Annotated in this window: 47 protein-coding genes (2 of these 47 running past the window's edge); 13 read left to right on the top strand and 34 right to left on the bottom strand. The window is 51.1% G+C overall.

Going from position 1 to position 57,671, the window contains the following annotated elements; translation table 11 throughout:
- From B880_RS0103810 to B880_RS26855, 4 genes are all read right to left on the bottom strand, one after another.
- Positions 1 to 2,085, bottom strand: the 5' portion of a protein-coding gene (locus tag B880_RS0103810) for a peptidase domain-containing ABC transporter (RefSeq protein WP_017346047.1). Its footprint begins 12 nt before the window's first position; the window shows 2,085 of its 2,097 coding nt (coding positions 1–2,085); the start codon lies at positions 2,083 to 2,085; its stop codon lies beyond the left edge, outside the window.
- Positions 2,078 to 3,352 carry an HlyD family secretion protein gene (locus B880_RS0103805; RefSeq protein WP_017346046.1) on the bottom strand — a complete coding sequence of 425 codons (1,275 nt, stop codon included), beginning with the start codon at positions 3,350 to 3,352 and terminating at the stop codon, positions 2,078 to 2,080. The genes B880_RS0103810 and B880_RS0103805 overlap by 8 nt, the downstream gene beginning before the upstream one ends.
- A 74-nt stretch (positions 3,353 to 3,426) precedes the next feature.
- Complete coding sequence (locus tag B880_RS0103800) at positions 3,427 to 3,861, bottom strand: toxin-activating lysine-acyltransferase (RefSeq protein WP_017346045.1); 435 nt, start codon at positions 3,859 to 3,861, stop codon at positions 3,427 to 3,429.
- Entirely contained in the window at positions 3,861 to 5,360 is a 1,500-nt protein-coding gene (locus B880_RS26855) for a hypothetical protein (protein WP_017346044.1), read from the bottom strand. Before B880_RS26855 ends, B880_RS0103800 begins: the two co-directional genes overlap by 1 nt.
- 572 nt (positions 5,361 to 5,932) lie before the next feature.
- On the opposite strand from B880_RS26855, the gene B880_RS0103785 reads away from it, so the two are divergent.
- The gene (locus B880_RS0103785) at positions 5,933 to 7,045 is read left to right on the top strand and encodes a nucleotide disphospho-sugar-binding domain-containing protein (protein WP_017346042.1); all 1,113 of its coding nucleotides are present in this window, start codon (positions 5,933 to 5,935) and stop codon (positions 7,043 to 7,045) included.
- Between the two features lie 183 nt (positions 7,046 to 7,228).
- Here B880_RS0103785 and B880_RS0103780 read toward each other — a convergent pair whose 3' ends face one another.
- The 12 genes from B880_RS0103780 to B880_RS0103725 form a co-directional block, all read right to left on the bottom strand.
- Entirely contained in the window at positions 7,229 to 9,610 is a 2,382-nt protein-coding gene (locus tag B880_RS0103780) for a membrane-bound PQQ-dependent dehydrogenase, glucose/quinate/shikimate family (RefSeq protein WP_017346041.1), read from the bottom strand.
- A gap of 397 nt (positions 9,611 to 10,007) precedes the next feature.
- Positions 10,008 to 10,760, bottom strand: coding sequence for an SDR family NAD(P)-dependent oxidoreductase (locus B880_RS0103775; protein ID WP_017346040.1), 753 nt, complete (start codon positions 10,758 to 10,760; stop codon positions 10,008 to 10,010).
- A 152-nt stretch (positions 10,761 to 10,912) separates the two neighbouring features.
- Positions 10,913 to 11,635, bottom strand: coding sequence for a GntR family transcriptional regulator (locus tag B880_RS0103770; RefSeq protein ID WP_017346039.1), 723 nt, complete (start codon positions 11,633 to 11,635; stop codon positions 10,913 to 10,915).
- 98 nt (positions 11,636 to 11,733) lie between these two features.
- Positions 11,734 to 13,215 carry an aldehyde dehydrogenase family protein gene (locus B880_RS0103765; protein WP_017346038.1) on the bottom strand — a complete coding sequence of 494 codons (1,482 nt, stop codon included), beginning with the start codon at positions 13,213 to 13,215 and terminating at the stop codon, positions 11,734 to 11,736.
- A complete protein-coding gene (locus B880_RS0103760; protein ID WP_017346037.1) occupies positions 13,212 to 14,480 on the bottom strand; it encodes an NAD(P)/FAD-dependent oxidoreductase in 1,269 nt (422 codons plus the stop codon). Before B880_RS0103760 ends, B880_RS0103765 begins: the two co-directional genes overlap by 4 nt.
- 66 nt (positions 14,481 to 14,546) lie before the next feature.
- Entirely contained in the window at positions 14,547 to 15,428 is an 882-nt protein-coding gene (locus B880_RS0103755) for a dihydrodipicolinate synthase family protein (RefSeq protein WP_017346036.1), read from the bottom strand.
- 23 nt (positions 15,429 to 15,451) lie between these two features.
- Complete coding sequence (locus B880_RS0103750; RefSeq protein WP_017346035.1) at positions 15,452 to 16,117, bottom strand: amino acid ABC transporter permease; 666 nt, start codon at positions 16,115 to 16,117, stop codon at positions 15,452 to 15,454.
- Between the two features lie 10 nt (positions 16,118 to 16,127).
- Positions 16,128 to 16,799 carry an amino acid ABC transporter permease gene (locus tag B880_RS0103745; protein ID WP_017346034.1) on the bottom strand — a complete coding sequence of 224 codons (672 nt, stop codon included), beginning with the start codon at positions 16,797 to 16,799 and terminating at the stop codon, positions 16,128 to 16,130.
- Positions 16,800 to 16,812: 13 nt separating this feature from the next.
- On the bottom strand, positions 16,813 to 17,586 hold the full coding sequence (locus tag B880_RS0103740) for an ATP-binding cassette domain-containing protein (protein ID WP_017346033.1): 774 nt from the start codon (positions 17,584 to 17,586) through the stop codon (positions 16,813 to 16,815).
- A 125-nt stretch (positions 17,587 to 17,711) separates the two neighbouring features.
- Positions 17,712 to 18,482: a substrate-binding periplasmic protein gene (locus B880_RS0103735; RefSeq protein ID WP_017346032.1), complete on the bottom strand. Its 771-nt coding sequence runs from the start codon at positions 18,480 to 18,482 to the stop codon at positions 17,712 to 17,714.
- A 597-nt stretch (positions 18,483 to 19,079) separates the two neighbouring features.
- The gene (locus B880_RS0103730; RefSeq protein WP_017346031.1) at positions 19,080 to 20,411 is read right to left on the bottom strand and encodes an MFS transporter; all 1,332 of its coding nucleotides are present in this window, start codon (positions 20,409 to 20,411) and stop codon (positions 19,080 to 19,082) included.
- Between the two features lie 54 nt (positions 20,412 to 20,465).
- The gene (locus B880_RS0103725; RefSeq protein ID WP_017346030.1) at positions 20,466 to 21,785 is read right to left on the bottom strand and encodes an NAD(P)/FAD-dependent oxidoreductase; all 1,320 of its coding nucleotides are present in this window, start codon (positions 21,783 to 21,785) and stop codon (positions 20,466 to 20,468) included.
- Positions 21,786 to 22,440: 655 nt separating this feature from the next.
- On the opposite strand from B880_RS0103725, the gene B880_RS0103720 reads away from it, so the two are divergent.
- Positions 22,441 to 23,310, top strand: coding sequence for an aldo/keto reductase (locus B880_RS0103720; protein WP_026042407.1), 870 nt, complete (start codon positions 22,441 to 22,443; stop codon positions 23,308 to 23,310).
- Between the two features lie 156 nt (positions 23,311 to 23,466).
- Here the strand turns inward: B880_RS0103720 and B880_RS0103715 are convergent, their stop codons facing one another.
- From B880_RS0103715 to B880_RS0103670, 10 genes are all read right to left on the bottom strand, one after another.
- Positions 23,467 to 23,862: an H-NS family histone-like protein gene (locus B880_RS0103715; protein WP_017346028.1), complete on the bottom strand. Its 396-nt coding sequence runs from the start codon at positions 23,860 to 23,862 to the stop codon at positions 23,467 to 23,469.
- A gap of 88 nt (positions 23,863 to 23,950) precedes the next feature.
- Positions 23,951 to 25,051 (bottom strand): hypothetical protein, encoded by a 1,101-nt coding sequence (locus B880_RS0103710; RefSeq protein WP_017346027.1) that lies wholly within the window; start codon positions 25,049 to 25,051, stop codon positions 23,951 to 23,953.
- Between the two features lie 50 nt (positions 25,052 to 25,101).
- Positions 25,102 to 26,136, bottom strand: coding sequence for an NAD(P)-dependent oxidoreductase (locus B880_RS0103705; RefSeq protein ID WP_017346026.1), 1,035 nt, complete (start codon positions 26,134 to 26,136; stop codon positions 25,102 to 25,104).
- A 14-nt stretch (positions 26,137 to 26,150) separates the two neighbouring features.
- Positions 26,151 to 29,036 carry a type I polyketide synthase gene (locus B880_RS0103700; RefSeq protein WP_017346025.1) on the bottom strand — a complete coding sequence of 962 codons (2,886 nt, stop codon included), beginning with the start codon at positions 29,034 to 29,036 and terminating at the stop codon, positions 26,151 to 26,153.
- Positions 29,037 to 29,063: 27 nt separating this feature from the next.
- Positions 29,064 to 30,239, bottom strand: a complete 1,176-nt coding sequence (locus B880_RS0103695) for an FAD-dependent oxidoreductase (protein ID WP_017346024.1) — start codon at positions 30,237 to 30,239, stop codon at positions 29,064 to 29,066.
- Between the two features lie 41 nt (positions 30,240 to 30,280).
- On the bottom strand, positions 30,281 to 30,835 hold the full coding sequence (locus B880_RS0103690; protein WP_017346023.1) for an allene oxide cyclase barrel-like domain-containing protein: 555 nt from the start codon (positions 30,833 to 30,835) through the stop codon (positions 30,281 to 30,283).
- A 29-nt stretch (positions 30,836 to 30,864) separates the two neighbouring features.
- A complete protein-coding gene (locus B880_RS0103685; protein ID WP_017346022.1) occupies positions 30,865 to 31,893 on the bottom strand; it encodes a pyridoxal-phosphate dependent enzyme in 1,029 nt (342 codons plus the stop codon).
- 45 nt (positions 31,894 to 31,938) lie between these two features.
- On the bottom strand, positions 31,939 to 32,667 hold the full coding sequence (locus B880_RS0103680; protein WP_017346021.1) for a thioesterase II family protein: 729 nt from the start codon (positions 32,665 to 32,667) through the stop codon (positions 31,939 to 31,941).
- Positions 32,667 to 34,274, bottom strand: coding sequence for an AMP-binding protein (locus B880_RS0103675; protein WP_017346020.1), 1,608 nt, complete (start codon positions 34,272 to 34,274; stop codon positions 32,667 to 32,669). The genes B880_RS0103680 and B880_RS0103675 overlap by 1 nt, the downstream gene beginning before the upstream one ends.
- 296 nt (positions 34,275 to 34,570) lie before the next feature.
- Positions 34,571 to 34,792 (bottom strand): hypothetical protein, encoded by a 222-nt coding sequence (locus B880_RS0103670; protein ID WP_017346019.1) that lies wholly within the window; start codon positions 34,790 to 34,792, stop codon positions 34,571 to 34,573.
- A gap of 243 nt (positions 34,793 to 35,035) precedes the next feature.
- On the opposite strand from B880_RS0103670, the gene B880_RS24670 reads away from it, so the two are divergent.
- Both B880_RS24670 and B880_RS0103660 read left to right on the top strand, forming a co-directional pair.
- The gene (locus B880_RS24670) at positions 35,036 to 37,075 is read left to right on the top strand and encodes a TonB-dependent siderophore receptor (protein ID WP_071524367.1); all 2,040 of its coding nucleotides are present in this window, start codon (positions 35,036 to 35,038) and stop codon (positions 37,073 to 37,075) included.
- Between the two features lies 1 nt (position 37,076).
- Positions 37,077 to 38,234 (top strand): ABC transporter substrate-binding protein, encoded by a 1,158-nt coding sequence (locus B880_RS0103660; RefSeq protein WP_083482059.1) that lies wholly within the window; start codon positions 37,077 to 37,079, stop codon positions 38,232 to 38,234.
- On the opposite strand, the gene B880_RS0103655 is transcribed toward B880_RS0103660, so the two are convergent.
- The gene (locus B880_RS0103655) at positions 38,201 to 38,839 is read right to left on the bottom strand and encodes a TetR/AcrR family transcriptional regulator (RefSeq protein WP_017346016.1); all 639 of its coding nucleotides are present in this window, start codon (positions 38,837 to 38,839) and stop codon (positions 38,201 to 38,203) included. The two genes, B880_RS0103660 and B880_RS0103655, sit on opposite strands and share 34 nt — an antisense overlap.
- A gap of 167 nt (positions 38,840 to 39,006) precedes the next feature.
- Between B880_RS0103655 and B880_RS0103650 the strand changes: the two genes are divergently transcribed.
- Positions 39,007 to 40,518: a DHA2 family efflux MFS transporter permease subunit gene (locus B880_RS0103650; protein WP_017346015.1), complete on the top strand. Its 1,512-nt coding sequence runs from the start codon at positions 39,007 to 39,009 to the stop codon at positions 40,516 to 40,518.
- An 11-nt stretch (positions 40,519 to 40,529) separates the two neighbouring features.
- Positions 40,530 to 41,906, top strand: a complete 1,377-nt coding sequence (locus B880_RS0103645) for an MmgE/PrpD family protein (RefSeq protein ID WP_017346014.1) — start codon at positions 40,530 to 40,532, stop codon at positions 41,904 to 41,906.
- Between the two features lie 78 nt (positions 41,907 to 41,984).
- Here the strand turns inward: B880_RS0103645 and B880_RS0103640 are convergent, their stop codons facing one another.
- Complete coding sequence (locus tag B880_RS0103640; RefSeq protein ID WP_017346013.1) at positions 41,985 to 42,476, bottom strand: DMT family transporter; 492 nt, start codon at positions 42,474 to 42,476, stop codon at positions 41,985 to 41,987.
- A 9-nt stretch (positions 42,477 to 42,485) separates the two neighbouring features.
- Positions 42,486 to 42,920 (bottom strand): DMT family transporter, encoded by a 435-nt coding sequence (locus B880_RS0103635; RefSeq protein WP_017346012.1) that lies wholly within the window; start codon positions 42,918 to 42,920, stop codon positions 42,486 to 42,488.
- Between the two features lie 99 nt (positions 42,921 to 43,019).
- Here B880_RS0103635 and B880_RS0103630 point away from each other — a divergent pair, with 99 nt between their 5' ends.
- On the top strand, positions 43,020 to 43,952 hold the full coding sequence (locus tag B880_RS0103630; RefSeq protein WP_017346011.1) for a LysR family transcriptional regulator: 933 nt from the start codon (positions 43,020 to 43,022) through the stop codon (positions 43,950 to 43,952).
- Between the two features lie 70 nt (positions 43,953 to 44,022).
- On the opposite strand, the gene B880_RS0103625 is transcribed toward B880_RS0103630, so the two are convergent.
- Entirely contained in the window at positions 44,023 to 44,955 is a 933-nt protein-coding gene (locus B880_RS0103625; RefSeq protein ID WP_017346010.1) for a hydroxyacid dehydrogenase, read from the bottom strand.
- The gene (locus B880_RS0103620; protein ID WP_017346009.1) at positions 44,955 to 45,647 is read right to left on the bottom strand and encodes a diguanylate cyclase; all 693 of its coding nucleotides are present in this window, start codon (positions 45,645 to 45,647) and stop codon (positions 44,955 to 44,957) included. Before B880_RS0103620 ends, B880_RS0103625 begins: the two co-directional genes overlap by 1 nt.
- 168 nt (positions 45,648 to 45,815) lie before the next feature.
- Between B880_RS0103620 and B880_RS0103615 the strand changes: the two genes are divergently transcribed.
- Complete coding sequence (locus tag B880_RS0103615; RefSeq protein WP_017346008.1) at positions 45,816 to 46,538, top strand: IclR family transcriptional regulator; 723 nt, start codon at positions 45,816 to 45,818, stop codon at positions 46,536 to 46,538.
- Positions 46,539 to 46,580: 42 nt separating this feature from the next.
- On the opposite strand, the gene B880_RS0103610 is transcribed toward B880_RS0103615, so the two are convergent.
- Positions 46,581 to 47,915, bottom strand: a complete 1,335-nt coding sequence (locus B880_RS0103610) for an MFS transporter (RefSeq protein WP_017346007.1) — start codon at positions 47,913 to 47,915, stop codon at positions 46,581 to 46,583.
- A gap of 494 nt (positions 47,916 to 48,409) precedes the next feature.
- On the opposite strand from B880_RS0103610, the gene B880_RS0103605 reads away from it, so the two are divergent.
- The 4 genes from B880_RS0103605 to B880_RS0103590 all read left to right on the top strand — a co-directional run bounded on the left by B880_RS0103605 (position 48,410) and on the right by B880_RS0103590 (position 55,120).
- Entirely contained in the window at positions 48,410 to 49,723 is a 1,314-nt protein-coding gene (locus B880_RS0103605) for a glycoside hydrolase family 28 protein (protein ID WP_017346006.1), read from the top strand.
- A 717-nt stretch (positions 49,724 to 50,440) separates the two neighbouring features.
- Complete coding sequence (locus tag B880_RS0103600; RefSeq protein ID WP_017346005.1) at positions 50,441 to 50,791, top strand: helix-turn-helix domain-containing protein; 351 nt, start codon at positions 50,441 to 50,443, stop codon at positions 50,789 to 50,791.
- Between the two features lie 34 nt (positions 50,792 to 50,825).
- Positions 50,826 to 51,989 carry an efflux RND transporter periplasmic adaptor subunit gene (locus tag B880_RS0103595; protein ID WP_017346004.1) on the top strand — a complete coding sequence of 388 codons (1,164 nt, stop codon included), beginning with the start codon at positions 50,826 to 50,828 and terminating at the stop codon, positions 51,987 to 51,989.
- Complete coding sequence (locus tag B880_RS0103590; protein ID WP_017346003.1) at positions 51,989 to 55,120, top strand: efflux RND transporter permease subunit; 3,132 nt, start codon at positions 51,989 to 51,991, stop codon at positions 55,118 to 55,120. Before B880_RS0103595 ends, B880_RS0103590 begins: the two co-directional genes overlap by 1 nt.
- Before the next feature lie 153 nt (positions 55,121 to 55,273).
- On the opposite strand, the gene B880_RS0103585 is transcribed toward B880_RS0103590, so the two are convergent.
- Positions 55,274 to 55,693: a TraR/DksA C4-type zinc finger protein gene (locus B880_RS0103585; RefSeq protein WP_017346002.1), complete on the bottom strand. Its 420-nt coding sequence runs from the start codon at positions 55,691 to 55,693 to the stop codon at positions 55,274 to 55,276.
- Between the two features lie 65 nt (positions 55,694 to 55,758).
- Between B880_RS0103585 and cysS the strand changes: the two genes are divergently transcribed.
- A complete protein-coding gene (gene cysS, locus B880_RS0103580; protein ID WP_017346001.1) occupies positions 55,759 to 57,141 on the top strand; it encodes a cysteine--tRNA ligase in 1,383 nt (460 codons plus the stop codon).
- A gap of 66 nt (positions 57,142 to 57,207) precedes the next feature.
- On the opposite strand, the gene B880_RS0103575 is transcribed toward cysS, so the two are convergent.
- Positions 57,208 to 57,671 carry the 3' portion of an alpha/beta fold hydrolase gene (locus B880_RS0103575; RefSeq protein ID WP_017346000.1) on the bottom strand. Its footprint extends 364 nt past the window's final position, so 464 of the gene's 828 nt are visible here — the last part of the coding sequence; its start codon lies beyond the right edge, outside the window; it ends in the stop codon at positions 57,208 to 57,210.

Raw genomic sequence — 57,671 nt, 5'->3', positions numbered from 1 at the left:
TATTCTATCAACAGCTTTCAAGGTCTTCTCGCGATGAGCAACAATGACACGTGTGATGTACATACTTTTTATTGCTCCATTGACAGAGCGTTCACTGTCCATATCCAGTGAGCTTGTTGCTTCATCCATAAATAAAATTGCTGGTCGCCTGTACAATGCTCGGGCAATAAAAACACGCTGTTTCTGTCCACCTGAAAGACCTTCGCCTAGTTCGCCAATCAACGTTTCATAGCCCATCGGCATCTTGATAATAACGTTATGAATATAACTGGCCTGTGCGCACTCAATCATCCATGCTTCATCGACATTGTCTGTAAAACCGCAGATATTCTCGCGTATCGATCCTGAAAAAAGCCTGTCATCCTGCATTACGCAGGCGATCATTTGTTGATAATTGTTTAAACCCAATTTCCGGATATCAATACCGTTAACCATCACCTTGCCTGAAGTAGGCTCAAATAACCCGGATAAGACTTTTATCAGAGTGCTTTTACCTGAGCCTGAAGCCCCGACGATAGCCACGCTCTCCCCCGGTGATACGGAGATATTAATGTTGCGTAGTACGGGTTCCGACTGGCTGTCATAGCTGTAATCTATAGACAGCGCTTCCAGGGCAGCAGGCTTCCTCACGCCCGGAACAACAAGGCTGGTCTTTTGTTCTTCACGCTCGTGCAGCGCAATATCCGCTATACGCTCGTTATGCAGGCTCATCATACGTAGCTGCAACACAAAGTTTGTCAGTGAAGCCACGCGGTCGGAAAATTGTCCACGAAACGATCCAAAAGCGACAAACATACCGATGGTTAGATGGTTGTCGATGATAAGACTGGTGCCCAGCCATAGAATGGCGATTTGATCGCAGGTGGCGACAAACGTATTGATGCCACCAAATAACAGATCCATTTTGTTGAGCTTAATGCTGGTGTTGATAGCATCTATTTTGAGATTGAGCCAGTGTGCTCCTCTGCGCTCGGCCATACCCTGAATCTTGACTGTGGCAATCCCATACAAAGTTTCCATGAAGTAGGAACTGGCTCGAGCTTCCCTCACCAGGCTCTGTTCTGACAACTGGCGATAATAACGATAGGTGAACAGGCGCATCAGCACGTAGATTGCAGTGAAGCCAAGCACCACCCAGGTGAGATTACCCCCGTACAGCACCAGCATCACCACCAGCCCTACCACCATGATGCCATCCATCATCGCCCCAACCACACTGGTCGTGAAGGTGGTTCGCAGTGCATCCAGTGAACTAAAACGCGACTGAATATCGCCCAGTTTGCGCCGGTCAAAATAGGTCAGTGGCAGCCTGAGGAGGTGATTAAATAATCCTGACTGCCACTGTACATTGATCAACGCGCCCATCACTAATGATGTCCAGGCACGTAATGTCCCCGTTGCCGCTCGCAGAAAAATAAAAAACATCAGTCCGGCACAGATTAATGTCAGCAATCCCCGATCCGCTGCCGGTATTGCATGGTCCATGACGAGCTGTGTCCCAATTGGCATCACCAGGTTAATGGCTTCAATGACCACTGACAGGAAGAAAATTTTTGCCAGGGTCGTGTTGATGCCATAGATGCTATTGATCAGCGTATGGAGTTTGATCCTGCTTTGCGTCGTCTCCACAATAAATTCACTGCCGGGCCAGGCCTCCAGAGCCACGCCGGTGAAATGGGCGGAAAATTCTTCCATACCCACCACACGTCTCCCCCGGGCAGGATCATGCAAAATAAATTTATTGTTTTTAACACCCACCAGTACCACAAAATGGTTAAATCCCCAGTGCAAAATACTGGGGGCTTTTAAGGCGCTGACCTCTTCAAGCTCCAGAGAAAGTGCACGGGTAGCCATTCCCAACTGTTCTGCAACCGAAGTAAGGCCGGATAGTGAACTGCCCCTCGCGGATAGATTAAACTGCTGTCGTAGTGCGATCAGGTCAATATTCTTTCCGTAATGGCCACACACCATTGCCAGACAAGCCAGACCACATTCTGAGGATTCGGTCTGATGTACCACCGGCGTTTGTTTACGCCAGCGCATGTCTAATTGATTAATAAGATTACGGAAGCGGTTCTCACGCATCGACAGCCCCCGTTGCACTGTGTTTCATATCGTAGAAAGGAGAAAGCATCCATTGGTAGATCCTTCTCTTTTCCAGAAACAGGGTACTTTCAGCCTTCATGCCATTTTCGAGCGGCATGGATTTTCCATCGTATGAAATCGACTGTTTTTCCGGTGTCACCACGACTTTGTACCAGGGGCCCGGTGAATCCGGTGTGATTTTTGGGGCACCAGGATAGGTCATCATCTCTTGTGTTGATGCAGGTGCACGGCTAATCGCCGTAATTTTTGCGGAAAATTGACCGAATTTTGCCGCAGGAAAGGCGGCATAGCTTAGATTGACTTTGTCACCGAGCATCAAATAGGGAACAACATCATTGGGCACCCACAACACCAGATAATAGTGTTGAATATTCTTTGGAATCAGCTGTAACAGGCTATCGCCCGCACTCACCATCTGCCCGACGGTCACACTCATCGAGTCCACCCGGCCATCCGAGAGCGCTCTGACTATATTGGTTCCGCCGACGTCAGCATCAAGCAGCTCTTTTTGAAGATCATAACGTTGCAGTTCGGTTTGATAGATACGATTATCGAAGTCAGCGGCTTGAGTCTGAATCTGACTTTCAGTGGTCGTCATCTGCAATGCGTTTTGATCATTCTGGCCAGTCAGCCCCAACAGGCTGTTCTGTTGCTGATAGTAAATTTCTGTCTGGTAAGCCAGCTGATCTTTTGTGATGAGACCTTTGGTCTGGTAGTTACGGTAACTCTCCATGTTAGCTTTCATAATATTGATGCCTGTCTGCGCATTTTTAACAATCTCTGATGAGCGACTGTAAGCTTCACTGTATTGTTGGCGCTGTTTTTCCAGCGTTGCCAGCGTGACTTTTTTACTTTCTTTTAATCTCGCAATGATATCGTCTATGCGCACAATCTCACTTTCAATAGCACTGCGCTTATTAACGCTGACGACACCATCCTGTGTGCTCTTACTGACATCAATCTGATAAAGCGGCTCGCCCTTTTTGATTTGCTGCTGGTCGTGAACATACTGCTTCACAACAACGCCCTGGACATCAGAATAGATATGAACGGCACGCGGCCATGTAGTGACTTCGCCGTCGACACTGACCCTACGGGTGTAGCTTCCAAGTGTAATGAATGTCAGGAAAGCCGTAATAAAGAGCAGACATCCTGCCATGACAAGCCACAGGGGGATGCCAGGAAGCAGAAGTGCCCGGCCGCGCCAGTGCCTGTTTTTGTGTTTGATCGCATCCTTACGAAACAAAGCTTTTATTCCTTTATAAAAGTTATTTTGATGAAATTCAGATGAATTTACACACGATTTACTTAAACATTCAGTCAGGAGAACACTTTTATTGATTGATTTCTTCTGCTAATCCAACGCACCTGACCTTCTCCCCAGGGGCGTATTCTTTTTAACTTTTTGATGACTTCCAGGGAATAGCCGGGGGCGCAACAGAAATCAAGCAGCCAGATCCTTCCTCCCTCATTCCACTCAGAGGGGTGCAGGTTGAATTTTTCATCATTGAGCATCCTTAATTCAGTGTCTGCTTCCAGATATGCCCAGGTGATGTAACCCAATGGCTGATTGTGACCATCAAAAAAGAATTTGATCTGGTGATGATTGATGGCGTATTCAGTCCAGCGCTGAATGCTTAATACAGGATATAAACTGTAATTGCGATGTTTCAGCATACAGCTTACGGCAAACCCAATCTTTTCGTGAGTTGACCACTCGTCCTTGCCATCACATAACTCGTGAATATATTCCATTAGAAACCCTTTGTCGCAATAGTCCCTAAGGCATCACGGGCAAATGCCTTTTTATCTGCCACCATGTTTGAAAGCGCCTTATACAAGGCGGGTTCATCATGCACATAGCACGCTAACAGTTGGTTAATCTCACTGAACATCTGAAGCTTGTGCAAGTTGGGACGCGGTTGCAGTCGCAGTAGTCCCAGATGTGCTAACTCACTGTCACTCTTCTTGATAAACGGGCGAACAGCGAGTAAGCAGCGCTGAAGCTGCTGAAAGCAGCGATTATTTTGCAGTTTTTTATCTTGTATCTCCCCATATAACTGGAGTACGACCCGCTCCAGCATTGTCGGGCTTTGTTCTTCAGATGTTCTGTCACAAAAATGATGGCGTTGGTTTGCCAGAAGTTGAAGAAAACGCGTGACCAAATCTTTGAAAGCCTCTGGTACAGTATTCAGTGATACCGTCTCATCAAAATCAATCCCCAGAAGTGACAGATAGCCGTGCAGGCAGGCCAGCTCGAAAGTCTGCACGAACATTTTCTGAATTTGTTGTGATGCATGGAGGCTAAAGTCCACCCCATATAGATATTTGCCAAGATATACCGTGAGGTCAGTGAGTCCTTTGCGCAGTATCGCAGGCTCTTTCATCATCTCTTTCAGCCGAAGCTGATAACCAAAATCATAAACATTATCTGTGGGAAAAAGGCACCCAAGACCATTAAAGTCTAGCAGGCGACCATCAATAGCCACATTTGAGGGCGAAGTGGTGATTTTCAGAAACCGTGTGCGGCAATAGGCCAACTGCCAGGCCAGGCGGCGTGCCAACTCACAGAGTCCTTCGATACACTGCACTTCAGGAGAATTCTTCGCCTCTGGGCTGTAGCCGCATTCAGGTTGTGGTAAGCAGAGGGGCAAATGGCTGATGACAGCACGAACCCGACGGGCATCATGCATCAGTTGTCCTGAGAATTCTTCTTTAGGCCTAAAATAGGGCGCGCGCTCGAAGTGGGCTGGACGAATGGCCGGGCTACGGACGAGTAAGGCTCGGCGGTCGGAAACTGTAGTCTCTTCGGGTACATCATGAATATAGCGATCGGTAAGAAGAATAGCCTGTACTTTGACTGCGCCAAACGGCAACACCTCGTCGAGGATTTCGCCCCAAATAGCTTCGTAAATGGCTTCGGTCACGCCAAGCGTGCCATTGGCATGCTGCCAACTGGTGCCTTTGCCGACTAAAGGATTTGCGCCGATACCTTTAACCTGATATTCACCGAATATGCCACAACGGGCCCCACCGCCATTGCGTTGCAGTCCTCTTCCACCATATCTCTCCGCAAGAAAAACTCTACTCGCTGCTGGACTCCCTGGCTGGATCATGTAACTACATGCATCCTGCATAGCAGCAATACTTTCTGTTTCAGGCCCAGACCATAACAAACTTGTATTTACTTTGTGGGCAAGAAAAGGAATGAGGTTAGCAGCGAGTTTTTCCTGAAGAATTTTGGTGCTTAACATAAACCGCTCCGTGGTTAATATTGAAGATCCCTGTCATTTTCCAACAGCACTCATAAGTTTACAGGTGATATCCAGTTTCACCCTTCATGATGCTGGTCAACTTGTTCATCCCAAAAATGAAACACCCAAATGGCAACTCACTTTTCGACATATTTAAGCTCAGTTACGCTGATAATGTCTCAATAATAAGGAATGAACATTTTTTTGTAAATAGTGTAATGATAACGCTTATCATTTTCCAAACAACGTAACAAAATGTCATCACTGAGTCAATGGGATTTATTTTATTCCATTTTGAAACAAAAAATAACAACTTAAAATGAAATGCAAAGGTAATACCCTTGTTTTGAATTATCATTTGTATTAATTGATTTTTTGCATGCTAAATATCGGACTGTTATTTTTCTTGATTAGATAGTCTGAAGTCACTATGGTGGCGGGGATAAAAATGACGCCTTATATGCTCTTGAAAAGGAAAAGCTGGATTTTTTCTTATTGAATAGAACATGCATGGCCAATTAAAAATACCCCAGGCCTCGTTACTTTAGTTTTAACAGGAGAAAGGATTTCTCATGCGCGTGCTGTTTATCGGACCCCCTCTTTTTGGATTACTCTTTCCAGTTATTTCATTTGCACAAGCTTTTCGCATTTCAGGTCATGAAGTCATTGTTGCTAGCGCAGGTCGATTTGCACGTCAGGTTGCAGAGGCTGGTCTAATGGCCTTTGATGCAGCCCCTGAACTTGATTCAGAAGCAGAATATCGTTCACGTGCAGAAAAGCGTAAACAACAAGAAATTACAGGAAATTTTTCATTCTTCAGTGATGAAATGGCTGACCTGCTGGTTGAGTTTACCGCTGCCTGGCAGCCTGATTTGATTATCTATCCTCCCCTCGCTCCCATAGGGCCGATGCTTGCGGCTAAATTTAGTATTCCTGCAGTCATGCTAACTGTGGGATTTGCGCATACCCCTCGTCACACTCGTGGCATGAACCGCACGATGCAAGGTGCCTATGCCAGACATGCCATTAAAGCGCCTGCTCGTGATTTTGCGTGGATCGACGTCACACCCCCGAGCATGACCCTTTTGCAAAACAGTGGTGAGCCTGTCATCCCGATGCAGTATGTACCCTACAATGGCGGAGCAGTCAGTGAGGCATGGTGGCAAAAAGATCCTTCTCGTAAACGTATCCTTGTCAGTCTTGGAACGGTTAAACCGATGGTTGATGGTCTGGACTTAATTGCGTGGGTGATGGATTCTGCCAGTGAGATTGATGCTGAGATTGTTTTGCATATTTCAAACAACGCGCGTGCTGAATTACGTTCCCTACCTGAGAATGTGCGTTTGGTTGACTGGATCTCCATGGGGATGTTTTTAAGCGGAGCCGATGGTTTTATTCACCACGGCGGGGCAGGAAATACGCTGACCGCATTGCATGCGGGAATACCTCAAATTATTTTTGGCGTCGGAGCCGATCGTCCGGTCAATGCCAGGGCTGTAGTTGATCGCGGATGTGGAATTATGCCTGGTCCGAATGGACTATCAACAGAGTTGATTCGGCTATTTTTGCAAAACCCCCTGCTAAAAAAATCTGCGGCAGAAGTGGCTGAGGAAATGTCCAGGCAACCCACTCCCGCTCAGGTAGTACAACATTTGAGCGATAAACTCAATGTAGGCAGATTTTAATCATCTGTATAGATCATGGTGGGAATGATTTATTCATCGATACACTATCCGCTCAGGGTGTGAATATCATTCCGAAATTCTGTTTAAAGATAGAGCAGGATCTCCAGTCAGAACCAGGAAGCTGAGATGATCAAAAAAAGCCGATGTCATCAAGACATCGGCTTGGACATTTTATCTATTCAATTATTCAGGCAGCGCGTAAGCGATAATATCATCGCCGCGTTCCGCCGAATGAGGCGAGCCTCCGGCAAAAATCACCACATACTGCTTACCGGTTTTCTCAGAGCGGTAAGTGATTGGGCCACTTTGGCTGCCTACGGGTAAGCGAGATTTCCACACTTCAGCCCCTGTGTGGCTGTTAAAGGCACGCAGATAGAAATCCTGAGTCCCCGCAAAGAACAGTAAGCCTGAGCGCGTCGCCAGGGATGGGCCAAGTGTTGGCATACCCAGCGGCATTTGCAGTCCAACCGGAATGCCCAGAGGTCCGGTATCCTGCACGGTCCCCACAGGGATCTGCCAGACCAGTTTCTGCGTTTTCAGGTCGATAGCTGACATCGTTCCAAAAGGCGGCGCCTGGCATGGAACACCCAGCGGAGACATCAGACGCTCGCGCAACGAACCATACGGCAGTCCTTTTTGCACAATCCACCCCATGCCTTCACTGGTGCCCTGGCCTGGTGGGATGTCTTTGGCGGCGACCATCTTGTAATACAAACCAAGACGTAAGTCATTAACAAACATCAGGTTAGTGGTTGGGTCAACGGAAACACCACCCCAGTTAATCCCGCCCAGTGAGCCAGGATACTGAAGCGCCATATCCAGACCCGGTGGCGTGAAGATGCCTTCGTAACGGCTCGATTTAAAGCGAATGCGGCACATTAGCTGATCGAACGGCGTTGCGCCCCACATATCCGACTCTTTCAGCGTTTCATTGCCAATGCCCGGCATTGATGAGTAAGGCTGAGTTGGAGAATAGCGCTCTCCCGGCAGGTTACCCTGCGGCACCGGACGCTCTTCAATCGGCGCAACGGGTTTACCATTACGGCGATCGAGCAGATAAATCATGCCGGTTTTCGAGGTCTCTGCCAGCGCCGGGGTGACCGAACCATCATCATTTTTGATGTCATACAGCAGCGGTGTGCCAGTGGCATCAAAGTCCCAAATATCATGATGCACCGTCTGGAAGTTCCAGACCGGACGGCCTGTTGATACGTTTACCGCGACAATCGAGGAACTGTACTTTTCATCGCCTTCACGGCGCTCGCCACCAAAGAAGTCAGGCGTTGCGTTACCGGTTGGCAGATATACCATGCCAAGATCAGCATCGTAAGACATGCCCACCCAGACGTTTGGTGTACCGCGCGTGTAGCCTTCTGGCGACAGCGGTTCACGCGTTACGGCTGGATTACCCGGATCCCACGCCCATACCAGTTTACCGGTTACTGCGTCATAAGCGCGCACAACACCGGGTGGTTCATTGGTTTCGAAGTTATCGATGACACGGCCACCGACAATCACAACATTCCCGGCCACCAGCGGCGCTGAAGATTGCTGATAATAACCAGGCTTCACTTCACCCATGCCGACTTTTAGATCGACAATGCCGTTGTCACCAAAATTGGCTGCCGGTTTACCCGTGTGAGCATCAATCGCCACCAGACGACCGTCACCGGTTGGGAAGAACAGACGTTGCGGGCTAACGGTGGTATCCAGCGACTTGCCGGGTTCTACAACGTTTTTCGCGCTGGTTGCATCGAAATAGCCAATCCCACGGCAGCGCTGGTAAGTCGAATTACCGCGTCCTGCGGTATAGCGCCACTTTTCCTTACCGCTATCAATGTCGTAAGAAATCAGTGAGGTATATGCCGTACAAACAAACAGGCTATCGCCTACCTGCAATGGCGTATTCTGATCTTCAGCATCGCCTTTATCTGGCACCACTGCTTCACCCGTATGGGCAGTCCAGGCAACTTTCAGATCCTTCACGTTGTCTGGCGTGATGTCACTCAAGGTAGAAAAACGTGAGCCTTTAGTGTCACCCGCCCAGGCCTGCCAGTCTTTTGGTCCAGAGTTGGGGGCAACGTCATGCGCCTCATCTGCTTTAGACTGAAGATCGGCGTTACGGATGATGCCATTCGGCTGGAAGGAACTGATAAAGAAAGAAACCACCGCCACGGCGAGCACGACGCCAGCAGTCACTGAAAAAAGGCGCGCACCGCGCTCTTTCGTTAACAGCGGTACGGTAAATGCAATCAATACAGCGCCAGCCGCAGGTGCAAAAAGGCGGGAAAATAGCGGCCAGAATTGCAGGCCCACATCCCACAGAGACCAAATAACGGTGAATACAAACGCGATGCCATACAATACTGCACCTGATAAACGTTTTCGGGTGAGTAATACGCCGCTGATTAATAAAAGCAGCCCGGCAACAACGAAGTACCAACTACCACCCAGCCAGGCCAGCCAGGCACCCCCACCAACGAAATAAACGCCGGCAAGGGCGGTAACAATACCAACCAGCTTAACCCAGAACTGAGCAGCCTTCCCCGGATTAGTTACATCCATAGATTATTTCCCATCAGATTTAAAAATATAATGCACACATTGCATCCGACCGAAATCCCGGCCAGTTAATTAAAAGAAACAGATGCTTTTATTTAAGAAACACTTACCCTGCCTTCCTGATGAATCAGGAAAGAATGACCTTTTAATTGAGCTAACGATATTTCAAAAAATTACATCTTCATTTACCCGTGACTCAGTTGAACGCAATGCTTGCCAAAAAACCATCTTTGAATGCAATGATGTATACAAGATGACGGGGAAGCATAGTGCGCAGTTGTTAACAAAGTCAACAAGTTGAATTTACATAAATTTAAATTATGCAAAAAACGATGAATCAGTGTGATCGGCATCACATTTAACTGATTCATCTCACGGGCATTAACGTGAAGGGACCAGGCTAACGAACGTAGTCTGCTCCTGTGATATCAATGGTTGAGCCGGTAGCATGGCGGCAGCGTCCACTGGCAAGAAAACTGACCATGGCGGCAACATCTGAGGGAGGGGTCACTTCGCGCAGTGGCAGACTGGCAGTCACTGTCGCTTCCCCTACGCTGGCAATATGTTCTTCAGCCATTGCAGTGCGCACCCAGCCAGGTGCCAGCGCATAGGCCAGCACGTTTCTGTCACCATATCCCCGTGCAATACCCTTCGTCAGCGCTAATAAACCGCCTTTCGCCGCACCATAAGCCAGATGCTCAGGACCGTCACCGCGATGTGATGATCGGCTGGCCATATTGATGATAATGCCGCCGCCGCGCTCCGTGTAATGTTCGATAGCGAAGCGACATAAATCGGCCGGCGCTTGTAAATTCACCTGCAAATTGGCCTGCCAGCCTTGTAGCCACGCCTCATCATGATTCAGTGGTGAGGCAACATAAATCCCGGCGTTATTCACCAGCACATCGATGTTACTTGCTGCCTCTAAAGCGTGACGCCACAACGTCGCAGCACCATCAACGCTCGCTAAATCTGCCTGAATCATTTCAAGACGTTCAGGATAGTGTGCCAGCATCTGCTCCGCGCTGGCGTTATCCCGGCCAAAGTGCCCAATGACGTTTGCGCCTTCAGCGTGCAATGCCTTAACAATTTCGCTGCCGATGCCTTTTGTTGCACCCGTAACCAGTACGGTTTTACCTGACAACATACTCATACCCTCTTCTTATTAAGCAACAGTTTGCGCGCCACTTATTTCCAGCAGTGACTCACAGAGATAAGATACCTGTTATTTATTAATCCTGAATTCAGGCGTAGGAATACTCAAGCCGGAATAGTCACACTCCGGCTTATAAGGCTAAAAAGGGATTAATAGTTAAGTGCCATGTCCTTCAAAAGATTACCCTGCATAAATGACAGGAATCGACTCTGGAATAACATGGTGTGTTCATGTGCCATTTTATCGGCATTTTCCGCATCACCCGCTTTAATCGCGGCAATTAAGTCATCGTGATCGCGACCTAATTTTGAAGGCGCATCCTGGCGAGTCATAAAATCAAACTGCAAGTGCTGCATCCGCTGGCCTTCCGAGAGCAACTTGTCGTAATACGTTGCCAGATAGCCATTGCGCGCGGCTTTTGCAATCGCCAGGTGAAACTCTTTATTGCGTTCGGTCATCGTGCTGAAGTCGCCTTTGTAGACCATTTCCATGTAGGCTTCATTCGCGGCTTCAATATGGCGGATATCCTCCTCATTGCGATGAAGGGCTGCCAGTCGCGTGACCGCCCGCTGCACCAGGTCTAACGCCGTGATGTAGTTAGGAAATTCTTCAATCTCAAACGGCGTCACGATGGCGGTGCGATTGGGCAAAATCGTCACCAGACCTTCACTCACCAGGCGAGCCATGGCATCGCGCACCGGCGAGCGCGATAAGCCAAAAGCAGTGGCCAGTGATATCTCGTCTAACGGCTCACCATATTTCAGTTGCAGCGTCAGGATCTGTCGGCGCAGTTCTTCATAAATGTAACGCCCGCCATGACGACGCCCGGTGCCCTCTTCTTTCTCTTCTTTCTCTTTTTTTATGCTCATCATTCACGTCTCTGGCTGAAAGTCATACTGGCATGTTAGCGGTGCAAGCCGTTCAGAACAACGCCGGTCCCCACGCATCACTCAGCGCATGGGGTTTTCGCCTATTTAAGGTACCAACCCCAGGGCTCATCGCTGTCATAACGCGTGATTTGTTTTGTTTCGAGGTAGTTGTTAAGACCCCACTCCCCCAATTCCCGGCCAATACCGCTCTGTTTGTAGCCCCCCCAGGGTGCTTCGGTGAAGGTGGGCTGTGAACAGTTGATCCAGACGATGCCTGCGCGAAGTTTCCGCGCCACGCGCTCGGCGCGCTCAAGATCTTCGGACATCACGGCAGCAGCAAGGCCAAAGCGTGATCGATTCGCAGAGGCAATCGCTTCTGCTTCCTCATCAAAGGCACGAACGCAGACGACCGGACCAAAGATTTCTTCACGCCACAGTTCACTTTCCTCCGTCATTTCGGTGAAGATGGTGGGCTGTAGGTAGTAGCCTTTGTCGTGGCCCTGAGGACGTTTGCCGCCGCTCAACAGCGTTGCGCCCTGTTCAATGCCTTGCGCAATCGCGCTCTGCACTTTTTTATACTGTGCCTCATTGACCAGTGGCCCGAGCAGGACGCCCTCATCCATGCCATTACCGATTTTAATCTTTTCGGCTTCTTCAACCAGGCGCTTCAGCAAAGGCTGATAGAGATTACGCTGAACCAGCACGCGCGACGTGGCTGAGCAGACTTCACCCTTGTTCCAGAAAATGCCAAACAGGATCCACTCCACCGCTTTTTCGATGTCGCTGTCGTCAAAGAGGATAAAAGCTGACTTACCGCCGAGTTCCAGGCTGACATTTTTAATCTCTGTCGCAGCAACCTGCATAATTTTACGGCCCGTGGGCACGCTGCCGGTGAAAGCCAGCTTATCAACGTCAGGATGTTCGGTCAGCGCTGAGCCTGCCTCGTGACCTAAACCGGTTACCACATTCAACACGCCAGCTGGCAACGCCGCCTGATGGGCGATATCTGCCAACTGTAATGCGGTGAGGGGTGTCACTTCGGAAGGTTTCAATACCACAGTGCAGCCAGCCGCCAACGCAGGGGCCACTTTCCATGCCGCCATCAGCATCGGGAAATTCCACGGAATGATGGCCCCGCATACGCCAATCGGCTCCTTGCGGGCCAGGCTGCTAAAGCGATCATCGGTGAGTGCCACCGCTTGCTCGCGTTGATTGTCCAGCTTCTCCGCTAAATCTGCATAAAAATCAAAACAATAAGCGGTATCACCAATGTCCCACAGTGCCTCTGGTAACGGCTTACCATTATCACTCACTTCCAGTTCCGCCAGCATTTGCTGCTTTTCGCGGATCAAACTGGCAATGCGACGTAAATAGCCCGCACGCGCCTTACCGCTCAGCTCCGGCCAGCCGCCGTGATCAAAAGCGTTGCGTGCTGCTTGTACGGCGAGGTCAACATCTTCTCGCGTTGCCGCGGCAATCCGGGCAATTTCTCTTTCGCTGTCAGGATCAATAGTGGCGAAGCTCTCGCCTTTACTCGGGTTAACCCACTGCCCATTGATGAACAGTTGCGTTGTAGCACTCATGTGCGATCTCCTTCCATAAAGCGGTAGGCGCTGAACGGCGTGATGTCCTGCGCAGTTGGTCGCTGCGCCGCAAGGTCGGCGATAAGACGACCCGTTGTCGCACCCAGCGTTAAGCCAAGTTGACCGTGTCCAAAAGCCATTAAGACATTACTCAAGCGCCGCGAACGGTCAATAATCGGTTTCGTGTCCGGCAAGAACGGGCGATGCCCCACCCCAAACTCTTTCGCCGTATCATTAAGCTGAGGCAGCAGTTTACGTGCTTTTTGCAGGATAATTTCCGCGCGCTTGAAATTAGGTTTGGCATCAGCTCCCGCAAACTCAATGGTGCCGCCAATCTGCAAACCGCGCGTCATGGGGGTAAAGCAGAAGCCCCCATCGGCGTAAATGACGGAATGACGAAACTCGACGTCCGGTTGCGGCAGCAGCGCCTGATAGCCTGAGATACCGGTAAGCGGTACACGAACACCGAGCGAGGAAAAGAAACGACGTGAACCGGTACCCGCCGCCACCACAACATGATCGGCAGGCAAGCTGCGACCATCGCGCAGCATCACGCCGTTCGCCAGGCCATTCGCTTCAAGAATGCAATCGGCCCCGGAATCAATACGCGTGCCGCCTTGTTGTACAAAAGCATCAGTTAAGGCGGCAATAAACCCTTGGGTGTCACTTACTGCACACCAGTCAGGAAACAGAACGCCATGAGAAAATTTCCCCGCCAGCGCCGGCTCCAGCGCGGCGATGTCACCCGCACCCAGCGTTTCTGCACGAAAGCCTAACTGTTCACGCAGTTCGAGATGTTCACGTTCAGCAGCCAGTCCGCGAGGCGTATCGAAAACCTCAATCACTGGACGCTGCCCCAGCAGCGTTTTGTCAGGACACAGAGCCAGCAACGAGGCGAAATCGGGGTAGACCTGATGCGTCAGAGAGGCCATCTCATGCGCAATCGCATCGATTCGGCTGTGACGTGCATTGGCCACAAAGCGCAAAAACCACGGCAGTATCGCCGGTATGGCTGCGGGGCGAAGTGCCAACGGCCCGGTCTGATCAAGCATCCAGCCCGGAATACGCTTCAAAATACCCGGCTTAGACAAAGGGATGATCTCACTGACCGCCATCTGGCCGCAGCTCCATTTCGCGGTGCTGTCGCCAGGCGCAGCCGGATCGATCAACCAAACCTGATGCCCTTCCTTTTGCAGGTAAAGGGCGCAACAGACGCCAACAATACCCCCACCAATCACCACTGACTGCTGCTGCTGTTTCACCATTTATTCTTCACTCTAAAAAGCGGCTGGTGAATATCGCAGATTCGCCAGCCCGCGTCGCCAATTGATTTAAACCTGAGACGCTTCGAAGATTTTGCGGAACGAGGCTTTCTCTTCAGTCGTTAACGGCTGTAAAGGCATGCGCGCATTGCCGGGTTTGAACCCTGCCAGTTCACAGCCATATTTTACTTTCTGAATAAATTTCCCCTCTTCCATGCTCGCCATGACCGGGAACAGCGAACGCATGACGTTTTGCGCACCGGTCAGATCGCCGCTGCTGAACTTGCGATAGAATTCGCAAATCTGATCGGGGAAGCAGTTGGCCGGACCGCAGATCCAGCTGCTGGCGCCCCACATAAAGAAGTCAAAGGCGACATCATCAGAGCCACAAGAGAGCTGGTAATTGTCTTTATAGCTGTTACCAATTTCCACTGCACGCAGCACGCTGCCGCTGCTCTCTTTAATGCCGATCACACGGGGATGATCTTTAAATGCATCCAGCACGCTAAACCCGACCTCCACGTTGGTGCGTACCGGATAGTTATACAGCACCAGGTTGATGTCGCTGAATTCATTCAGAATGGCCTGATAATGGCCAATCAACTCGTCCTGAGAAGGCAACGCATAGTAAGGTGGCGCAATCAGTAGATTGTGGTAACCCGCATCGACAGTTTGTTTTACCTGTTCCAGCACTTCACGCGTACAGGAGCCGTTAGCACCGGCAATCAACGTGCCGCGGTCGCCGACGACGGCCTTCACCGTTTTTAACACCTGGCGGCGTTCTTCATTGGTCAGCGCGTAATACTCTCCTGTTGATCCCAGGGGCACAAACCCACTGACGCCCGCCTTCAGCTGGTACTCCAGAATATTGGCCAGCTGATCGTGATCAACCTCGTTAGCAGCATTAAATGGGGTTACCAGCGCGGGTAAAATACCGTTCAATTTCATCATTACTCCTCCTGTGGAGTCAGTTATCAAAGGGCATAACGTCGTAACAAACGCGATTCAACAACACCCACCAGGCGCGTTAAGGGGAATGCCACAACGAAATAGATCACGGCGACAGCGGTAAGAAATTCCACTGGTCGTGCCGTACTGTTGGAAATGTTCTGGCCGACAAACATCAGGTCGGCTACGCCCACCGATGAGATCAGCGCGCTCTCTTTAAACAGGCTGACCACATTGGAAAGCAGCGTGGGGATTGCGCGTAGCAACGCCTGGGGAAAGATGACATACAGAATTTTGGTGGTCGGCGTCAGACTCAGGGCTATGCAGGCATCATGCTGCTCACCCGCAATCGATTTCAGCGACCCCCGAAAGGTCTCGCTGGTGATCGCCGCCATGTACATCACCAGCGACAGGGTGACGCACAGCCATGGCGCAATATCGATGTGAAACACCACCGGTAAGCAGAAAAACACCCAGAACAACTGGATGAGCAGCGGCGTTCCACGAAAGAATTCGACGTACAACGTGATTAGCCAGCGTAATGGGGCCACCGGAGACAAGCGCAGCAAGCTGATAATAAAGCCCGCCATAATGCCCAACACGGCACAACTCAGTGTGAAAGCCAGCGTAAGACCTAATCCCTGTAGCAGCACCTGCCAGTAAGAGAAGACCTGGGTGAAATCAAGTGTCATGATGCAATCCTCAGCGTGCGGTGGCCGCATCCTGGCGGCGTTCAACCCATCCAACCAGTTGTGAAATCGGCAATGAGAGCGCGAAGTAAATCAGCGCGATCAGTGAATAGGTTTCCAGCGGGCGATAGGTTTCAGTCGCGATATTCTTGCCGACATACATCAGGTCAGAGATGGCCACGATGGCGACCAGCGCGGTTTGTTGCAAAATGGCAATGCCGTTGGTCATCAGCACCGGTAGCGCGCTGCGAACCGCCTGAGGTAACACCACATACAGGGTTTGCTGCACCTTATTCAGCCCCAGCGCAATACCCGCATCGTGATGCTCACGCGGCACCGCCTGTACACCAGCGCGATAAGCTTCTGCATTAAATGCCGCCAGGTTTAATCCCAGCGCGAGGAAACCCATGTAAATCGGGTCAAGAAACAGATTGAACATCATCGGCACACAGTAATAAAACCAGATGATTTGCAGTAATACCGGCGTGCAGCGAAAAAACTCAATGAAAAGTTTGGTTGGCCAACGAATGATGGAAATCGAACTCATTGCCATCATACATAATAAAAAACCCAACGTCAGGCCAAGTGAATTTGCCATCAGGGAGAGTTCAAGCGTCACTTTCAACCCATCCCATAGCGCGCCAAAACTGCCGTTGAGAAAATTAAAGTTGAATTGATAATCCATTTATAACTCCCCTTTAATTCAGGTGCAGTACTTTTTCCAGAAACTCACGCGTGCGTGTTTCTCTGGGACAAGTAAAGAGTTTTTCGGGACTGCCCTGTTCAACTATTTTCCCGTTGGCGCAGAAGACGACGCGTGAGGCAATATTTCGCGCGAAATGCATATCATGTGTCACGATAATCATCGCCATTTTCTGATTCGCCAGTTGCATCATGACATTCTGCACTTCAGTCACCATTTCAGGGTCCAGCGCAGAGGTCACTTCATCAAACAGCATCAATTCAGGCTCCAGCATAAGCGCTCGCGCTATCGCGACTCGCTGCTTCTGGCCCCCTGAAAGCTGGCTCGGCCACGCGTTAATCTTGCCCTCCAGACCAAAGCGCGCCAGCAAGGCACGCGCTTTTTCAGTGGCCTCTGCTTTACCCATGTTGTGGACTTTGACCGGTGCCAGAATGAGATTGCTTAAAATAGAAAGATGGGGGAAAAGCGTGTAATGCTGAAACACCATACCAATTTTCTTCTGGATATTTCTGTCGAGAATTTTGGCTTCTTTTTGCTTATCGCCGACAATATAGTCATTTTTTTGAAAGTTAATTTCTCCGCTCTGTATTCCCTCAAGGCCCATTAACACACGCAACAGAGAGCTTTTACCACTACCGCTGGGGCCAATAATAACCAGACGATCATCATTACGCATACTCAGGTCGAAATTATCCATGACCTTAAGTTCGCCATAAGATTTGCAGACCTTGTTTAAATGAATAAAGTCTCCCTTGTGAAATTCATTCATTAATACAGGTTGCTCATGACTGGCGCGAGAGAGAGCCGTAGCCAAATGACTTGAGGCGTTCATGGGTTTTCCTCCACGACGTGCGGTAATGCACAGGGTTTATTTAATGAGTGTATTGACTTACCTTACTTAGCGGCGTTCGCTTCTTGTGAGGCTTTATTTACCCACTGATCAATTTCACCCGTAGCGCGACGTTGCGTCAGGTAAATGTTAAGGACATCCCTGTCAGCTTCAGAGACAGAGCGGGGTAAAGCGAATGAAACCCCCTGTTTTGCGAGAGCAGGTGATGGCAATACTTCTGTCGCCCAGTCGGGGTTAGCGAGAGCAAACAGATGATTAGTATCACTGGCGTCCACCAGCACATCAGCGCGTCTGGCCATCAGCGCCATGCGGCTTTCATCATTTCCAGGCAGCCGCATGATTTTTCCATTTTTAATGGCCGCAGTGATCGCCCTGTCTTGTACGGTACCGGACATGACAGCAAAAGTGATCCCTGCTTTGTCAAAGTCGGCGAGCTTATTGCCTAAGGCGTTTACTTTAGGATTCTGTTTATTAATCAGAAATGAGATTTGATAATCCTGTACAGGGACAGAAAACCCGACTGCCAGGGCGCGCTCTGGCGTCTGGTTCAATCCCATCGCGAGGTCCCACTTGTCACTTTGCAATCCAGCCACCAGCGTATCCCAGCTGGCATCAATAAATTGCACTTTCACTTTCAATACATTCTGACCGAAGTCACGACAGAGTTCTGAAAAATAGCCACTGTATTGCTGATTTTTAGGATCCCTCATGACATAGGGCGCTGCTGTGGCCGCTCCGCAACGCAGCACCCCTTTTTGTTGAATGTTTTGCCAGAAATTATCTGCTGCTGAGGCGGTAAGGGGTGACACCGCCATCGTACAGCCCAATAACAAACAACATGATAACCGCTTAACCGCAGGGGCATTAATGCTAACCATAGTGACCTCATCAAAACGTTGATGTTGCTAACAGGAAATTTTGGATAATGCGATGCTCATTATTGTATGCATGATTGTATTCACAGATAACAAGGAGAATAGAAGCATGAAATTAACAAAGTCAACCAATATGGTTTGCTTATGATCAAACTTTGACGGCGATCGACATGTGCATGTGATCACCGTCAAAAAAGCACGTTGAGAGGAAAGGCATTGAGAAAATATTCTGAAATGGCGCTAAACAAGCCCTTCGGCTGCAATCTTACTCCTGAAACTTAGCCGGGCTGGGAATACAGCAGACATCAGCTTGCTATCATCCCCTGTTCAATGACAGACGAAAAGCCAGCCTCCGGCGTCAGAAACTGGCGTCCGTGATAGGTGAGTTTTTTGATAAGTTAGTTTGAGTTAATGTGGATTTAATTAACTCATCATTGACTGGAAACTCTGAGTACACGCGTTGGAGGGAAAAGTCGTTATGCGTCAGTGTCTGATTAAAAGTGCCTCTGCAAGTACAGAGGCACTTTACTACTGACTTTAGAGCTGAGCGGCTTCCTGCAAGCTCATTGATTTCGTTTCTGGCGCAAGGAGCAGAGAGATCAGAAGCCCAAGCAGCGTGATGACGGCTGCAGCGAGCATCGTCGTGCCAATGCCAAATGACTGCAATGAAACAGGCACAAGCCATGTGCCTACAGCGCTACTCAATGCCGCAAGCGAGGCACCCATACCTACCGCAGAAGCCCTGATTTCAGTCGGGAAAAGTTCATTTGGATAAACAAATTCCAGCACCTGAGCCCCACCGATAAACAGCGCATAAACGCCGAACAGTGACAGAACGATCCACCCTGCTGCATCAGGTAAAAGACCTAACGCCAGTAAAGCGAGACCGGACCATAAGAAGCTATGGATGATTAACGTCCGTCGGCCAATGTAGTTAATTAACCAGGTTGCAGCGATACAGCCAAGTACCAGGATCAGCGTGATACCCATTGAGCCCCAGGCCGCAAGGTTGCCGGTTAAATGCAGCGCCTGGAATAATTTCGGCACAAAAGCATACACGGCAAACACGGGAATGACGGCACAGGCCCAGAACATAACAACAAAGAAAATGCGCTTACCATAGCCTGCACGTAAAGCGTCACTCAGCGTCATCGCTTTACCTGAAGATTTATCTTCAGCGATATTTTTTAGAGAGAAATTTGCACCATAGACCTGCTTGATGATCTTTTCTGCTTCTTGTCTACGCCCTTTACTCAGCAACCAGCGCGGAGATTCAGGTGTACCAAGCCGGAAGAAGAATAATAAACCGGCAATCACGGCAGGGCTGGCCATCACATTCCGCCAGGCATCACCGTTTGCATCGTTCAGTAAAGCATTGCCGACAATATAGGCCAGCGCTGCACCTAAGAACCAGAGAACTGTCAGAAGCGATAAGCGCGACCCGCGGCTTTTTTGCGGAATGAATTCAGTCAGCAGTGAACCGGCAGCGGTATATTCAATACCCACGGCCAGGCCTGAAATCAGTCGCAGTAAGGACAGCGACATGCCACCGTTCACCCAGTACATGGCGATTGAACAGAGGAATATGACCGCAGGTGATGCATAAAAAAGTTTCTGACGCCCCAGTTTGTCGGTCAACCATCCACCGAGAAAACCGCCGCAGAACACACCGAGTAGTGCCATGGCCGCGACCATGCCTTGCCACAATCCACTCAAACCCAGTTTTGCCGACATGGATAATGTTGCTACGCCAATGATACTCAAAATATATCCGACCATTATCCATCCGCCACCTGTACGTGCGGTCAGAAACTGGTGAAAGCGGTTTATTTCAACATCATCAATTAATACAGGCTTTGCCCGATCCATAATTTTACCTTATTTATCTCTTTGAACTTTGCTGCTTATACGCCAGAAAATGGCTTATACCTCAAGACCCGCGCGGAACTGGCCCCATTTCAGCACTGAATTCACCCCAATGGATAAGAAAGGTTCGGGAGGCGTTTTGTTTGGACCCGGTGATGCCAGCAGGAAATCGGTCAAATCACTCTTTTTACCTGCGAGCATATCGGCGAGTAATACACCCGTAGCCGTACCGCGGGTGATACCAAGGCCGTTACAGCAAAGTGCACCGTAGACGTTGGGTGCCAGCTTGCCAAAGAAACCTTCATGGTTTTCTGAAAGGCAGATGGCCCCGCTCCAGGTGTATTCAAAGTTGACGTCAGGCAACATTGGGAAGCGGCGCTGGAAGGATTTGCGATGATTTTCAACAAACTTCTGCAACTCAGCCTGACTTGGTCGGCCGTTACCATGGAAGGTAAAGCTGTTACGTACAAGAATTCTGTTATCAACAGTACGTCTTATGGTGCTGCCAAATGGATGTGCAGGAATTACGCCCCAGACAGGTTTCCCTCCCAGACGTTGTTGCTCTTCCTGGGTCAATTCTCGTGACAGGCTGCCATAGAGGAAGGTCGGTAACAGCTTTCTTTCGAGGAAGCCAAATTCCGATGCAAAACCATTATTCGCAAGAATCAGGTTATCCGCTGTGATTGAGCCATTATCATGAATCAACGTAACTTTATTATCATAATTTATGGCTTTAATCGGTGTGTATTCATATAAGGTCACATTTGCAGGCAGAGTATCCGCTAATCCCTTGACTAAAGCGGAAGGCTGCAGCAATAAAGTGCCAGGAATGAAAAGTGCCTGTTTATAATAAGATGTGCCTAAGTGTTCAGGCAGATCTTTACCCGAGATCATCTGCGTCTCTCGGCCAATTTTTTCTAATCCAGAACGATAGGCTTCCAGGATGTCGATCCCCGGCTGCCCTACCGCTGCTTGATATTTACCCGATTCCGACATCTGGCATTGAATGTCATGTGTCTTAATTAAATCTTTAAGGTAGTTCTGGCCCAGTGTATTCAGCTTTAGAATTAATTTTGCTGTTTTTACATCGCCAATATAATCCTTAGCCCCAATATCATGTGGCACATCGATCGCAAAACCTGCGTTACGTCCCGCAGATCCAAAACCCACTTCCTGAGCTTCAATTAACACAATCTCGTCATCAGGAAAATTCAGTGCCATTTGCCGTGCAGCGGCTAGCCCTGTCAGCCCTGCACCGATGATCGCCCAGCGGCATTTTTTTTGACCAATGTGAGCGGGTTTTGGCGTGCGAGCGCGGCTCGTGTGATACCAACCCGGCAGTGCGTCATCTGCAGGTAATGCCGATATTTTTTTCATGGTGTTATTCCAGTTACATTCCACTTATGGTGTTGGGGATTGAGTTTTTCAGTATTGAAAATGCGCATTACTGCCTAAAAAACAGCGCAAAACTTATTTTTTTTATGCCCTGGCATCTTGCTCAAGACGCCACCTTTGTGACGTTAGTGCTCACTACGGTTTGGAATATCATATGTATACACGATGTATACTTCACGTATAAAAATGTAAACCAATTGTTCAAGCACAGATTTTGTAATGATTATCACTCTCAATAAATCGTGTTAATCAGTCAAAAACCCATCGAGGAAATGGGTAAGTCGTTAGTAGATTCATCAATCAAGATGCTGATTTAATTGATTTTATTTTTTCATTGCGCGTGTAAGCACTCGGCGAAAGACAAGTGTAAGGATTATGTAAATGTAACGAGGTTGTTTAATGTAATTTCCATGCGCCTATGTAGAAATAGACGCTAAAACCACATCGGCGGGGCCGAAATAACGTTTTCTTAACAGCGTAAGACGCGTGTTCCTGACGCTGAAGTCAGCGTCATCAGGCAGAAATTGCCACTGAGATTCATGACTATCTCTCATAAGTGCAATCGACGTTAACCGGGTTTTCGTGTCTGATTACACACCTTAATATCGATGCTTTAACCAAGTGGAGATGTAGATCCGTGGAATATGCCCTCTTAAGCAACAACATAAAGATGCCCATGGCAGGTTTTGGCGTTTTTCAGGTCACCGACAAAGAAGAGTGCAAACAGTCTGTCTTGAATGCGATCCGTACTGGCTATCGTCTGATCGACACCGCCGCCGTCTATGGGAATGAGGATGCGGTGGGTGATGCTGTGCGTGAAGCTATTGCGGCTGGCTTGTGTACCCGCGAAGAATTATTTATTACTTCAAAGTTGTGGGTACAGGACATGGCCAATAGTGACTCGGCCAGGCAAGGGATTGAAGCATCGTTACAGAAATCAGGATTAGCCTATTTTGATCTCTATTTACTGCATCAGGCGATGCGGGATTATTTCAGTGCCTGGCGAGCGTTAGAAGAGGCTTATGATGCCGGTAAGCTGAAAGCGATTGGTGTATCTAACTTCTATCCTCACGTACTGGCAAACTTTTGTGAAACCGTCAGAATTAAACCAATGGTGAATCAGGTCGAATTACATCCCTATTTCGCTCAGACTGACGCGATTGAAACCATGAAGTACTACAACGTTCAACCCGAAGCCTGGGCACCTTTAGGCGGCGGGAGACATAACCCGTTTGATAATGCGATCCTACAGGCGATTGCTGACCACCATAAAAAATCGGTTGCTCAGGTTATCCTGCGCTGGAACTTACAACGCGGTGTGACCGTCATTCCAAAGTCCACAAACGCCAGACGTATCGAAGAGAACATGGCTATCTGGGATTTCTCTCTGACGGATGAAGAGATGAAGCAAATCAATTCGCTCGATTTAGGCTACGTGGGCGAATCAGTGAAACATTTCAAGCCTGAATTTGTTCGTGGTTGTCTGGATGTGAAAATCCACGACTAAACCGGCTGTTATCGATCAGGGTGGGATTAATCGCTTCTCCGGCCAGTATTATTTCAGATTGCACTGACCTTATAAGATCAAAGTTCCGGCCTTGCAGCCAGAACTTTGTTAGCGATTTGAAACCGCCAAAAGACGGTTTTTAATTGTGGTATCCGATCAGATCAGAAAATCGGCCAGAGATTTCCCTGCGTTGAGTTGTGTCTGAAGGTGACCTGGCGTGCGGCCTTGGCCTGTCCACGTGCGAAGTTCACCTTGCTCGTTCACAAATTGGTATTTAGCGGGACGTGCTTTGCGTGCCTTCACCGGCTTCACCGACACAGTGGTCACCAGCTCCTCTGGAGCAATACCGTCCTGCAACAGCAGGATGCGGTATGTTTCGATTTGTTCATTACGCTCACGAATTGCACTGATATTGGCAGATTCTGCTTCACGACGTTCTGAAACAACGACGCTGAACTTTTCCAGCATCTCTTCTAACTCTGGCAGCGCGAAGGCACGCGCCTGAGCACGAATAGTACGGATATTGTTCAGAGTTTTCAGTTTGTCGCTCATTTTTACCTCATGGGGTGTAAATTTATACAGGTGTATCTTTTTTGTGGCCGGGGAGTGTAAACGCAGACAATTACTAAATTCAAGTTTGTTAACCCACTGGCGAATACCAAACAGGCCGAGCGCCTACGGTTTCGCTCGCATGGTTGCTGCCATGACTCAGGCACAACGTGCGCATTCCGGCAACATTCCCGGAGTACCACGCCCCTCCTCGCAAGAGTGCTCGCTGGCCATAATTTCGTAAGTAAGCCTGATCCCCATCGGGCTCCTGGTGCCAGGGGAAAAAGCCAAGAATTTGCAGCAGGGTAGCAACCGACTTTCCTGGAGCAGAAACGATGTCGTTGAACGGCCCATCCAAAAGCCCGGAAGTATTCCGGTTATCACCCCATTCCCCATTAAAATTAATGATATCCTGGCTTAATACTGGCGTACCCGCGTTACCCAGACACAGTGCAGCCGGGGAATCATACTTAGCCGTTGCGGGGCTGCCGGGCGGCAGTAGCGCGCCACTCTCCATGTCAATCGCCCACCACTCGGCATGTGCTAAATCCGTTGCTGCATCATTATCTTTTATAATCTGAATTTCACCATTGTGCAGACGAGCACCGGTTTGCCACTCCCACAGATTACCGCAGAGATCGCTAATCCCTGATGATGTGCCATCATGATGCCATTCAACAGGACCGGAAGCCGTCAGCGTAACGGGGTTGCCGCTGTTCTCTCCGGTGTTGCCAGAAATACGCATGCCCTTTTGGGCAGGCACGGCATGGGAGCAGCCATAATCTGTGTTGCCGACTTCCGCATAACCAGAATAACGGCAAAGAAACATCAGCGCGCACCATTCAGCATTGGTGCTCAGGTGCCAGCCTCGACCATTTTTTTTAACCGATTGCTGAAAGGCGGCCAGGCTACCTTGGCTAGCGGGCCGCTGATGCGGAAGGCTAAGTAACTCGCCATTATGCATACTGCCTGGATAGCAACCGTAAAAAAACTCCGCGATTGCTTTCTCTTTTACCGTGAAGGCAGGATGCCGTTGTGTTCCCAATCCTGTAGCCACAGCCTCCATCGAAAAAGCAGGGATCACAAACATATAGCTAGGCTGGCCGCTGCGGGTATACAGCACAGTTCGCTGCCCGCCTGATTCAGCCTCAACTTTTGCTCTAAGCGCATCTTTATTAATGATAGTCAGCATAATAGTAACTTATTGAAGAACAAGGGCTGCACAGGCAGCCCAGAGGAATATCAGGCTGCGGTCAGCACTGAAGACAGGGGGTGGAGCAGTGAACTCACATCACAATTCAGCAGTTGAGAACGATTAAGCAGCTCTTCTGTTTTGGCTCCAATCACCGAATGCACGTAGGCATTAACCTGATCCTGGCTCATTTGGTTATAGCGCTCAGTGAAGGCCATCTCGACGCTGTCACAGATGACCGCACCTGCATTACTCACATAATCAGGGAGATAGTGAATATCCCTGGCCGCGAGCAGTTTTTCGGCATTCAGGCTATTAAAAGGTGAATTCGCACTGCTCACTACCCACTGGGTATTTATCCGGGAAACATTCTCAGTGTTAAGAATGCCTGAAAGCGAAGCGATACACAGGATATGACTCGGCATAGCAAACAGTTGCTGCTCGCTCACGCGGGTAACACCATGCGGGTATTTTGCATTGGGATTGATATCATACCCCACCACCGTACAACCATATGCCATGCACTGCCGGGCGACTTCTGCACCCACTTTGCCCATCCCATGAATCGCGATAACCACTTGTGCCTCATGTTGCAGGCGAAGCGCAATGATTTTGCGAATGGAACTCCAGACGCCGAAACCGGTTGCAATGGAGGTATCAACTTGCGGGCTATCCATAGCATTCAGGATCCAGGGGGTGTGCTGACGCAGATTATCCATATCGGCATTACTGGTGTTGATATCGCAACCCGTATACATCGTGCCATTGTAGCGATTGAGTAACTCTCCGATGGCAGCGATAACCTCAGGTTGTTGTGACGGCATCAGTGGACTATTCACCACTATCTTACCGCCGCTGAACCCCGTGTTGTACAAACCGTGCTTCAGTGACATGCGCTGCGCCAGCATCACAGCTTCCGCTTCCTGCTGCTGGCGCGAACTATATTGCCGCCAGCGAATGCCGCCATTGGCAGGTAAAAGCTTCATTTGTGGAGAGCAAGCCAAAGTAAACGACGTCTGGCGATCAAACTGCACGGTCTCGACAATATATTGCTTATCATTCACTGCTACGTTATTTCCTGCCATGATCTTTCATCCTGTTAATGAGTGAGATTTTGCTCAACAACGCCAGCATTTTGCAGACAACGCTGAATCCCTGATGGGGTCGGCTGCTGTAAAAAATCGGTCATACTGACGGCAACGCCAAATTGCTTTTCCAGTACAGCCAACAGGCGTAAGGCCATCAGCGAGTGGCCGCCTGCATCATAAAAATCCTGATGCATGGAGAGCGCGGCGGCACCCGTGATGTCCAGCCAGATCTGATTTATACGGACCGCTAGAGGGCCCAGTTTGGATGTCGAGGGGGGCTCAGTTTTGGTGCTGGAGGGCTTGGGCAAGATACGATCGCCCATCCACCAGTATTCCGGGTCGAACGGATAGAGCGGGAGTGCGATACGTTGTCCTGGCTGGTCCCAGAGACGCGCCCAGAGAATATCCACGCCTGCGCGCCAGATCTTTTGTAATGCCTGCACCCACAGCGCCCCTTCACTTTGCACATCATCACGCCGACGCAAGGTACGCACGGTTGTCGTTTTTGCATGGCTTTGGCGCAGCTGAGTGACCAGTGAGGTCAGGGTTGATCCGGGGCCAACCTCAATAAACAGTGTTTTCCCCCTTTCCGGAACCTGTTGCAGCGCCTGGTGATAACGCACGGCATTACGTGCATGCTTTGACCAATAGTCAGCATCAAGTTGGTGCAGATCTGAGATTTCCTGCGCACGCAGTGCAGAGATAAAGCGCACAGGCTGAACACGATCCGAGGAGATAATCTCCGGAACACAATCCCGCAGGCTCGCGAGAACAGGCTCCATCATCGACGAGTGAAATGCATGAGAGACCGGTAATCCTTTACAACGAATGCCGGCTCGGCGAATACGTTGTTCACAGTCAGCGATTGCTGTATGACTACCAGACAATACACAGCTATTGTCACTGTTAACGGCAGCAAGTGCGACGTCACCACTCAGCCAACACTGGCACTCGGCTTCACTCAGCTCGACCGCCAGCATTCTGCCACTCTCTAACCCGGCCATTAAGGCACCGCGCCTCGCCGCGAAAATCACAGCCTGTTCGCTATCAAATGCACCCGCCGCCCAGGCTGCGGCAATCTCCCCGACACTATGCCCAATGACCGTGTCGGGGATGACACCGTAGTGCATCAGCAGCTCAGCCAACGCAATTTCCACTGCCACCAGCGTTGGTTGCGTCAGCGCCGTATTATTAAGTAAATCTGCATCACCGGCTGAATCAAACATTGCTGTAATATCGAGTTGCACGTGCTCACGCAGAGCCGCAATCTTGTGCTGCAACAGCTGATTAAATACAGGGTCATCATTCATGAGCTCTCTGGCCATCCCAATGAACTGGCTACCCTGTCCTGGAAACTGGAAGACCACATTCAGTCGACCCCGGCCGATATCGGTGATCGTGTCATGTATTTCCAGGGTTCCATCACTCCCTGGTGTCAACGTACAGCGATAGCGCATCGGCATCCTCCCTGTTTGGGCACTCCACGCCAGAGAATCGCCCCTGTGACCAACTGGCATTTTTTTGTAGTGCCCTAACAGTCGGTATAACGCTGATTCAGAGCGCGCAGAAACAGGAATCACCCGGCTGAACAGTGAGTGCTGAGTTGCAGCAGTTTTAGCGTTCTCACCTTTGGCTGGCCGGGAAAGAATGACATGTGCATTTGTTCCCCCAATACCAAATGCACTCACGCCAATCGCACGGCGTGCATCCTCCTCCGGCCAGGGCTCCGCCGTTTTGATGATTTCAAACGGGCTGCCCTGCCATCCCACCGTTGGATTGAGTGTTTCAACGTTAATTTGTGGCGTTAACCAGCCATATTTGATTTGCAAAGCCGCCTTGATAAATCCCGCCATGCCGGCTGCGGTCTCAAGATGGCCCACATTGGCTTTGACTGCCCCTAAAGTACAAAACTGTGTTTTATCGGTGTACTCCCGAAACACGCTTTCGAGGGCGGAAAACTCGATAGGATCACCCGCGAGGGTTCCCGTGCCATGGGTTTCAATGGCCCGTAATGATGTCGGCTTCATAGCCGCATCTGTCAGGGCTTCCCGCAGAAGCCGCTGTTGTCCAGAGAGGCTGGTGGTGGTAAAACTGACCTTGTCAGCGCCGTCGTTATTGACGGCAACCCCCTCTATGACGGCAATCACTTCATCACCCTCAGCGAGAGCGTCTTCCAGGCGTTTCATGACAACCACACCAACCCCACTGCCAAACACCGTCCCGCTGGCTTCCGCTGAGAATGGCCTACAGTGTCCATCTGTTGAGAAGACCATACCCTGCTGGCTCACATAACCTCTATCCTGGGGAAAGCGCAAAGTGCATGCGCCAGCCAATGCCAGACGGCAACGACCACTACGAAGGGCATATACTGCTTCCGCCACCGCCACCAGCGATGTGGCGCACGCAGCCTGAACATTGACCGCTTGGCCTTCCAGCCCCAGGTGCCAGGCTATCCGGCTACTCAAATAATCTTTATCGTTGGTGATCTGCTGTTCAAACGCAGAGGGGGCCAAATCGCGAAAGCGTGCCTCACTAGCACACTGGCGCAGATACTCCGAACTGCTGCATCCGGCAAATAAAGCAGTATCAGTAAGCTTACCAGGAGTAATGCCTGCGCTCTCCAGTGCATGCCAGGCACACTCAAGAAAGAGTCGTTGCTGCGGATCCATTAAGGCAGCATCCCGGGCACTTAAGCCAAAGAATCCGGCATCGAAACGCGCGATATCCTGCGCAAGCGGTGCAGCAACCGGAATGTAGCCAGCCTCCTCAGGGCGTTTATCCAGGGACGCGAGAGATTCAACGCCGTTAATCAGGTTGTGCCAGTAGGTATCAATGTCCTGCGCGCCCGGAAAGCGACATGCCATCCCCACCAGGGCTATCTGATGATTTGCACTCATTTGCCGTTGCATAATCGATCCCCCGACTTAAAAACGCAGAGCACTGATATCCCAGCGCGGCGTTTTATCATTTAATAAGTCCGCGCAGACTTGCCCCAGCAAAGGTGTAAACTTAAAGGCCCAGCCTCCGGCTGAAATCACCACGTTTTCGCCGCCGTGGCAGCGTCCTTTGGCGGTATCGAGATAAAACAGTCGCTCGGGGTTATCAGGCAACACAGCAAGACAACTGCTGGAGAAACATTCACGATCGGGGTTTAAGAACGGCATATGACGTCGGGCAAATTCTATTGCGCGATCGACGTGTTGGGGATTAGCACGAAAGTCCGGTTTGTGGCTGTCGGTGATCGGATCCACTTCAAAATCCGTACCAAGACGGTCAAAGCCATTAACAGACCACGGATTAGGTGGGAAGCCGTAGAACAGGTTACTGTCCGTTTCTACCGGCTGCTGGAAAGCAAACCAGAAAGGATCGTTAGCTCCGGTGCGCTGACTCCGTAGCATGCTGATACAGGCCATTTCATAAGTTGAAAGCGCCAGGTCAATATCCAGTTGCGCGACCAGTGCTTTGCTTCCTGGTCCGCTGGCAATAAGCACCTTACGCGCACGGTAACGCTGCTCCGCGCTAAAGACACTCACCCCTTCTGAATCAGGCTCTATGGCGGTGACGTTCTCACCAAACTGAAAGGTCACATTAAGGTCATTGGCCAGGGAATACAGAGTAGACAAGGTGCCTTTTACATCAATGACACCGCCATCTTTTTGCAGAAAACCCTCATAGTTCGGGTCGAAATGCGTAAAACCATAACGCTGCTCAATCGTTGCCATATTCAGGCGTTCATAGGGCAAGGACATTTCATCCATGGATTTCATGGTCTGTGTGATCTGACCTTCATTGGTCCAGACATCGGCATCACCAAACCACAAGCTCCCGGTGCGATGAATCAACTTCCGATCGGCCTGTTTCTCCAAATCCTGCCACAGCTTGTCCGCCTCCAGCGTAAGGCGGAAAATATCAAGTTCGCTATATTGCAACCGCCAATGGCGTTCCTCTCCACTGGTACCTGCAAGTTGCGTAAGCAAAGTATATTTATCCAGAACTAAAACCTTATTATCTGGATTTTTTTTCGCATAATTCCATGCTGTTGATAATCCTACCGGACCTGCACCAATAATAATGAGATCCCATTGTTGATTCGTGTGCATACCTACCCCACATGAGTTTTAAATAAAAACAGCGCCAGGTTTTATTGAAGGAGTGATTTAATTTGATTCAGCGGAACCAGAACAATCAGGGTGCGGTATTTTTCGCGTGGTATCTCCTGAAAAAGCTGACGGATACCGATCTTCCCCATAACATCGCCACTTACCCCAACGGCTAATAAGGATTGCCACTGCGATGCCCAGATGGCGCTGGAATTCCAGATGCCCGAGGTTTCAATACGCCCTACCGCAGTTTCAGCCGTTTCATGATAATAAGATACAACGCTATTATCAGGCAGTGCTGCGATTTTCCAACCGCTCCCCGTCATGCTGCCCACTTGATTTCCACTCTCATCGATAAACTGATCGACATGTGAATTCGCATCACCCACCGTTGGGCCAGATTTGGTTTTAGCATTAAAATGAATATTGGCCATTTCAGTAACATTAACAATGGTGACATTTCCGTACTGCTGATTTACAGCAAGATCACGTTCAATGTCATTAATTCCAGCTCCTTTTTCAATTTCTTCTCGTACCCAATTCGTAAGCGAAATTAACTCTGACAAAACATTATTATTGCCTTGGATGATTTCCATTTCATTTTCCTTAAGAGGAGGATGTGAAGTTATGCCTCAATGCTTTCTGTTTGTTTAAACCAGGTTTGACCTTTTTCTCTTTCTGCATCGCTGCCAGCGTCAGCAAATAACGTAACAATCTGCTTTCCCGGTTCCATTGTTTCTGCCATTTTCCACGCAGTTTTCCAGTTAGCAGCGGAAGACGCACCGATTTTCACCCCTGTCATTTGCCAAAACTCGAACATCGCGCTCAAGGCTTCAGCATACGTGACAGGGTTAAAAGGCAGGTTATGCGGCATGAGACGATCGATAAAAGGCTGGCGGAAGCCAAACCCGAGTCCACCGGCACCCGCGAACTTTGCGTGACCGTTAGGCGCATCAAGGGTTCCGTAAGGCAACTCAGCCGGGGTGCTTCCCCAGACAACAAGGTGTTTGTTATCACGTAACAGAGCAGCATAGACGCCCGAAAGTGTTCCACCGGTTCCCACGGCAGAGACCCAGCCATCAGCCTGTGTGCCGTTAAGTTGATAACGAATTTCTTCCCCGGTCTGATACTGATGCACGGCTGTGTTCACTAAGTTCAGATGTTGCGACAGCAGCGTCCAACGGGTGTCATCACGGGCAATTTGCTGGCTACGTGCAATAACGCCGAGCAGAAACTGGTTACGATCCACTAAAGTGACCTGCGCATTGTCACTTTTTAGGGTATCAATCAACTGTTCGGAAGAAGAGTCAGGAATGACAACCTGTACAGCAATGCCACACATATTGCCCAGTTTCGCCAGTGCCTTTGCCATGTTTCCACCCGATGAATCGAGCAGTTTTAATTCACCTTGCGTAAAGTCATGCTGATTGATGGCATCACAAAAGAGGCCAAAAGCAGTGCGATCTTTTACTGAGCCAAAAGGATTTTGAAACTCATACTTGGCTAAGATGGTTGCCCCGCCTTTGGGGCTGGGAACAGGTATCAAAGGGGTTTTTCCTAGCTTTGCATAAAATTTTTTCAGCTGTGGAAATAACGTAAACGCTTTTTCTGTATCTGGTGCCGCTGTCTGAGGATTAAACAGTTCAAAGTTCATCACAAACTCCTTGTCTGAATAGCAATGGAAGGAATGAGATCAGTATTACTGTATAAGTTGGCGCAAAAAGTCATTCGTGTTTTGCTGAAAATAGAAATGCCCACCGGCCCTGAGCGATACCTGTGCTGACGTTGATATCGCAGCCCAGGCTTTTAGATCTGTATCACTCACCAGAGGGTCATCATTGCCACCGATGACGTGCAGTCTGATGTCGTCCACGGGCAACGCCGCTAACTGGCCGAGCAGCGTCAGATCCTGCAAAATATTTTTTTCAACCGTCGGCCGTGTGAGCTCATCCAACGCCATTCCACTGTCCTGGCGAAGTATCGCCGACAGCAGTGATTGCCTCTGAGGCTCGTGTTGAAGATTCAGTAATGAAGCCGGGATTCGTTGTGAAGAGATCACGACCTTATGTAAGCGGAAGCGCGAGGTTCTCAAAGCCAGTGCGGTCTGTAATGCCAGAATCGCCCCCATGCTATGACCGAAGAAGGTCACCGGAGCAATACCCAGCATCTCTTGTAATCCCCGACAGCATGCTTCGATTGCCTGCTGTGCATCTTGCCAGGGATTTTCTGCCTGACGTTCATCGCGGCCTGGATAACGCACGACAAAAAGGTCACAGTCATCCGGTAATTGTTCGCGCCAACCTTTATAGAAGCTGGCAGTACCACCGGCATGGGGAAAAACAACCAACTGCTGTCTGATGGGCGCACCGGTGTATCGGCTGTATCGAATAATGGCGGCATTAAAGCTGGAAGAAGAATGCATCATCATTATTCCCGCCCTGTGACGACATCAGCGATATCACTGGGTGTTTCTGCCACCATCGCACGCAGTGTAAGCCGATCGATTTTGCCAATGCCTTTCATCGGGATGGCTTGCAGCAGAATCAATTTTTCCGGAATTTTGAATGACGCCAATCCCTGCTCGGCAAGATAGCGGCGCAGCTCGCCCAATGCGATGTCCTGCCGATCGGAGACCACAAATAAGCAGGCAACTTCACCATATAAAGCATCAGCCGCCCCTACACAGGCGACATGCTGGATGTCAGGATGATGCAGGGCGAGTTCTTCAATTTCGTTGGGAGAAAATTTCTCCCCCCCGCGATTAATCGAATCATTGACGCGCCCATCAATGTACACATTGCCTTCAGCATCAACATGTGCCAGATCGCCGGTCCGGTAGAACCCTTCTGGTGTGAATGCCGCCAGGTCAGCCTTCGGGTTTTCAAAATACCCGGTGATAGTGTAAGGACCGCGCGTGATCAATTCACCGCTTTGTCCAATGGCAACCGGCTGACCACGATCGTCGACGATACGCACTTCATCTTCTGGGCTCAGCGGTTTTCCCTGCGACTGGAAGCGTATGCTGTCAACGTCATCTATCGCATTGAAGCAGAGTAGCCCCTCACTCATGCCGTAACACTGTTGCAGTTTGATGCCGAGGGTTGCGCTAGCCGATGCAGCAAGTTCAGGTGCCACTCGAGCGCCACCAACCTGAACATGCCATAACGAGTCAATAGCGCGAGGCGCGGTTTGCTGTACTTCAGCCCATTGTGCCAACAGCGCCGGGACCAGCGTCGTGTGTGTAACACCGCAGCGCGCAACTTCGTTTAATGCATGTGCCGCTGTAGGTTGATCCGCCAGCACAACCGCGCCGCCACGGCTGAGTGTTCCCAGTATCCCCGGGCAATTGATGACGAAGCCGTGAGAAACCGGCATAACGGCAAAATAGACAGACTGGCTGTTAAGACCAAAAATGTCACATCCGCACTGAATCATATAGGTGTAGCCACCGTTTTTACGCGCAATCGCTTTGGGCAATCCGGTCGTTCCACTCGACAACAACATCATTGCCGTGTCGTCGGATGACATCGGTTCAAGATGTTGTGCCGGGGGCGTCTCCATGGGGGAACAAAATTGCTGAAGGTTCAGATAACGCGTTTGCCTTTTCTGATCCTCTAGGTCTTCCACCAGGACAATGTCGACATGAATACCTTGCTGTTCAAAGGACTGTAGCGAGGCCATAGGACTGTAACGGCGGCTGCTACGATAAAGGGCAAGCACTTTGGGTTGGGTCATTTGCAGAATATGGAGAAGCTCTTTTTCCCGGTAAGAGGGCAAAATGGGAACGGGTATGGCACCAATCATCAATGCGGATAGCATTAAGATCACCGCCTGTTGGCTATTACGGAGTTGTAAAGCGACGCGATCCCCTTTGTTGACCCCCCGAAGCCTGAGTCGATGACTGCAGGAAGCAACCCGATCTGCAAGCTGTGCAAAAGTGAGTGTCTCATTCTGGTCATGCAAGGCAGGGCGAAGACCAAACTCCGTCAATCCCTGCAGCAAGTTTTGATTCAATGATGCGCTGAAGTCTGGCATATGCACTCCCTCATGCTCTTATCCATCTCAAAATACTGAGAGGATCTTGATTAAAACCCCTTCGGTATCAGGCCGGAACGCATACGGCACCCATACCCTGTTTTTGCTGCACTCCAGCCGCGAGTGGAACAGATTACTTACCTGTACTAATTAGATTGCCCGGCACACTAAACAACATGACCGACCGACAGTCAATTGCTTAATCGTTAATTTTTTTCGCGAATTTTGTTTAAATGAGACGTATTATCAAAAATAGGCATTGTTAATCAACCGCCTAGTCATGGCGAGAACAGGCGCTATCGCAGCAAAGAAATTATTTCGCCTAGTGAGTAATCTTCTGCACCCCACAGCGAAAAACCCAGAGGGGCCAGATGCTCTATTTTTGCCTGAAGTGCCACTGTTTCTGCGGAAGTTAGCGCAAGATCATGTCTTATCTGCCAGTTTTCATCTGCGTCATTCAGAATTTCTTCCGGAATGCCAACCTGGACGAGTAAGGCGATAAAGCGTTCAAATGTCATTTCATGTCCCCGTCAAAAAATGGTATTGATAATTATTTACATTGACCGATGGTCGGTCGGAGCGTATTTTCGCCTTAATTCTTAACGGAACGCAAACAAATAAACATTAATAAAACTTTATTATTTGGACGGGGTATGAACGCTAAATTTTCTGTAATCACGGCTGGGTCAGGCACCATAATGTTGTTTTTGGCTACCTCACTTTCATATTCGCCGCGTGTCTTTGCTAATGAAGAGACGCTTATGGTTAACGGATCTGAAAACAGTGCCGCAGCAACCTCTACGGGTTATGTTGCTACGGACGCAGAAGTCGCCACCAAATCACCTACCGCGCTTAAAAACACGCCGCAGTTTGTTTCTGTGGTTAAGCGAGACCAGATGGATGTGCAAAATGCCACGACGTTGAGTCAGGCATTGCACTATAACTCCGGCGTCGCCGTGGAGAGGTTTGGGGCCTTTGCCAGTAATGTCGATTTTGCGCGCATTCGTGGGTTTGATGCTGATAGCTATCTTGATGGCTTGAAAGTGATTGGTAATAGCGGAATATGGAGTCCGCAGATTGAAACCTGGGGATTAGAACGTGTGGAGGCCCTGCATGGTCCCTCTTCTATGCTCTATGGGCAGAGCGGTGCAGGGGGTATTATCGACATGGTTTCACGACGTCCGTCGACTGTAGCCTCGAACCAGCTTAAGTTTGAAGCGGGTAATCACCGAACCACCTCCCTTAGCCTGGACTCGACCGGCGCACTGACTGATGATGAGCGCTGGCTGTATCGGTTTGATGCTTTGGCGGGAACCCAAGGCTCGCAAATTGAAGATACCCGGCAGAAACGGCTCTACCTCGCCCCCTCCATCACCTTCCAGCCGGATGAAAAAACCCGCTGGACGCTACTCATGCACTATCTGCGGGAACCTCGTGCTGGATATTACAATACGCTGCCAGCACAAATGCTCGGATTGCTGCCCAATCCCTATGGCCGTATTGATACCGACAAAAACTACAGTAATCCTGACCATGAGCACTCTTCCCGTACCCAGTACGATGTGACATCGCTGTTTTCACATACTTTCAATAACGGTATGACACTAAAACAGAACCTACGCTATTCCCATGTTAACTCTGCGGTACGTCGCGACTTCACCCGCGCAGCCACTGCCGACCTGTCGCAGCTAACGGCACAATATCAGGACTCACCGAGCACAGCGGAGAGTCTGGCTATGGATAACCAACTCTCTGACGTGTTCCATACCGGACCGGTTGAGCATCGTGTTTTAACTGGTCTTGATTATCAGCTGGCAAAACTGGATAAGAATCTCTGGGTGTCACAAACCGTGACCTTTGATCCCTACTCTGCCCATTACCGCCCAAACTTCACGCCGGTGCTGACGCCAAGTACCGCCACTACCCAACACCTGAATCAAACCGGGGTTTATGCTCAAGATGAGCTTATCTGGCAAAACTGGCATCTCCTTTTGGGTGGCCGCCATGACTGGTCACAGATTCACACTCTCAACCGACTCTCCCATACCCGCCTGGACACCGATGACAGAGCGTGGAGCTACCGGGCAGGGGTCACTTATCCCTTCTCGAACGGGGTGTCACCTTGGGTAAGTACCTCTTCCTCTTTCTCTCCGTTAACCGGTACCAATGCCAGTGGCCAGCCGTTCAAACCTACCCGAGCAGTCCAGTACGAAACCGGCATGAAATTTCACCCCGAGGGTAGCGCACTTATTGGCAGCATCGCGCTCTATCAATTAACTCAGCGTGATGTGAATACCGTCGATCCGCTCAATCCTAGCTATTACACCCAGACTGGTGCCGTCAGATCCCGGGGTATTGAAATTGAAGGCCGGGCGATGATGACTGAAAGTCTGAGTTTGCTGGCCTCTTATGCATGGGTTAACAACGTGGTCACCTCGGCGACGGATAGTACACTGGGTAAACATCCCGTCGGCGTCCCGGCACAAAACGCCTCACTCTGGGTGGATTACCGCTTCAACCGTGGTCCACTTCAGGGATTGCTCTTGGGGGGTGGGGTGCGTTACTTAGGCGCAAGTTGGGGAGACAGTAACAATACCTTTAAGGTACCGGCTAACTGGTTGGGTGATCTCTCGGTACGCTATTCTCCGGGTCACTGGGATCCTCAGTTATGGAATCTCGAGCTGGGTCTGACTGTCACCAATGTCATGAACAGGTCGTGGGTCTCCAGCTGTACCAGTGCCCCCTATTGTAGCATCGGTGCTGAACGCAGCATTTTGGGTTCTGTCAGTTGGAATTTTTAACATGGATCGCCAACGCAGAGGATTCATACACAAGGCACTGGCGTTGGGCGGTGCCGCCCTGGTGCCTGTGAGCCAGGCGTTATCTCAGGTTACTGCGCCATTCAGTTTTGAGGATGTTGCAGGCAGGAAGGTCACGCTAAAACACAGGCCAGCACGTATCTTTTTAGGCGAAGGCAATCTTTTCTATACCGTGGCAGCACTTTGTCGCGAAAACCCATTAGAAAAATTGATAGGGTGGCGAGATAATTTCCGCACAGCAGACCTGGATAGCTATCATCTTTACTGCCGTTACTTCCCGGAACTGGCGCGGTTGCCCACCTTTAGCGGCATTCAGCAGTTGCAGTTTAATCTTGAGAAGCTGATTGGTCTGCGCCCCGATATTATGGTGCTAAACCTCAACACGCGTTCAATGGTTGAAACCAGCGGTCTGGCAGCAAAACTCAACGCCGCCAACATACCGATCGCCTATGTCGATATGAGTATTCATCTCATGGCCAACACCACTCGCAGTATTACGTTGATGGGGCAACTCTTTGACCAGACCGAACGTGCCGCGTTGTTAAATCAGTATCGCGACTATCATCTGGGCATAATTACTCAACGCCTTATGCAGGTGCATCCTCTGTTGCCTCGCGTTTTAATGGAGCGGGCAGCGGGATTGTACGATGAATGCTGCCTCTCATGGGGAAATGCGAACTTTGGCGAATTAGTGGCAGCGGCAGGGGGAAACAATCTTGCCGCGAGTATCATTCATAATACCTACGGGGCGTTAAGCCCCGAGCAGATTATCGCTTCAAATCCTGACAAAATTTTGGTGACGGGCAGCAACTGGTCGCAATACTCGCCAAATGGAAACTGGGTTAATCTGGGGCCCAATGCAGACCTTGCGCTGGCAAAGGAGAAGCTTGAGAGATTAATGCAAAGGCCCGCATACCGAACGTTGAGCGCCGCTAAAAAGCGTAAAGTGTATGCAATCTGGCACCCTTTCTACGATCACCCGTTTAGTTTTATTGCTGTCCTGCAACTGGCAAAGTGGTTTCATCCGCATCTGTTCAACGATATCTCTGCCGACCACACCTTTTCCGAGCTCTTTGCCCGTTTCCTGCCCGTTCCCTGGGAGCCGGGTTATTGGGTCTCTCTGGATACGGAATCAACCTGAAGGCAGCCCAAAAGGTGCATAAACTGCCGGGCAAGATCCCCACCCAGCGTGGCGCTGCTTTTAGTTTCATCTGCCAGAATGTCATCCACTGCACCATGCATGCCGTGATACATCAGTATCGCGGTGAGCCTTGGATTCTCCAGCGTCCAGGAGCCGATACGGACTCCCTCCTCCAGAATATGCAGCACCTGATCGAGTACCGCATTACGATCCTGATTCCCTCGCGTAGGGTGATGATGATCGTGATATAACGCATCATGCAGCAGCCTGCCATCGATATAGGCCTTTACGCCGGCATCACACCAGGCTTTTAACCGCGCAACACTGTCCTCCACAGGAAACGTATCGACCGCTTTTTGAATACTGGCAATAAAATGCTGGGTGAAACGCTCACGTAAAGCAGCAAGCATTTCATTCTTCGAAGTAAAGTAATGGTAGAACGTCCCCTTCGCGACATTGGCATCACGCACAATGTCACTGACCGTCGTCGCTTCAAAGCCTTTATCAATAAATAGCTGCTGTGCGGCATCCATTAATTCGTCCAGGCGAACCTCAGCAGGTTTTGTGCGAGGCTGTGATTTGTTCGGTTTTTCGGTGCTGTTCATCTCATCTCCCTTCCGGATTTTGTGGTCATCGTAGCGAATGTTATTCCCATTGACCAGACGCCCTATTCAGGCATACATAAATATACATAACCATTGACCGACGGTCAGTCGTGATCTATGTTGATAAACATTCTCAATAACACGGTATTCTTATCACAGGGGTTTTCATGCAGAAATTACACCGCGTAGCGTTAGTGACTGCGATTTGCCTTGGCACATTTATGGCTTCACTGGATATCAGCATTGTTAATGTGGCGCTGCCCACCCTACTCTCCTCACTCAATACCACCATGTCGGGACTACAGTGGGTGGTTGATGCTTATGCGCTTTGCCTTTCAGCCTTGATCCTCTCATCAGGACCACTTGGAGACCGGTTTGGTCGCAAACGTATCTGGCTCGGTGGCGTCGCGCTCTTTACCGCAGGCTCGTTGCTCTGCGCCTTATCCACCTCACTGGAAGGGCTGCTTGCAGGGAGGATCATTCAAGGTATCGCCGGCGCTGCCGTCATTCCCGGCGCTTTATCACTGCTGGCGCATGCTTTTCCCGATGAGCAGCAGCGGGTTCGCGTTATCGGCATTTGGTCTTCAGTCAACGCTTTATCTCTGGTGGTCGGGCCAATCCTGGGAGGGATCCTGGTACACACTGCGGGCTGGCCCAGCATTTTCATGATCAATATCCCTATTGGGATCGTCGCGCTGGTGCTCGGGGCGATTGGGCTCAAGGAGAGCGCGCATCCGGACCATGCGGCGCTGGATCCCATCGGGCAGATACTGAGCATTCTCTGGCTAGGGGCTTTAACGTTTGGCCTTATTTCGGCAGGAGACCAGGGATGGCACAGCCCCGAAGCGCGTTGGTCATTGCTTGCTGCACTTATCATGTTTCTGCTGTTCATTGCCGTTGAGAGAAAAGTCTCACGCCCTCTGCTTCCACTCCACCTTTTCCGCCAGGCTAATTTTTCCGGTTATAACCTGGCTTCTGCCGTGCTGGGTTTTTCATCGTATAGCAGCGTGTTTTTCGTTTCGCTCTTTCTCCAGCAGGCCCAGGGCTGGAGCCCGCTGGAGACAGGATGGCGTATGGCACCGGAATTTATCGCCATGGCGTTAGCGGCAACGTCATTTGGTCGGTTAGCCGCCCGCTTCAGCGTCAACGCACTGGCGATTGCGGGTTATGGTCTCATTGGGGTTGGGTTGTTACTTCTGGCCCAACTTCAGGCAGAAAGCGCATACCTGCATACCGCATTATTCCTGGCTCTGCTGGGGATCGGCATGGGGCTGGGGATGCCGGCAACCAGTGCACTGGTGATGAGAAGCGTTCCAGCCCAACGATCCGGTATGGCTTCTGCAACCATGAATGCCGTGCGTCAGACAGGAATGACCGTGGGCATTGCCCTGCTCGGCACCCTCATGAGTCTTCATGCAGAGCAGTCTTTGAACGCACAATTGAGCAGCCAAAATATTCTTCACGCCAGCAGCATTGCCCGCAGTGCGATCGCAGAACATGCCTTCACCGCTGGCGTACCGCAACTTGTGGAACTGACTCACGCTGCGGTGGCGAGCGGATTTTCCCTCGCGATGCTCTGGGCCGGTGTGGTGAGCCTGGCGATGACGCTCTGGCTAGGGGTGATGCTTCATCCACGTTTTCAGTTAACCCAGGAATCAGCAGCTTTGTCGCGTAAATAACAGGAGTTTTTATGTCTCAGCCAGAACATGATCCGATTGAAGAATTGATCGCCTTTGCCTCACGCGTTGATGCCTGCATGATCCCTCCCGAAGTGTTGGGGTTTCAGACCAAGCGCTTGCTGGATAATTTGGGGTGTATGGCAGCAGGTTATGAGGAGAGTGGCGTCAACGCTGCGCTTAAACTTGCCCGTCGTTGGAGTGGATGTGGCGAAGCACATGTGTTGGGCAGTCAGGAAAAACTCGCCGCGCCTCAGGCCGCCTTTGTTAATGCAGTGCGTGCACGCGCACTCGATTTTTGCGATGTATTGTCACCGGGCTGGCATCCGGGTTCATCGGATATTCCCGTGGCCCTGGCAGCAGCTGAACTCAGCGGAGCCTCAGGATTAGAGACACTGGCCGCCCTGGCTGTAGCCCAGGATTTTGGTCAGCGAATCAACCTGGCGGCACAGGCAAAGGGTTTTTTCTACCGGGGGTTTGACTCTAATATTCTCGGGCTATTTTCAGGTGTCGTGATTGCCGCAAGATTGTTAAAACTGAATTTGCAGCAATTTCGTGATGCCGTGGGATTGGCATTTGATTACGGCATTGGCACTTTCCAGCACTATCAGGATAAAACCCTCGCCGTCCGCTTTGGTCAGGGGTTGGTTGCTCGCCATGCCCTTGAAGCAGCCATGCTTGCTCAGGAAGGCATCAGTGGACCACGCCGGGTATTGTGCGGTGAGAATGGGTTTTTCAATTTATATGCGCCGGGAAAACCCGATCTCAATATCCTGACGCAACGTCTTGGCGTCGATTTTCTTGGGGAAGAAGCCACCTGTTTTAAACTCTATCCGCATTGCAGTATTTTGCTGGCAATGACAGATACGCTGCTTAACACGCCTGTGCCTGAAAAATACCTGCTTGACCCACGAACCCGGTTAAAACTGAAAGCGTCCCCAACGATGCGTATGGTGTGTGGCTCGTCTTACAGCCCAAGCCTGACTCCCGAAATTGATGCACAGTTCAGCGCCCGTTACATCATTGCTAATGCTTTGCTCAGAGGTCGTGCTACGCCAAACGAGTTCAGCGCTGTAGCAGCACAAGATCCCCTGGTCGTTGCGTTTGCTCAACGCATAGAAATTGAGGAAGTTGCGGCTTTTGACAGGTTTGACCGCTTTGAACTGACCTTGTGGGCAGCGGACGGAGATGAGCTTACTCTCGCCTCCGCCTATGGTCGTGGATGGCCAGAGAATGCGGCTAACATGCAGGAAATTCGCGATAAATTTATGATTTGCTGCCAGCTATCTCCCTGCACTACTTTCCGGGAATACGCGAACGTGGTACTGCAACACATCGAGCAATTTGCCGAAGCACCTTCCGTGATGCCCTTGCTTCACGTGCTCAGGTAAATAACCTCAAAACCGCTGCCCGGCTGTCAGCGATGAAGTGCCGGGCACGCTTCCGGCACTCCTCAAGACGGGCAAACCTTATTCGCTGACCGCTGGCTGGCGCAGGGTTTTCTCAGACGGTGAGGCCTTCGACTTACTGCTTGAATAGATGAAAAACAGTGCAATACCCAGGCAGACGATGGCACCGAGGCGGCTCATGGAAAACGGAATGGGCGGATTGCCCAGCCAGCCGAAATTATCGATCAGCATGCTCATGGTGAGTTGGCCAAAGATCACGGCGACGGTGGCAACCGCAGCACCGATACGTTGTACGGCCAGCACCATAATCACGATATAGGGCACGCCAAACATCGCGCCCAGCAACTGCCATTTAGGCACATCCATCAGGGTCAGCGCATGCCTGGGCTCAAAGAAGAAGATCAGCAACCCCGTCACCAGCGCACCAACCGAAAACGTCAGAAACGCACTTTTAAACACGCCCACCTTACTGCCCAACTGACCGTTGATGGCCGCCTGAATACTCAGCATGGCACCGCCGACCACGGCGAGAAGAATCATGATAATTGTCATAACGTTACCTTACCCCTGTGCCACCATAAACAGCGCTGCAATGATAAAAATCAGCGCAATGATGCGTTTGTTGTCGATTTTCCTGTGCGGTGTTCCCAGCAGCCCAAAGTGGTCGATGATCAAGCTTTTGAAGACCTGGCCTGCCAGGATGCCGATCATCGTCATGGCAATGCCGATTGCTGGTGTTGCCACCGTCAGAATGATGACGTAAACCGGACCCAGCACGCCGCCAATAAGCTGCCAGGAAGGCTGAGCAAAGAACGACGGGCTATTGCGCGGGCTGAAAAACAGCATTAACAGAAAAGTCAGCACTGCGCCCACACCAAATACGCTGAAGGTGGCCCACAGGTCCCCGACCTCGCCCCCCAGTGGCCCGAGCAATCCTGCCTCTACGGACAGTCCCATGCCTCCGGCAATAACGATTAAAATCAGTATCAATTGCATAGCAATCCGTCTCCAGTTGTTTGGGTGGAGGAGATTACGCCTTACCATGGATGAGAAAAATGCCATAATCAGATAAACACCTGTGCAGGATATACATCAATGAGCGAACCCGAAAACATCAGCATCCGCGCCCTGATGATTTTTACCGATGTGTATGAGACACAGAATTTCTCGATTGTGGCCCGCCGGGAGGGCATATCCGCCTCCCAGGTCTCGCGCATCATTCATCAGATTGAAGATGCGCTGGGTCAGCAGCTTTTTTACCGCAACACCCGAGCGGTCATCCCGACAGAAAGCGGACATCTCTTTGTGCGCTATGCCCGTGCCATGACGGGAAGCCTTGAAGAGGCACGGCGTGAGTTAAATGAAAGAACGCTCGTGCCCTCCGGCATGATTCGTATCAACGCGCCGGTCTTCTTTGGACAGCGGCATGTTGCGCCAGCCTTACCTGGCCTTATTGAGCGCTATCCGCGGCTCAACCTTGAGCTCACGCTGACGGATGATTACATCGATCCACACCGGGACCCCGCTGATGTCATGTTTCGAATTGGTGTTATGACGGACTCTTCTTTTCACGCACGCGCGTTTGGCCAGCAGTTCTATCATCTTGCCGCGTCACCGGCTTATCTTCACCGGTACGGCATGCCTGAATCGCCTGAAGAACTCACGAGGCACAAATGCCTTGTCTATCGCGGTTCTTCAGGCCCCAACCGCTGGTTGCTGCGGCGTCCGGGTGAGGAATGGGTGCACTATCCCGTCTCTCCTCTGATGTCGTCCAACAACGCCGAAACGCTATTGGTTGCCGCGCTCGGGGGAATGGGGATCGTGCTGTTTCCTGACTGGCTGATTGGGGAGAGACTGAAAAGCGGCGAACTGATCGCGCTGTTACCCGAACTGGAGATGTCCAATAAAACCGAGCCACAGCATATCGCCGCAATCTACCCCAATGTCCGGCACCCTCCGCTGAACGTCAGGGCAGTTATTGACTATTACATTGCGGCGTTTGGTTCGCCGCTTTACTGGCAAACTTAAGTTTTGTCTCTGTGCGGTGATGATTGACGAAAACGCTTCGGCCTGTGCGCTTTTATCGCGTAATCCCCGCCTACCGCTGCTCTTGTGCCAGGACATGCAGGATGTTTTGTGCCGCTACGGTGCCCATTTTTACGTAAGAGGCATCGCTCACGCCGCCAATATGTGGAGAGATAATCACATTGTTGATCGCCTGCCAGCGATGGGGGGCGGTAAGGGGTTCAACGCTGAAGCTGTCCAGGGCGGCCCCCTGCAAACGGCCCGATGTGAGCGCTTCCGCCAGTGCAGCTTCGTTAATGAGCCCACCACGCGCGGTATTGACCAGAATAGCTCCCGGCTTGAAGAGGGCCAGCGTATCCATATTCAGCATTTCACGATTCGCCTCAGTCAGCGGACAGTGCAGCGAAACCACATCGGCCTCAGCCAGCAAGGCTTCCAGCGAACGGGCCGCTTCACAACCTACTGGCAGTTCACGAGCGTAAGGATCATACGCTAACACCCGCATGCCAAACGCATTGCCCGCACGCGCCACGCGACTGCCGATAGCGCCAAGGCCGATCAGCCCCAGCGTGCGGCCCTCCAGCTCCAGGGATTTGTGCGTCGATTTATCCCAAAACCCCTCACGCATACGGGCATCCAGCGTCAACACTGACTTGGCACAGTTAAGGATCAGCGCCCAGGTGTGTTCTGCTACGGCGGCAGCGTTAGCACCGGGGGCGGAACAGACGTGAATCTGGCGTTCAGCCGCTGCGGCCTGATCAATCACATCAATACCGCTGCCATGTTTGGAGATCACCCGTAACGCGGGAGCTGCATCCATCACCGCTGCCGGGACCTTACCGTACCGGACTAAAATGGCCACGGGATTGTGCTGACGACAAAGTGCGATCAGTTCCGCTTCGGTTGGCTGCTTACCGGCAAACACCAATTCAAAGCCTTGAAGCAGAGCCACGGCTTCAGCGGCAAGGTCGCTGCCGGTGATCAGAATGACAGGTGCATTTGCCATCACAGCGCCTCCCCCTGTGCCAGCATCCCGGCCTGACGTAACGCATCATCCAGCCAGTGTGGACGCAACTCACCGTTTTTAATACTCGCCAGGCGCAGGGTTTCTGCGGCCAATTTTTTTTGCGCCAGTGCAATGATAGTGGGCACTTCCTCGCGCGGGATCACCACGACGCCATCGATATCGCCGACCACTAAATCACCGGCTTGTACCGCTGCGCCAGCCACTGAAATCGGATAATTAACCAGACCGGGGATGAATTTGGTTGGACCGCACGGATTGAGGCCTGCGGCAAACACCGGATAATCCTGTGTACTCAGGGCATCGGCGTCACGCACTGCGCCATCGATGATGATGCCAGCGATGCCACTGGCTTGCGCCTGGGTTGCCATGATTTCCCCCAGCAGCGCACAGCTGATGTCACCTTTACCATCAATGACCAACACATCGCCCGGTTTTGCTACCGCCAGCGCCGCGTGAATCGCCAGGTTGTCCCCTGGGCGCACTTCCACTGTGACCGCCGGTCCCGCCACTTTCATCTGAGGGGCGAGCGGCTTGATCCGGCCGTGCAGCGTGCCACGGCGACCCGCAACATCCGCCAGAATCGCCGCCTGGTACTCAGCAGCCTGTTTAACTTGTTCGGCCGTTACACGGATGAACTCACGGTTGATCATTGCTTTGCTGGAGTGACTCATGATTACCTCTGTTTGTTTTACTGTGTAAAACTGATGTGTACAATATAAAACAACTATACCCAGGGCCACGCGAAGATTGCCAGAGGTGAACCGGTGTTTGTGACGTAAACACGAGGTCACTCACAAAATTTCAGGTACACTCCATGCTGTTCAAAACAGGAGGAATGCATGGGAAATGAAGGCGTTATTGCGGTCGAGAAGGCGCTGGCTCTGTTGGATTGTTTCCGGCCGGGTGACGACAGCCTGACGCTAACCGCGCTGTCGCAGGCTTCGGGATACCACAAAACGACGGTTTACCGTCTGATGAACTCACTGGAGCGCATGAATTACGTTGTGCGACACGAAAACGGCAGCTACGGATTAGGGCCGCGTCTTCTGTATCTCGGCAAACTCTATGAACAATCTTTTCATCTGGCGAGCGTGGTTCAGCCGGAGTTGCATCAACTGGCGCAGGCATCCCACGAAAGCGCGAGTTGGTATGTGATTGAAGGCGGTCAGCGCCTTTGCCTGTTCCGTGCCGAGGCTTCCGAAGGGTTGCGCCACAGCCGATTGCCGGGCACGATTTTCCCCCTGGATGGCTCAGCCATTAGTCAGGTGCTGCGCCATTGGGGAGAGGAGAACCCGCTGTTGGCGGGTGAACCGCAATTGCCGCTTTATACCTCGGGCGCACGCGATCCGCACATTGCCGCCTTTGCCATGCCGGTGTTTGGGGTTAATGATAAATTGATTGCGGCACTGGCGTTAACCGGCCCCTCTTCGCGCCTGATTGAATCGCGTCGCGAAGCGGGGTTAGGCCAGATGATGTCACAAACTGCCTCACGTCTGTCACAGAAACTCGGTGCCAGCAAAGCGTTTTGTGAAACGCTGTATGGTGTACAGCCCGGCGGTTAAGCCGGGCGTGATTCGGGGTCACTTTAATGGCGACCCCGTTTCTCAGGAACTGGTGACGCCTTTCTCATTGGCTGAATGCTGCGTCAGGTTTCTTCCCATGATCACCACCGCAATACCGCCCGCCAGACAAAGTGCTGCCAGGGGCAGCAGCGCCAACGTATGATTACCCGTTTTCTCATTGATAATGCCGTACGCATTGACCATCACCGCACCACCAATCAGGTTGGCAATCGCGCCAATCGCTGCAAGCCCTGCCGCTGCTGATGAACTGCTCATCCAACTGGAGGCCAGCGCCCAGAATGGCCCTTTCATCGAATAAGCGCCGACCAAAATCAGGCTCATGATCACGATAGTTGCAGGCAGTGAGAGAGTGATAAAGGCGGCACAAATCCCCCCTACAATCATGAACAGCGTTAGCGCGGTATGCCAGCGACGTTCGCCTGTGCGATCTGAACTGCGTCCCCAGACAATCATCAATACCGAAGCCAGCCCATAAGGAATGGCGTTCAACAGGCCAGTGGTCATGTTATCCAGATGGAAGGTTTTCAGCAGCTGCGGCGACCAGACGCTCAGCGTAGTACCCGCCGCCGATGCACCCGAGTAAATCAAGGCCATGAGCCAGATGTGTTTATGCTTGAGTAATTGCCAAGTTGAGATCGGGGCGATTTTTTTCTGCTGCTCGCGCTCCGCCTGCAATGTCTGTTCCAGCCAGGCTTTCTGATCGGGTTTCAACCAGCGAGCTTCATGCGGGCGATTGCTCAGCACAAAGTAAGCAGTGATACCCAACAACACCGCAGGTAAGCCTTCAAGAATGAACAGCAGATGCCAGCCGCGCAGGCCAAGCGCGCCATCCAGCGTTAAAATCAGGCCTGACAGTGGGGAACCGATAAAATTCGCCAGCGGGATCGCCACCATAAATGAAGCGATGATACGGGCACGATAGCGAGCCGGGATCCACCAGGTCAGATAAAGCACCACGCCAGGGAAGAAGCCCGCCTCTGCGGCGCCGAGCAGAAAACGCAGCACATATAATGACGTAGAGCTTTCCACCAACGCCATGCACATAGAGATAATGCCCCAGCTGATCATAATGCGTGGGATCCACAAACGCGCACCGACCTTCTGCATCGCCAGATTGCTTGGCACTTCAAACAGGAAATAGGCGACAAAGTAGAGGCTGCTGGCGAAACCAAATGCCGCTTTGCTCAGCCCTAAGTCTTCGTTCATCTGCAATGCCGCCATACCGATATTGCCGCGATCGATAATCGACACCAGATAACTCACCACCAGGAAGGGCAGAATGCGCCAGATGACACGACGCATAGTGGTTTGCTCCAGCTCTGAAACTGGCGCTTGTTGCAGGGTTTGTTGACGCATTCTTGCCTCGCAGTGTGATCAAGTGAAGCTGATTTGTTTTACTGTGTAAATCTTGGTTGTACAATATAAACTAACAAAAACCCTGTAGAGCAAAAGCGCCTGCGTAGAAAGGTTGTGTGCAGATCACAAAATTCAGGATCTGGCGTGTGGGAACTGTGAGCTATACCGCGTTAAACACGCAGTAACTGGCCTGCGTAGACAGTGCGTTGTACTGAACACCTATGCTTTTTCTCAGATAAAAAGCAAAACCACGGGCGTGTATATCATGCCCGGCATACTCAGCGCGTGCATATAGGGTGGGATGTAAGGCACGGCGATAGATTTAACGGCGCAACATCTTCTGACAATTAACGCGCCAAAATCAAACATCATCTCTGATAAAAACAATCACTTATCGGCATGATAGTGATTCACCTGTGCGTGTATTGCGCATATTCCCTGAGCATAAAACCAACCCTTGGATGACCATGCAAAAAACACTTCCGGCAATCATCATGTTTGTAATGTGCTCCCCTGCGAGTAGCTGGGCCAGCGAGTTGACGTGCCATCCTGAACAGTTTGGCGGCAAAGCGGATGGGCACACCCTCAATACCACGGCGATCCAACAGGCGATTGATACCTGTGCCGCGCAAGGTGGCGGTAAGGTGATACTCAGTGGGGGGCGCTGGCTTTCCGGCCCGATCATGTTGAAAAATCACATCCATCTGGTGATCGACAAGGGCAGCGTGTTGCAGGCCGTCGATGATCAAAAAGCCTTCGTAGCGGCTTTCATTGGCAGCGCGGCACAAAACAGAGAAGCATTGATCCTGGCGAATAACGTCCACGACATTGCCGTGACCGGGGGTGGCACCCTTGATGGAAGCGGTCAGCAAACCTGGTGGCCAGACGCCATGTCGCTGCGTAAACAGGTTCGTTCGGGCCATCCGGAAGCATTTACTGCGCGGTATAAAGATGTGCCGATCGCCAATGGCATGCCACGTCCCTGGCTGTTTGAGCTGAATAACAGTGCGTTTGTTCACATTGATAACGTGAAGCTGACCAACTCCCCAATGTGGAATCTGGTCATACGCCACAGCCACAACGTCGAGGTGAACCACCTGACCGTGTCCAACCCACCCGACTCGCCCAACACCGATGGTATTGATATTGTCTCTTCCGCTGACATTCACATTGCCCATGCGGATATCTCCACCGGCGATGACCATATCTCGATTAAATCTGGCATCGTTGCCGCTGCGGACGCGTCTTCCGGCGATATTGCTATTTCTGATTCCATTATGCGCCAGGGGCATGGTATCTCGATTGGCAGTGAAACCATCAATGGCATTGGTAAAGTGTCGGTGTCACATGTCAGCTTTATTGATGCGGAAAACGGCATCCGGATCAAATCGGGCCGGGATCGTGGCAGTCTAATCGGCCCTTTTAATGTCAGTCATGTGCGCATGCAGAATGTCGCGACGCCGCTGCTGATAACGGACAGCTACAGCGGCCAGGCGGGTTCAGCAGGAAATTCACTGGTTTCAGCGATTTCACCGGAGAAAGTAACCCCCACCACGCCGCTTATTTCCGGCGTTTCAGTGACGGATCTCACCGCGACCGGCGCACGCTATGCCATGATTTTATCGGGTTTGCCCGAAGCACCAGTGCGTGATCTCAAACTGAATTCGGTCTCAATCTCCTCCGTGCATGGCATTCAAGCCAGATATGTCAGCGGTTCCTTGAATCAAGTCACGGTTCACGCGTCTGAGGGGGCATCCCTGGCGAGAGGTCCGGGCGTCAATCTGACAACCGCCAACGCGATGGAGTGACCAAGGTCGGAGCCGGTGTTTTCCGGCCCCCTTTCGCTTTGGCTGTTCAGGTGTGACCAATATGCCCCGTAACAAGGCAGGCCCCGTGCCGTCCGGAGATCAAAATATTTTTTAACAACACCCAACGGCGCACCCTAAAGTAACTCCGCGACCAGAGTACAGGGCTTACTGTAAGCGGTGTGCAGAACGCGATAATCATTCCTTAATTTCCTACTGAGTACGAAGCCTTGCCAGGCGTTCATCAAGATATATGTGAAAATTTCACCAGTTACTCACATTCACATTACAAACAGCTTTTAACGTCGCTGCATAACCAAAAAATCGTAAACATGTTCACTTTTTGACACATCATTTATGAGCCAGCCTAATAAAGGCTATCGTTCCTGCCCGACTAATACCCCAAAACGCGTCATGTTACGATTCTTTTGCAGTTTGGACGATCTCTGTTGTTGACTAGTGAGACTCATATGAAAAAGCTGAATGCTGCAATTATCGCGGTAACGACACTTCTGACGCTAAATAGTGCCTTAGCTATTGACATGGTCAGTAACGATAATGGGAAAATAAAATATACGGCGTAGCCGAAGTTTATCACTTAGCAGGAAACAACCATCGATAATCCTGTTATATCCTCTAACGCCTCCATGATGTTCATCTACTCGCGTTAACTTTTTCGTCTTTATACTTCAAAGGCCGCTTTTCCAAAGAGGTGTGGGAATGAATCGACAAGAAATCATCATCGAGGAATTATTGTCATGGATCAACGATAACCTGCGTAACCCACTGAAAATTGAGGATGTAGCGAGGCGATCGGGTTATTCAAAGTGGCACCTACAGCGCATGTTTCATCGCATTATGCATGTCAGTATGGGTGAGTATATTCGTGATAAGAAATTAGCGTTAGCGGCTCATGATTTAGTGGATAGCAGGGACGCCATTATGGATATATCCATCAAATATGGTTACGAGTCCCAGCAGTCTTTCACGCGTTCATTTGTGCGCAAATATCATGTCCCGCCTGCTAAATTTCGCCGTTTAAAAAACAACAATTCCGATTTTACCGTTTAATTCCTTCTATACCGGTCTCCGGGAGACAATAAATATGCCCATTAATGCGGCAATAAAGCCTTTGGCTTTGCTATGCGCGTTTGTCATTTTAAACACCACAGGATGTGATAACGCATCAAGTGATACCGATCAGGTGCAACAAGCTCCTGAAGTGCAGGTCCTCACCCTCGCCACACAAGCACAATCGATGAGTACTGAGTTACCCGGACGCACGCTCGCCTTTCGCGTAGCGGAGGTTCGCCCACAGGTCTCCGGCATCATCCAAAAACGGGCCTTTGTGGAAGGGAGTGATGTTGTCGCTGGTCAGACCTTATATCAAATCGACAGCGCACCCTTCACAGCCAGTTTTAACAGTGCAAAAGCCGCAGTTGCCCAGGCCGAAGCGAATGCGCGTCTGGCGCAGTCGACTTATCACCGCTATCGCCAGCTCTCGGGTTCGCATTACATCAGTCAGCAAGACTATGATCAAGCTGAGTCAACCGTTGCTCAGACACGCGCTGCGGTTGATGTGGCTAAAGCGGCCATGGAGAATGCACGTATTAATCTGGCCTGGAGCACCATCACGTCACCCATCAGCGGCCGTATTGGCAGTTCCTCAGTAACGGAAGGGGCGCTGGTGACCAGTGCCCAGAGTGATGCGCTTGCCACCGTGCAGCAACTCGACCCGATGTATGTTGATCTCACCCAGTCCAGTCAGGACTTTCTGAGCTTAAAACAAGAACTCGCCTCTGGTCGTCTCAAACAGCGGCAGGGCAAAGTCGTGGTCAGTGTCGTGATGAGCGACGGTTCAGTCTATCCGCACGCCGGGACGCTGGCTTTCTCGGATGTCACTGTCGACCAAACCACCGGTTCAATCACGTTACGGGCCATTGTCCCTAACCCGGACCACATGCTGCTCCCTGGGATGTTTGTCCGCGCGCGCCTTGATGAAGGCAGCAATCCCAGCGCCCTGCTGATCCCACAGCAAGCCGTGACGCGCACTCCGCGTGGTGATGCGACTGTGATGGTGGTAGGCAGCGACAATAAGGTCGAGATACGCCTGATTCAGGTTGCCCAGGCCATTGGCGATAAGTGGCTGGTGGCCGGCGGTCTGCATGCGGGAGAACGGGTCATCACCTCCGGCGTACAGAGAGCCCAACCCGGCATGACCGTGAAGCCCATCACCTCTTCTGCCCCGACAACAGGAACCTCTGACTGATGTCCAGATTTTTTATCGATCGCCCTATCTTCGCCTGGGTGCTAGCGATCATTGTGATGATCGCAGGTGGCATCTCTATTCTGAAACTGCCTGTTGAGCAATATCCCGACGTCGCGCCGGTTGCCGTGCAGGTCCGTGCGACCTATCCGGGTGCGGATGCTACTACGCTACAAAACAGCGTCACGCAGGTGATAGAACAAAACATGAGTGGTCTTGATGGACTGATGTATATGTCCTCCACCAGTGACTCCTCAGGCACGTTGCAGCTGACACTCTCATTTGAGAATGGCACCAACCCGGATATTGCTCAGGTTCAGGTGCAGAATAAGCTCCAGCTCGCCACGCCGTTGCTGCCGCAGGAAGTGCAGCAGCAGGGGATCACGGTGCGAAAATCGTCCAGCGTCTTCTTCCTCGTGCCCGGTTTTGTGGATGAGTCCGGCCGCATGAGCATGGAAGATATTGCAGACTACGTCGCCTCCAATCTGAAAGACCCCTTAAGCCGTATTAGCGGCGTCGGTGACACTACCCTGTTCGGTTCGCAGTATGCCATGCGTATTTGGCTCAACCCCAGCAAGCTGGATACCTATCAGCTAACGCCGGTCGATGTCATCAACATGCTTGAGACTCAAAATGCCCAGGTTGCCGCCGGACAGTTGGGTGGCGCGCCGCCGGTCAAAGGACAGCAGCTGAATGCTTCGATCATCGCTCAAACGCGCCTGACATCACCGGAAGAGTTCGGCAACATTTTGATGAAAGTAAACGCCGATGGCTCGCAGGTGCGTTTGCGCGACGTAGCACGGATAGAACGTGGGGGTGAGAGCTACAACTTTGTGGTTAAAATCAATGGCAAACCGGCATCTGCTTTGGGGATACAACTGGCCAGTGGCGCGAACGCGATTGCCACTGCCAATGCCATTCGCGCCAAAATCGACGAACTGAAACCGTTTTTCCCGCAAGGGCTTAAAGTGGTTTATCCCTACGACACCACACCGTTTATTACCATTTCCATTCATGAAGTGGTGAAAACGCTGTTCGAAGCCATTGTCCTGGTCTTCCTGGTGATGTATCTGTTCTTGCAAAATCTGCGTGCCACCCTGATCCCCACCATTGCGGTACCGGTGGTTTTACTCGGCACGTTTGGCATTCTCAGTGCTTTTGGCTACTCGATTAATACCCTCACCATGTTTGGTATGGTGCTGGCCATCGGTCTGTTAGTCGACGATGCGATTGTGGTTGTTGAGAACGTGGAACGGGTGATGGCAGAGGATGGCCTCAAGCCGAAAGCGGCTACGCGAAAATCCATGGGACAGATTCAGGGTGCGCTGGTCGGGATTGCGTTAGTGCTTACCGCCGTGTTTGTGCCCATGGCCTTCTTCGGCGGCAGTACCGGCGTGATCTATCGCCAGTTCTCCATCACCATTGTTTCAGCCATGGTGCTGTCGGTGCTGGTTGCACTGATTCTGACGCCTGCGCTCTGTGTCACGATCCTGAAACCGATTAAACCCGGTACTCATGGTCAACACCGGGGATTCTTTGGCTGGTTCAACCGCAAGTTTGATCAAAGTGCACACCACTACACCAACGCTGTGGCGCGCATGGTGCATCGGAGTGGCCGCTACCTGGTGATTTATGGCGTGATTGTGGTGGGGATGGCGGTGCTGTTCATGCGTTTACCGACCTCCTTCTTGCCATCAGAAGATCAGGGCGTGCTGGCTACGCAAGCGATTCTGCCCGCAGGGGCAACCCAGGAAAGAACGCAAGCGGTGCTGGATCAGGTCAATGACTACTATCTTCACAATGAAAAGAACAACGTTGAGAATGTTCTGACCGTGAATGGCTTTGGTTTCGCCGGCCGGGGTCAGAACGTGGGGATTGCCTTCATAGGCTTGAAAGATTGGTCACAACGCAGTGGCGAAGAGAACACGGTAGACAGCATTGTCTCCCGCGCAATGGCCCGTTTTAGCAAGATCATGGACGGCAGCGTGGTTGCATTTAACCTGCCGCCGATTATCGCCTTAGGCAATGCCACCGGATTCGATTTTGAACTCATCGATCAGGCAGGCCTGGGCCACGAAAAACTGACTGAAGCGCGCAACAAGCTGCTGGCACTGGCGCAGCAACATCCTGATGTGTTGGTAGCGGTTCGCCCCAACGGCATGGATGACAGCCCACAGTACAAGCTTAACATCGACCAGGAAAAAGCGGCGGCACTCGGCCTGACCCTTTCTGACATCAATACGACGTTGAGTAGCGCCTGGGGCGGCAGCTACGTCAATGACTTTGTTGACCATGGCAGGGTGAAAAAAGTTTACATCATGAGTGATGCGGCCTACCGCATGATGCCGGAAGACCTGAACAAGTGGTACGTGCGCGCCAGCAACGGCAAGATGGTGCCCTTTGCCAGTTTCTCCACCGCTGAATGGGTCTATGGTTCACCGCGTCTGGAGCGCTTTAACGGGCTTTCCGCCGTTGAAATTCTGGGGCAACCGGCACCGGGTAAAAGCTCGGGAGAAGCCATGGCACTGATGGAGCAGTTGGCGAAGCAACTGCCCACCGGGATTGGCTACGACTGGACCGGCATGTCCTATCAGGAACGGATGTCAGGCGAGCAGGCCCCTGCACTTTATGCACTTTCTCTAATTGTCGTATTCTTGTGCCTGGCGGCGCTGTATGAAAGCTGGTCGATCCCGTTCTCCGTAATGATGGTGGTGCCTTTAGGCGTATTTGGTGCACTGGTTGCCACCATGATGCGGGGGCTAAACAACGATGTGTATTTCGTGGTTGGCCTGCTGACGACCATTGGCCTCTCGGCGAAGAATGCCATCCTGATTGTCGAATTCGCCAAAGATCAGATTGAGAAAGAGGGTAAGAGTGTCATTGAAGCCACGCTGGACGCGGCCCGGATGCGTTTACGCCCCATTTTGATGACCTCGCTGGCGTTTATTCTTGGCGTCTTGCCATTAGCCATCAGTTCAGGTGCGGGGTCTGGCGCACAAAACGCCGTTGGCACCGGTGTGATTGGCGGTATGGTGGCGGCGACACTTTTAGCCATCTATTTTGTGCCAGTGTTCTTCGTGGTGGTGCGAAATCGCTTTGGCAGTAAAAAGCATGATGAAGATGAAGACGAGTAAGCGGCACATTAATCCGCACTCTCCGGGCTGATATTCTCCCTGAATGACTCTAGCCCTCCGTCAATACCGTGCCGGGGGGCTATTTTTATTCATCTTGCATGCTGGTCGGCCCCACCAGAGCAATCACCGGTGACGCAGGTGGGCTCAAGCTTTCTATTTACGGTATTGCGCTTCAACGCGTTCCTGTTTAATTTTTGCATCAATCGAGAGTTCAGCGGTGGGCCGCAGTAATAAACGCGCGAGGCCAATCGGATCGCCTGTTTCACGACAAAAGCCATACTCGCCCTGCTTTATCCGCTTTAATGCCGCATCGAATTTTGGGACCAGTCGAGTTTCGCGGTCGATCTGCCGAAACAGTAAACGCAGCTCTTCTTCCCGAATGGCTTTGTCTGCTTCATCGCCGTGTTGTTCGCTGCGCTCAAGCTGGCTACGCAGATAGGCAAGATGCCCAATCAGTTCACTGCGTTCGTGCTGTAGCAGCCGGTTAAAGAAGTCGGATTGTGCATCATTCATGTAGTCTTCAGCGGGCATCGACAGGATTTTTTTCTGCTCAGCGACGGTGGGTTTGGTCATAGAAATGGCCCCGGTAAATTTTATTTGTTGTGTTATAACATAACACATTATATAGGGCGATTTCATTGATTAAGCTAACCAACACGTTGGGTGGGGAAAAACAGGCATTTATTCCCATCAACGCGGACCAGATTGGGATCTATGTTTGTGGCGTCACTGTGTATGACCTGTGTCACCTGGGTCATGGGCGCACATTTGTCGCTTTCGATACCATCGTGCGCTACCTGCGACATTCAGGTTATAACGTCAAATTTGTGCGTAATATCACTGACATTGACGACAAAATTATTCAACGCGCTATTGAAGCGGGTGAAGACTGGCAACAACTGGTCGCCCGTATGACGGCTGAAATGCATCAGGATTTCGCTGCGCTCAATATCTTGCCTCCCGATGTTGAGCCAAAGCCCACTGAGCATATTCCCGAGATCATCAGCCTGATCGAACGGTTAATCGCCCGTGGTCATGCCTATCTGACCCCAGAACAGGATGTGATGTTTTCTACCGCCTCAGCGAAAGATTACGGCAGGTTGTCCGGGCAGAATATTGAACAGCTTCAGGCCGGAGCGCGCGTCACCGTTAACCCGAAGAAACAGAGCCCACTTGATTTTGTGTTGTGGAAAGCAGCGAAACCGGGTGAACCCTCATGGAATTCGCCCTGGGGCGCGGGGCGTCCTGGCTGGCACATTGAATGCTCTGCGATGAACAGCCATCACCTTGGTACGCATTTTGATATTCACGGTGGCGGTGCCGATCTTATCTTTCCGCATCATGAAAATGAGATAGCCCAGTCAACCAGTGCCCATGACGGCCCCTATGTAAATTACTGGCTGCATACCGGCATGGTGACTGTCGACCAGGAGAAGATGTCGAAATCGCTGAATAACTTTCTTACCCTGCGCGACATGCTCCAGCGCTACAACGGCGAAGTCCTGCGGCTGTTTTATCTCTCCGGCCACTACCGTAAACCGCTCAACTTTACGCCGGATAATGTGGATTCTGCCCGCGCTGCCCTGGCTCGCCTCTATTCTGTCTGCTGTTTTGCCAGTGATGTTGAGTCCCGCGATCGCGCCGCATGGGAAGAGCGGTTCAGGCTGGCGATGGATGATGATTTTAATACGCCACGGGCGTTAGCGGTGATGTTTGACCTTGCCAGAGTGGCTAATCAGAAATTAAAAGAGGAGCCCGACGAAGCGGCCGCCCTTGCCACCACGCTTAAACATTTGGGCCAGGTGCTCGGACTTCTTTATCAGGAGCCTGAACGCTACCTGCAATCAAACCCCCGGTGGGATGAGGCAAAAATGCAGTACATCACCGCTCAGGTGCAGGCACGAGAGGACGCTCGTCATAATCATGAGTGGCAGCGTGCAGATGAGATCCGGGCCTGGCTTGAAGCGCAAGGCATAGAACTGGAAGATCAAAACGGCAGGACATCCTGGAAGGTCAAGTAACCGCTCTCGTAGAGAGCGGCCATGAGCAAGAGCCTGACGCAACATGCCGTCAGGTTCTGTTTACTGTTACTGCTGAATAAATGTCAGCAGGTCATTATTCAGCTGGCTTTGATGTGTCGCAGCCAGGCCGTGGGAAGCACCAGGATAAACTTTCAGTTTGGCCTCCGGGATCAGGCTGGCAGACAAAAGACCGGAATGACCGATGGGCACAATCTGATCGTCATCGCCATGGATCACCAACGCGGGCACGGTGATTTTTTTCAGGTCTTCGGTGTAATCCACTTCCGAGAACTCTTTGATACAGGCGTACTGCCCGACAATCGATCCGGCCATACCTTGCTGCCAGAAACTCTGACGCAGCCCTTCGTTGATTGCGACACCTTCGCGGTTCATGCCAAAGAACGGGATCGCCAGATTGAGATAGAAGTCTGAACGGTTCTCCAGTACTCCCTGACGAATGCCGTCAAAGACCGCGATATCGGTGCCGCCTGGCCACTGCTCGGTAGACACCATCACTGGCGGTACGGCCC

The organism is Pantoea sp. A4, from assembly GCF_000295955.2.
GTDB lineage: Bacteria > Pseudomonadota > Gammaproteobacteria > Enterobacterales > Enterobacteriaceae > Pantoea > Pantoea multigeneris.
The sequence above is the reverse complement of the archived record's forward strand: the minus strand, read 5'-3'. Positions and strand labels throughout refer to the sequence as shown.

What these genes read in the sequence shown, in the direction of transcription:
- B880_RS0103800 (WP_017346045.1), bottom strand. Translation starts at nt 3,861, where the DNA reads ATGGAATATATTCACGAGTTATGTGATGGCAAGGACGAGTGGTCAACT.
- B880_RS0103705 (WP_017346026.1), bottom strand. Translation starts at nt 26,136, where the DNA reads ATGGCAGGAAATAACGTAGCAGTGAATGATAAGCAATATATTGTCGAG.
- B880_RS0103725 (WP_017346030.1), bottom strand. Translation starts at nt 21,785, where the DNA reads ATGAAAAAAATATCGGCATTACCTGCAGATGACGCACTGCCGGGTTGG.
- B880_RS0103670 (WP_017346019.1), bottom strand. Translation starts at nt 34,792, where the DNA reads ATGACATTTGAACGCTTTATCGCCTTACTCGTCCAGGTTGGCATTCCG.
- B880_RS0103700 (WP_017346025.1), bottom strand. Translation starts at nt 29,036, where the DNA reads ATGAGTGCAAATCATCAGATAGCCCTGGTGGGGATGGCATGTCGCTTT.
- B880_RS0103735 (WP_017346032.1), bottom strand. Translation starts at nt 18,482, where the DNA reads ATGGCGGTGTCACCCCTTACCGCCTCAGCAGCAGATAATTTCTGGCAA.
- B880_RS0103760 (WP_017346037.1), bottom strand. Translation starts at nt 14,480, where the DNA reads ATGGTGAAACAGCAGCAGCAGTCAGTGGTGATTGGTGGGGGTATTGTT.
- B880_RS0103590 (WP_017346003.1), top strand. Translation starts at nt 51,989, where the DNA reads ATGTCCAGATTTTTTATCGATCGCCCTATCTTCGCCTGGGTGCTAGCG.
- B880_RS0103710 (WP_017346027.1), bottom strand. Translation starts at nt 25,051, where the DNA reads ATGCTGACTATCATTAATAAAGATGCGCTTAGAGCAAAAGTTGAGGCT.
- B880_RS0103660 (WP_083482059.1), top strand. Translation starts at nt 37,077, where the DNA reads ATGGATCGCCAACGCAGAGGATTCATACACAAGGCACTGGCGTTGGGC.
- B880_RS0103625 (WP_017346010.1), bottom strand. Translation starts at nt 44,955, where the DNA reads ATGGCAAATGCACCTGTCATTCTGATCACCGGCAGCGACCTTGCCGCT.
- B880_RS0103600 (WP_017346005.1), top strand. Translation starts at nt 50,441, where the DNA reads ATGAATCGACAAGAAATCATCATCGAGGAATTATTGTCATGGATCAAC.
- B880_RS0103775 (WP_017346040.1), bottom strand. Translation starts at nt 10,760, where the DNA reads ATGAGTATGTTGTCAGGTAAAACCGTACTGGTTACGGGTGCAACAAAA.
- B880_RS0103685 (WP_017346022.1), bottom strand. Translation starts at nt 31,893, where the DNA reads ATGAACTTTGAACTGTTTAATCCTCAGACAGCGGCACCAGATACAGAA.
- B880_RS0103745 (WP_017346034.1), bottom strand. Translation starts at nt 16,799, where the DNA reads ATGGATTATCAATTCAACTTTAATTTTCTCAACGGCAGTTTTGGCGCG.
- B880_RS0103615 (WP_017346008.1), top strand. Translation starts at nt 45,816, where the DNA reads ATGGGAAATGAAGGCGTTATTGCGGTCGAGAAGGCGCTGGCTCTGTTG.
- B880_RS0103605 (WP_017346006.1), top strand. Translation starts at nt 48,410, where the DNA reads ATGTTTGTAATGTGCTCCCCTGCGAGTAGCTGGGCCAGCGAGTTGACG.
- B880_RS0103655 (WP_017346016.1), bottom strand. Translation starts at nt 38,839, where the DNA reads ATGAACAGCACCGAAAAACCGAACAAATCACAGCCTCGCACAAAACCT.
- B880_RS0103610 (WP_017346007.1), bottom strand. Translation starts at nt 47,915, where the DNA reads ATGCGTCAACAAACCCTGCAACAAGCGCCAGTTTCAGAGCTGGAGCAA.
- B880_RS26855 (WP_017346044.1), bottom strand. Translation starts at nt 5,360, where the DNA reads ATGTTAAGCACCAAAATTCTTCAGGAAAAACTCGCTGCTAACCTCATT.
- B880_RS0103765 (WP_017346038.1), bottom strand. Translation starts at nt 13,215, where the DNA reads ATGAGTGCTACAACGCAACTGTTCATCAATGGGCAGTGGGTTAACCCG.
- B880_RS0103690 (WP_017346023.1), bottom strand. Translation starts at nt 30,835, where the DNA reads ATGGAAATCATCCAAGGCAATAATAATGTTTTGTCAGAGTTAATTTCG.
- B880_RS0103645 (WP_017346014.1), top strand. Translation starts at nt 40,530, where the DNA reads ATGTCTCAGCCAGAACATGATCCGATTGAAGAATTGATCGCCTTTGCC.
- B880_RS0103640 (WP_017346013.1), bottom strand. Translation starts at nt 42,476, where the DNA reads ATGACAATTATCATGATTCTTCTCGCCGTGGTCGGCGGTGCCATGCTG.
- B880_RS0103695 (WP_017346024.1), bottom strand. Translation starts at nt 30,239, where the DNA reads ATGCACACGAATCAACAATGGGATCTCATTATTATTGGTGCAGGTCCG.
- B880_RS0103675 (WP_017346020.1), bottom strand. Translation starts at nt 34,274, where the DNA reads ATGCCAGACTTCAGCGCATCATTGAATCAAAACTTGCTGCAGGGATTG.
- B880_RS0103740 (WP_017346033.1), bottom strand. Translation starts at nt 17,586, where the DNA reads ATGAATGAATTTCACAAGGGAGACTTTATTCATTTAAACAAGGTCTGC.
- B880_RS0103635 (WP_017346012.1), bottom strand. Translation starts at nt 42,920, where the DNA reads ATGCAATTGATACTGATTTTAATCGTTATTGCCGGAGGCATGGGACTG.
- B880_RS0103785 (WP_017346042.1), top strand. Translation starts at nt 5,933, where the DNA reads ATGCGCGTGCTGTTTATCGGACCCCCTCTTTTTGGATTACTCTTTCCA.
- B880_RS0103755 (WP_017346036.1), bottom strand. Translation starts at nt 15,428, where the DNA reads ATGATGAAATTGAACGGTATTTTACCCGCGCTGGTAACCCCATTTAAT.
- B880_RS0103585 (WP_017346002.1), bottom strand. Translation starts at nt 55,693, where the DNA reads ATGACCAAACCCACCGTCGCTGAGCAGAAAAAAATCCTGTCGATGCCC.
- B880_RS0103750 (WP_017346035.1), bottom strand. Translation starts at nt 16,117, where the DNA reads ATGACACTTGATTTCACCCAGGTCTTCTCTTACTGGCAGGTGCTGCTA.
- B880_RS0103770 (WP_017346039.1), bottom strand. Translation starts at nt 11,635, where the DNA reads ATGATGAGCATAAAAAAAGAGAAAGAAGAGAAAGAAGAGGGCACCGGG.
- B880_RS0103620 (WP_017346009.1), bottom strand. Translation starts at nt 45,647, where the DNA reads ATGAGTCACTCCAGCAAAGCAATGATCAACCGTGAGTTCATCCGTGTA.
- B880_RS24670 (WP_071524367.1), top strand. Translation starts at nt 35,036, where the DNA reads ATGGTTAACGGATCTGAAAACAGTGCCGCAGCAACCTCTACGGGTTAT.
- B880_RS0103680 (WP_017346021.1), bottom strand. Translation starts at nt 32,667, where the DNA reads ATGATGATGCATTCTTCTTCCAGCTTTAATGCCGCCATTATTCGATAC.
- B880_RS0103630 (WP_017346011.1), top strand. Translation starts at nt 43,020, where the DNA reads ATGAGCGAACCCGAAAACATCAGCATCCGCGCCCTGATGATTTTTACC.
- B880_RS0103595 (WP_017346004.1), top strand. Translation starts at nt 50,826, where the DNA reads ATGCCCATTAATGCGGCAATAAAGCCTTTGGCTTTGCTATGCGCGTTT.
- B880_RS0103730 (WP_017346031.1), bottom strand. Translation starts at nt 20,411, where the DNA reads ATGGATCGGGCAAAGCCTGTATTAATTGATGATGTTGAAATAAACCGC.
- B880_RS0103780 (WP_017346041.1), bottom strand. Translation starts at nt 9,610, where the DNA reads ATGGATGTAACTAATCCGGGGAAGGCTGCTCAGTTCTGGGTTAAGCTG.
- B880_RS0103650 (WP_017346015.1), top strand. Translation starts at nt 39,007, where the DNA reads ATGCAGAAATTACACCGCGTAGCGTTAGTGACTGCGATTTGCCTTGGC.
- B880_RS0103715 (WP_017346028.1), bottom strand. Translation starts at nt 23,862, where the DNA reads ATGAGCGACAAACTGAAAACTCTGAACAATATCCGTACTATTCGTGCT.